Source organism: Pseudomonas sp. GW821-FHT10C09 (assembly GCF_059415465.1).
In genome coordinates this window covers 111,101-168,771 of record NZ_JBWKNG010000007.1, presented here as the reverse complement: position 1 = coordinate 168,771, position 57,671 = coordinate 111,101, and the positions used below count along the sequence as shown (strand labels likewise).

55 protein-coding genes (2 of these 55 running past the window's edge) are annotated in these 57,671 nt (G+C 60.3%); all 55 read left to right on the top strand.

Annotation, left to right across the window (positions count from 1 at the left end; translation table 11 throughout):
- Window positions 1–1,658: the 3' portion of a glycosyltransferase gene (locus AC07N8_RS09245; protein ID WP_493143181.1), read on the top strand. 1,915 nt of this gene lie to the left of the window's left edge; the window shows 1,658 of its 3,573 coding nt (coding positions 1,916–3,573); its start codon lies off the left edge, out of view; it ends in the stop codon at window positions 1,656–1,658.
- A 1,039-nt stretch (window positions 1,659–2,697) separates the two neighbouring features.
- Window positions 2,698–3,471: a glucose-1-phosphate cytidylyltransferase gene (rfbF, locus tag AC07N8_RS09240; RefSeq protein WP_123434018.1), complete on the top strand. Its 774-nt coding sequence runs from the start codon at window positions 2,698–2,700 to the stop codon at window positions 3,469–3,471.
- Window positions 3,453–4,535 (top strand): CDP-glucose 4,6-dehydratase, encoded by a 1,083-nt coding sequence (gene rfbG / locus AC07N8_RS09235; RefSeq protein WP_493143179.1) that lies wholly within the window; start codon window positions 3,453–3,455, stop codon window positions 4,533–4,535. The genes rfbF and rfbG overlap by 19 nt, the downstream gene beginning before the upstream one ends.
- A complete protein-coding gene (locus AC07N8_RS09230; RefSeq protein WP_483840739.1) occupies window positions 4,532–5,092 on the top strand; it encodes a dTDP-4-dehydrorhamnose 3,5-epimerase family protein in 561 nt (186 codons plus the stop codon). The genes rfbG and AC07N8_RS09230 overlap by 4 nt, the downstream gene beginning before the upstream one ends.
- Window positions 5,089–6,315, top strand: coding sequence for a methyltransferase domain-containing protein (locus tag AC07N8_RS09225; RefSeq protein WP_493143177.1), 1,227 nt, complete (start codon window positions 5,089–5,091; stop codon window positions 6,313–6,315). Before AC07N8_RS09230 ends, AC07N8_RS09225 begins: the two co-directional genes overlap by 4 nt.
- Entirely contained in the window at window positions 6,312–7,169 is an 858-nt protein-coding gene (locus AC07N8_RS09220) for an NAD-dependent epimerase/dehydratase family protein (RefSeq protein ID WP_493143175.1), read from the top strand. Before AC07N8_RS09225 ends, AC07N8_RS09220 begins: the two co-directional genes overlap by 4 nt.
- A complete protein-coding gene (locus AC07N8_RS09215; RefSeq protein ID WP_493143173.1) occupies window positions 7,159–8,229 on the top strand; it encodes a class I SAM-dependent methyltransferase in 1,071 nt (356 codons plus the stop codon). The genes AC07N8_RS09220 and AC07N8_RS09215 overlap by 11 nt, the downstream gene beginning before the upstream one ends.
- Window positions 8,230–8,246: 17 nt before the next feature.
- Entirely contained in the window at window positions 8,247–8,984 is a 738-nt protein-coding gene (locus tag AC07N8_RS09210) for a cephalosporin hydroxylase family protein (protein ID WP_027922337.1), read from the top strand.
- Window positions 8,985–9,040: 56 nt separating this feature from the next.
- On the top strand, window positions 9,041–11,974 hold the full coding sequence (locus AC07N8_RS09205; protein ID WP_493143171.1) for a TIGR00180 family glycosyltransferase: 2,934 nt from the start codon (window positions 9,041–9,043) through the stop codon (window positions 11,972–11,974).
- Window positions 11,975–12,004: 30 nt separating this feature from the next.
- Complete coding sequence (pseB, locus tag AC07N8_RS09200; RefSeq protein ID WP_483840745.1) at window positions 12,005–13,006, top strand: UDP-N-acetylglucosamine 4,6-dehydratase (inverting); 1,002 nt, start codon at window positions 12,005–12,007, stop codon at window positions 13,004–13,006.
- Entirely contained in the window at window positions 13,003–14,166 is a 1,164-nt protein-coding gene (gene pseC, locus AC07N8_RS09195) for a UDP-4-amino-4,6-dideoxy-N-acetyl-beta-L-altrosamine transaminase (protein WP_493143169.1), read from the top strand. The genes pseB and pseC overlap by 4 nt, the downstream gene beginning before the upstream one ends.
- A gap of 4 nt (window positions 14,167–14,170) precedes the next feature.
- On the top strand, window positions 14,171–14,866 hold the full coding sequence (gene pseF, locus AC07N8_RS09190) for a pseudaminic acid cytidylyltransferase (protein WP_493143167.1): 696 nt from the start codon (window positions 14,171–14,173) through the stop codon (window positions 14,864–14,866).
- Window positions 14,863–16,368, top strand: a complete 1,506-nt coding sequence (gene pseG / locus AC07N8_RS09185; protein ID WP_493143165.1) for a UDP-2,4-diacetamido-2,4,6-trideoxy-beta-L-altropyranose hydrolase — start codon at window positions 14,863–14,865, stop codon at window positions 16,366–16,368. Before pseF ends, pseG begins: the two co-directional genes overlap by 4 nt.
- Window positions 16,361–17,413 carry a pseudaminic acid synthase gene (pseI, locus tag AC07N8_RS09180; protein WP_493143163.1) on the top strand — a complete coding sequence of 351 codons (1,053 nt, stop codon included), beginning with the start codon at window positions 16,361–16,363 and terminating at the stop codon, window positions 17,411–17,413. The genes pseG and pseI overlap by 8 nt, the downstream gene beginning before the upstream one ends.
- A 227-nt stretch (window positions 17,414–17,640) precedes the next feature.
- Window positions 17,641–18,567 (top strand): ketoacyl-ACP synthase III, encoded by a 927-nt coding sequence (locus AC07N8_RS09175; RefSeq protein ID WP_483840750.1) that lies wholly within the window; start codon window positions 17,641–17,643, stop codon window positions 18,565–18,567.
- A gap of 96 nt (window positions 18,568–18,663) precedes the next feature.
- On the top strand, window positions 18,664–19,956 hold the full coding sequence (locus tag AC07N8_RS09170) for a motility associated factor glycosyltransferase family protein (RefSeq protein WP_493143161.1): 1,293 nt from the start codon (window positions 18,664–18,666) through the stop codon (window positions 19,954–19,956).
- Window positions 19,953–20,222: a hypothetical protein gene (locus tag AC07N8_RS09165; protein WP_493143159.1), complete on the top strand. Its 270-nt coding sequence runs from the start codon at window positions 19,953–19,955 to the stop codon at window positions 20,220–20,222. Before AC07N8_RS09170 ends, AC07N8_RS09165 begins: the two co-directional genes overlap by 4 nt.
- 254 nt (window positions 20,223–20,476) lie before the next feature.
- Complete coding sequence (locus AC07N8_RS09160) at window positions 20,477–21,328, top strand: flagellin domain-containing protein (protein ID WP_483840753.1); 852 nt, start codon at window positions 20,477–20,479, stop codon at window positions 21,326–21,328.
- Between the two features lie 74 nt (window positions 21,329–21,402).
- Complete coding sequence (locus AC07N8_RS09155) at window positions 21,403–21,768, top strand: flagellar protein FlaG (protein ID WP_483840754.1); 366 nt, start codon at window positions 21,403–21,405, stop codon at window positions 21,766–21,768.
- An 82-nt stretch (window positions 21,769–21,850) separates the two neighbouring features.
- Window positions 21,851–23,257: a flagellar filament capping protein FliD gene (gene fliD, locus AC07N8_RS09150; RefSeq protein WP_483840755.1), complete on the top strand. Its 1,407-nt coding sequence runs from the start codon at window positions 21,851–21,853 to the stop codon at window positions 23,255–23,257.
- 128 nt (window positions 23,258–23,385) lie between these two features.
- Entirely contained in the window at window positions 23,386–23,781 is a 396-nt protein-coding gene (fliS, locus tag AC07N8_RS09145) for a flagellar export chaperone FliS (RefSeq protein WP_027922350.1), read from the top strand.
- A gap of 10 nt (window positions 23,782–23,791) precedes the next feature.
- On the top strand, window positions 23,792–24,088 hold the full coding sequence (gene fliT, locus AC07N8_RS09140; protein ID WP_046032823.1) for a flagellar protein FliT: 297 nt from the start codon (window positions 23,792–23,794) through the stop codon (window positions 24,086–24,088).
- A 174-nt stretch (window positions 24,089–24,262) separates the two neighbouring features.
- Window positions 24,263–25,738, top strand: a complete 1,476-nt coding sequence (locus AC07N8_RS09135; RefSeq protein ID WP_123434034.1) for a sigma-54 dependent transcriptional regulator — start codon at window positions 24,263–24,265, stop codon at window positions 25,736–25,738.
- A 128-nt stretch (window positions 25,739–25,866) separates the two neighbouring features.
- Entirely contained in the window at window positions 25,867–27,072 is a 1,206-nt protein-coding gene (locus AC07N8_RS09130) for a sensor histidine kinase (RefSeq protein WP_483840851.1), read from the top strand.
- 5 nt (window positions 27,073–27,077) lie between these two features.
- Window positions 27,078–28,463 (top strand): sigma-54-dependent transcriptional regulator, encoded by a 1,386-nt coding sequence (locus AC07N8_RS09125; RefSeq protein ID WP_483840852.1) that lies wholly within the window; start codon window positions 27,078–27,080, stop codon window positions 28,461–28,463.
- A 259-nt stretch (window positions 28,464–28,722) separates the two neighbouring features.
- Window positions 28,723–29,052, top strand: a complete 330-nt coding sequence (gene fliE, locus AC07N8_RS09120) for a flagellar hook-basal body complex protein FliE (protein ID WP_008072611.1) — start codon at window positions 28,723–28,725, stop codon at window positions 29,050–29,052.
- A 14-nt stretch (window positions 29,053–29,066) separates the two neighbouring features.
- On the top strand, window positions 29,067–30,854 hold the full coding sequence (gene fliF, locus AC07N8_RS09115) for a flagellar basal-body MS-ring/collar protein FliF (protein WP_483840756.1): 1,788 nt from the start codon (window positions 29,067–29,069) through the stop codon (window positions 30,852–30,854).
- The gene (gene fliG / locus AC07N8_RS09110) at window positions 30,847–31,866 is read left to right on the top strand and encodes a flagellar motor switch protein FliG (RefSeq protein WP_007894195.1); all 1,020 of its coding nucleotides are present in this window, start codon (window positions 30,847–30,849) and stop codon (window positions 31,864–31,866) included. Before fliF ends, fliG begins: the two co-directional genes overlap by 8 nt.
- A gap of 7 nt (window positions 31,867–31,873) precedes the next feature.
- Window positions 31,874–32,674 (top strand): flagellar assembly protein FliH, encoded by an 801-nt coding sequence (gene fliH, locus AC07N8_RS09105; RefSeq protein WP_483840757.1) that lies wholly within the window; start codon window positions 31,874–31,876, stop codon window positions 32,672–32,674.
- Window positions 32,664–34,022 carry a flagellar protein export ATPase FliI gene (fliI, locus tag AC07N8_RS09100; RefSeq protein ID WP_123434037.1) on the top strand — a complete coding sequence of 453 codons (1,359 nt, stop codon included), beginning with the start codon at window positions 32,664–32,666 and terminating at the stop codon, window positions 34,020–34,022. The genes fliH and fliI overlap by 11 nt, the downstream gene beginning before the upstream one ends.
- A 6-nt stretch (window positions 34,023–34,028) precedes the next feature.
- Complete coding sequence (gene fliJ, locus AC07N8_RS09095; protein WP_123434038.1) at window positions 34,029–34,478, top strand: flagellar export protein FliJ; 450 nt, start codon at window positions 34,029–34,031, stop codon at window positions 34,476–34,478.
- 81 nt (window positions 34,479–34,559) lie between these two features.
- A complete protein-coding gene (locus AC07N8_RS09090) occupies window positions 34,560–34,865 on the top strand; it encodes an STAS domain-containing protein (RefSeq protein ID WP_483840758.1) in 306 nt (101 codons plus the stop codon).
- Window positions 34,866–34,870: 5 nt separating this feature from the next.
- Window positions 34,871–36,577 (top strand): ATP-binding SpoIIE family protein phosphatase, encoded by a 1,707-nt coding sequence (locus tag AC07N8_RS09085; RefSeq protein ID WP_493143154.1) that lies wholly within the window; start codon window positions 34,871–34,873, stop codon window positions 36,575–36,577.
- Window positions 36,578–36,607: 30 nt separating this feature from the next.
- Window positions 36,608–36,955 carry an Hpt domain-containing protein gene (locus AC07N8_RS09080; RefSeq protein ID WP_493143152.1) on the top strand — a complete coding sequence of 116 codons (348 nt, stop codon included), beginning with the start codon at window positions 36,608–36,610 and terminating at the stop codon, window positions 36,953–36,955.
- Between the two features lie 105 nt (window positions 36,956–37,060).
- The gene (locus tag AC07N8_RS09075) at window positions 37,061–38,455 is read left to right on the top strand and encodes a flagellar hook-length control protein FliK (protein ID WP_493143150.1); all 1,395 of its coding nucleotides are present in this window, start codon (window positions 37,061–37,063) and stop codon (window positions 38,453–38,455) included.
- 223 nt (window positions 38,456–38,678) lie between these two features.
- A complete protein-coding gene (gene fliL, locus AC07N8_RS09070; RefSeq protein ID WP_483840762.1) occupies window positions 38,679–39,176 on the top strand; it encodes a flagellar basal body-associated protein FliL in 498 nt (165 codons plus the stop codon).
- Between the two features lie 9 nt (window positions 39,177–39,185).
- Window positions 39,186–40,154 carry a flagellar motor switch protein FliM gene (gene fliM, locus AC07N8_RS09065; protein WP_007948914.1) on the top strand — a complete coding sequence of 323 codons (969 nt, stop codon included), beginning with the start codon at window positions 39,186–39,188 and terminating at the stop codon, window positions 40,152–40,154.
- A 68-nt stretch (window positions 40,155–40,222) separates the two neighbouring features.
- A complete protein-coding gene (fliN, locus tag AC07N8_RS09060; protein WP_027922364.1) occupies window positions 40,223–40,681 on the top strand; it encodes a flagellar motor switch protein FliN in 459 nt (152 codons plus the stop codon).
- Entirely contained in the window at window positions 40,682–41,128 is a 447-nt protein-coding gene (gene fliO / locus AC07N8_RS09055; RefSeq protein WP_493143147.1) for a flagellar biosynthetic protein FliO, read from the top strand. It abuts the gene before it with no gap.
- The gene (fliP, locus tag AC07N8_RS09050) at window positions 41,128–41,886 is read left to right on the top strand and encodes a flagellar type III secretion system pore protein FliP (RefSeq protein WP_027922366.1); all 759 of its coding nucleotides are present in this window, start codon (window positions 41,128–41,130) and stop codon (window positions 41,884–41,886) included. The genes fliO and fliP overlap by 1 nt, the downstream gene beginning before the upstream one ends.
- Window positions 41,883–42,152 carry a flagellar biosynthesis protein FliQ gene (gene fliQ, locus AC07N8_RS09045; protein WP_007948918.1) on the top strand — a complete coding sequence of 90 codons (270 nt, stop codon included), beginning with the start codon at window positions 41,883–41,885 and terminating at the stop codon, window positions 42,150–42,152. Before fliP ends, fliQ begins: the two co-directional genes overlap by 4 nt.
- A 3-nt stretch (window positions 42,153–42,155) precedes the next feature.
- Window positions 42,156–42,941: a flagellar biosynthetic protein FliR gene (gene fliR / locus AC07N8_RS09040; protein ID WP_483840764.1), complete on the top strand. Its 786-nt coding sequence runs from the start codon at window positions 42,156–42,158 to the stop codon at window positions 42,939–42,941.
- 3 nt (window positions 42,942–42,944) lie between these two features.
- Complete coding sequence (gene flhB, locus AC07N8_RS09035) at window positions 42,945–44,084, top strand: flagellar biosynthesis protein FlhB (protein WP_483840765.1); 1,140 nt, start codon at window positions 42,945–42,947, stop codon at window positions 44,082–44,084.
- Between the two features lie 228 nt (window positions 44,085–44,312).
- Window positions 44,313–46,442: a flagellar biosynthesis protein FlhA gene (gene flhA / locus AC07N8_RS09030; protein ID WP_027922369.1), complete on the top strand. Its 2,130-nt coding sequence runs from the start codon at window positions 44,313–44,315 to the stop codon at window positions 46,440–46,442.
- 11 nt (window positions 46,443–46,453) lie between these two features.
- Window positions 46,454–47,788: a flagellar biosynthesis GTPase FlhF gene (gene flhF / locus AC07N8_RS09025; protein WP_059181376.1), complete on the top strand. Its 1,335-nt coding sequence runs from the start codon at window positions 46,454–46,456 to the stop codon at window positions 47,786–47,788.
- 116 nt (window positions 47,789–47,904) lie between these two features.
- The gene (gene fleN / locus AC07N8_RS09020) at window positions 47,905–48,735 is read left to right on the top strand and encodes a flagellar synthesis regulator FleN (RefSeq protein WP_003222917.1); all 831 of its coding nucleotides are present in this window, start codon (window positions 47,905–47,907) and stop codon (window positions 48,733–48,735) included.
- Complete coding sequence (gene fliA, locus AC07N8_RS09015) at window positions 48,732–49,472, top strand: RNA polymerase sigma factor FliA (protein WP_007894214.1); 741 nt, start codon at window positions 48,732–48,734, stop codon at window positions 49,470–49,472. The genes fleN and fliA overlap by 4 nt, the downstream gene beginning before the upstream one ends.
- A gap of 167 nt (window positions 49,473–49,639) precedes the next feature.
- Window positions 49,640–50,011: a chemotaxis response regulator CheY gene (locus AC07N8_RS09010; RefSeq protein ID WP_003183998.1), complete on the top strand. Its 372-nt coding sequence runs from the start codon at window positions 49,640–49,642 to the stop codon at window positions 50,009–50,011.
- 22 nt (window positions 50,012–50,033) lie between these two features.
- Window positions 50,034–50,822 (top strand): protein phosphatase CheZ, encoded by a 789-nt coding sequence (locus AC07N8_RS09005; protein ID WP_027922371.1) that lies wholly within the window; start codon window positions 50,034–50,036, stop codon window positions 50,820–50,822.
- A gap of 54 nt (window positions 50,823–50,876) precedes the next feature.
- Entirely contained in the window at window positions 50,877–53,129 is a 2,253-nt protein-coding gene (locus AC07N8_RS09000) for a chemotaxis protein CheA (RefSeq protein ID WP_493143143.1), read from the top strand.
- A gap of 49 nt (window positions 53,130–53,178) precedes the next feature.
- Window positions 53,179–54,318 (top strand): protein-glutamate methylesterase/protein-glutamine glutaminase, encoded by a 1,140-nt coding sequence (locus tag AC07N8_RS08995; protein WP_027922373.1) that lies wholly within the window; start codon window positions 53,179–53,181, stop codon window positions 54,316–54,318.
- A complete protein-coding gene (locus AC07N8_RS08990) occupies window positions 54,318–55,058 on the top strand; it encodes a flagellar motor protein (protein WP_027922374.1) in 741 nt (246 codons plus the stop codon). The genes AC07N8_RS08995 and AC07N8_RS08990 overlap by 1 nt, the downstream gene beginning before the upstream one ends.
- A gap of 15 nt (window positions 55,059–55,073) precedes the next feature.
- Window positions 55,074–55,964: a flagellar motor protein MotD gene (gene motD / locus AC07N8_RS08985; RefSeq protein WP_483840767.1), complete on the top strand. Its 891-nt coding sequence runs from the start codon at window positions 55,074–55,076 to the stop codon at window positions 55,962–55,964.
- A gap of 43 nt (window positions 55,965–56,007) precedes the next feature.
- Entirely contained in the window at window positions 56,008–56,796 is a 789-nt protein-coding gene (locus AC07N8_RS08980) for a ParA family protein (protein WP_027922376.1), read from the top strand.
- 27 nt (window positions 56,797–56,823) lie between these two features.
- A protein-coding gene (locus tag AC07N8_RS08975; protein WP_493143139.1) for a CheW domain-containing protein crosses the window boundary here: on the top strand, window positions 56,824–57,671 show its 5' portion. Its footprint extends 37 nt past the window's final position; the window shows 848 of its 885 coding nt (coding positions 1–848); its start codon is at window positions 56,824–56,826; the stop codon falls past the right edge of the window.

Genomic DNA, 57,671 nt, shown 5'->3' with positions numbered 1-57,671 from the left:
TGCGTTATGACGGGCGTACCGGCGAGGCGGCTCTGGTCAACTTCGCTGCCAGCCAGGCGCGGGGCGAGTACCTGTTGACGCTCAGCCCGCGTAGCGTGATTTACGCGGGCGACTGGCTCGCCGAAATGCTCAATCATGCGCAGCGCCCGGAAGTCGGCGTGGTCGGCGCGCGGTTGCTCAATTCCAGTGGCGCGATTGTCTCCGCCGGTTTGATTCTGGGGTTGGCCGGGCCTGCCACGTCGGCGTTTCTCGGCGAGCATGCCAGTGCGCGAGGCTACATGCAGCGTCTGCAAGTGGCGCAGAACTGGAGTGCGGTCAGCAGTGATTGCCTGATGGTGCGCAAGGAAGTATTCGACAGCCTCGGGCAGCTGGATGAGGCTGAATTCAACCTTGGGCTCAGTGGTGTTGACCTGTGCCTGAAGGCAGATAAAAACGGTTACCTGATCGTCTGGACACCGTTTGCCACGGTGATGATGGGCGAAGACGCGGCGCCAGCCCTGACGCAGGTCGATGTTAAGGCGCAGGTGGCCGAGCAGGAAAGTTTCTACCTGAAGTGGCTACCGAAAATCTCCCGTGATCCGGCGTACAGCCCGTCGCTGACCCTCGGTGTGACGAGCTTCAGTCTGGAGCCTTCGCTGCGTCACAACTGGAATCCGTTCTGCCATCGCGACCTGCCGCTGATTCTCGGTTTGCCGGTCAACGAATCGGCGATCGGGCACTACCGCGTGACCGCGCCGCTGGCGGAGCTTGAGGCGGCGGGGCGGGTCATTTCGCGGGTGGCCTACGAGTCGCCGTCGACGGTGGAAATCGAGCGTCTGTCGCCGGACACCATTATTTTGCAGGGGCGCTACAGCGAGGGCTCGGCGGCCGACATTCTGCGGATGAAGAAGTACTCCAATGCGCTGCGGATTTTCGAGCTGGATGACTACATTGTCAGCACGCCGAAAAAGAACAGCCACGCGCGCAACAAGCCGGCGAACACGGAGCAGATGTTGCGTGAGGGGATTGGCTTGTGTGATCGCGTGGTGGTGACCACGCAGGCGCTGGCCGATGTGTTGTCGAGCATGCACAGCGAGATTCGTGTGGTGCCGAACATGTTGCCGCCGGAGCCGTGGGCGACGTTGACCAGTCAGCGCCGCACTTCGAAAAAGCCGCGGGTTGGTTGGGGTGGCGGTACGAGTCATACCGGTGACCTGGAGATCATTGCCGATGTGGTTCGTGAGTTGGCCAATGAGGTGGATTGGGTGTTCTTTGGCATGTGTCCGGATGCTTTGCGTCCGTACATTCATGAGTTCCATGGCACCATCGATCTGCAGAGCTATCCGTATAAGTTGGCGAGTTTGAATCTTGATTTGGCGTTGGCGCCGTTGGAGTTTCATATCTTCAACGACTGCAAGAGCAATTTGCGGTTGCTGGAGTATGGGGCTTGTGGGTATCCGGTGATTTGCACGGATACCCAAGCGTATGACGGGTTTCTGCCTTGCACGAAGATTCTGAGCAATAGCACTGAGGAGTGGTTGCAGGCGATTCGCATGCACCTGGCGGATCCGGATGCGAGTTATCGCATGGGGGATCAGTTGCGTGAGGCGGTGCATCGGGATTTCATGTTGCGCGGGGATAATCTTCAGCACTGGTTGTGGGGGTGGTTGCCGGACTGATTTTTTTTTCGGTCTGTGTGTATATCCGTTTCTTTTGTGATGGCTGCTGGCGGTTTCGCTCTTACAGCGAGTCACTTTGGAAAAGCCCCAAAGTAACCAAAGGGCTCTTGCCCCTTTCGTTCGGTGCCTCGCCTAGGCTCGGCATGCCCTCGCTCCGGTCCTGCTCCGTGGGCCCGCCGCCATCGGCCATCCATGGCCGGGGGCGGCTAACCCGGCATCCATGCCGGGTTGCCCACTGCGCAGAACCTCCACTCGGCCTCTCGAGGGGGCGGTGCCTCAACATCAAAAGCTGCAGGCGAGCTAACGCTCGGCCTGTTGAGTGGTGAGAAGCAACGGCTGTACGCCAATCTATTGTAGGAGCCTGGCTTGCCTGCGATGGCGTCCTGACAGCCGACCTATCTCTAGCCGATGTACATCATCCCTGTGGGAGCTGGCTTGCCTGCGCTGGCGGCTTGCCAGTCAACCAATCTCTTATGGATGCACCCAGTCCAACTGTGGGAGCGAGCCTGCTCGCGAAGCTGTTGATCTTGCCGTTGCCGTTGCTTCGGCTTTTGACTTTGATCTTGATCTGTTGCCCCTTTCCCAGAGGCCGAACGCAGGCGTTGCGTAGGGGGCACCGCGGCAAGGATGCCGCGGTAGCCGCCCCCGGCCATGGATGGCCGATGGCGGCGGGCCCCCGGAGCAATGCCGGAGTGAGGGCATACCGAGCCTAAGCGAGGCACCGAATGGAGGGGCAAAGCCTTTTGCTTACTTTTCGGCGTCTGGAAAAGTGAGTCGCTGTAAGAGCGAAACCGCCAGCAGCCATTACCGCAACAATGGATATGTACCCAAACCCAAACCCAAACCCAACCGCCAAAACCCCATCAGTCGCCCACCCCAAGCAATTGGCTCACTTCCTGCAAGTCCCCCACATATCGCCATAAATCCTTCACCTCAACAGGCGTGAAGGCCCCAGTGGCTGCGGGCTAATGATGTGCATCTGACGGTTCGCCAACCCTGACGGGGCTGGCCAAACCGCGCGAAGAGCAAGAGGACAGCGATGAAGGCAGTAATTCTGGCGGGTGGTCTCGGTACGCGGATCAGCGAAGAGTCGCACCTCAAGCCCAAGCCAATGATCGAAATCGGCGGCAAGCCAATTCTTTGGCACATCATGAAACAGTACTCCGCCCACGGCATTCACGACTTCGTGATCTGCCTTGGTTACAAGGGCTACGCGATCAAGGACTTCTTCGCCAACTACTTCCTGCACACCTCCGACGTCACGTTCGACATGTCCAACAACCGCATGGACGTTCACCAGAACTACAGCGAACCGTGGCGCGTGACCCTGATCGACACCGGCGAAGACACCATGACCGGTGGCCGCCTGCGTCGCGCCGCCCGTTACCTGGAAGGCGAACAAGCGTTCTGCTTCACCTACGGCGACGGCGTCTCGGACCTGAACATCGGCGCGTTGGTGGACTTCCACCTGACCCACGGCAAACTCGCGACCGTGACCGCCGTGCAGCCACCGGGACGCTACGGCGCTCTGGAACGCGACGGTGACAGCGTCAAAGGCTTCATCGAAAAACCACGCGGTGACGGCGGCTGGATCAATGGCGGCTTCTTCGTACTGTCGCCCAAAGTCCTGCCCTACATTGCCGACGACCAAACCTCTTGGGAAGCCGAGCCGTTGGCCGCGCTGGCCAATGAGCAGCAGTTGCAAGCGTTCCAGCACGACGGTTTCTGGCACCCGATGGACACCCTGCGTGACAAAAACCACCTTGAGCAGCTGTGGCTGAGCGGGGAGGCCCCATGGAAGCAATGGGACTGAGCCAGGAGTTCTGGCGCGGCAAGCGGGTTCTGCTGACCGGCCATACCGGCTTCAAGGGCAGTTGGCTGACGTTGTGGCTGCAAAGCCTCGGTGCCGAGGTCAGCGGTTTTTCGCTCGACCCGTCCACCGAACCGAGCCTGTTTGAACTGGCGCGCGTGCACGAAGGCATCAACGATCAGCGCGGCGATTTGCGTGACCTCGGGGCATTGCTGGAGCTGATCGCCGAGACCCAACCGGAAATCGTCCTGCACCTGGCGGCCCAGCCGCTGGTGCGCGAAGGCTATCGCGACCCGCTGGGCACTTATTCCAGCAACGTCATGGGCACCCTCAATCTGCTCGAAGCGATCCGCCAGGTCGGCGGTGTGCGCGCCTGTGTGCTGGTGACCACCGACAAGGTCTACGCCAATCAGGAATGGCTGTGGCCATACCGCGAAAACGAAGCCCTCGGTGGCCACGATCCGTACAGCAGCAGCAAAGCCTGCTGCGAGTTGCTGGCGCAGTCTTACGCGGCGTCGTTCTTCCCGGCTGAAAAGTACGCCGAGCACGGTCTGGCCCTGGCCACCGCCCGCGCCGGCAACGTGCTGGGTGGAGGTGATTTTGCACCTGAGCGGTTGATTCCAGATGTGCTCAAGGCCTGGTCCGCCGACGAACCGGTGACCTTGCGCTACCCGCAAGCCGTGCGCCCATGGCAACACGCGCTGGAACCGCTGGCCGGTTACCTGCAACTGGCGGCAGGTCTCTATGAACAAGGCGCCGAGTTTGCCGGTGCGTGGAACTTCGGCCCGAGTGAAGCGGACATGTGCAGCGTCGGCGAAGTCGTCGAATTGCTTGCCAGCCGCTGGCCGCAAGCCCGCGGCTTGCGCATCGAACCGAGTGAGTTGCATGAAGCCGGCCTGTTGCGCCTGGACAGCAGCCGCGCCCGTCAACTGTTGGCCTGGCAGCCGCGCTGGTCGTTGCAGCAGTGCCTGACCCAGACGCTGGACTGGCACCTGGCCTGGCAAAACGGCGACGACATGCGCGCCATCACTTTGGGCCAGTTGAACCTGTACCGAGGCGCGCTGTGAGCGAGTTTTCGTTAATGCCGTTGCCGCTGGCCGGTTTGTTCAGCGTGCAGCACAAACGTTTCGAGGATGAGCGCGGGCACTTCGCGCGCCTGTTCTGTGAAGGCAGCCTGAGCGCCTTCGGCGAACCGTTTCATATCCGTCAGATCAACCATTCCTGCACCCGTGAGCGGGGCAGTGTGCGTGGCCTGCATTATCAAAATGCGAGCGCGCCGGAAGCCAAATTGATCACCTGCCTGCGCGGCGAAGTCTGGGATGTGGCGGTGGATTTGCGCCCCGATTCCGCGACCTTCCTGCACTGGCACGCCGAGCACCTGTGTGCCGGCGATGGACGCAGCCTGCTGATCCCGGCCGGGTTCGCCCATGGCTTCCAGACCCTGACCGACGATGCCGAATTGCTCTACCTGCACAGCGCGGACTACACGCCGGTGCACGAGGGTGGTTTGAGCGTGAACGATCCACGGCTGGCGATTGCCTGGCCGTTGCCTGTCAATAATCTGTCGGCACGGGATTCCAGCCATCCCTTGCTTGATGACCACTTCGCTGGAGTGCGTGTATGAATTGCCGTGGTTGCGGGACTTCCCTGGCCTTGCCGCTGATCGACCTCGGCACCTCGCCGCCGTCCAACGCGTATGTGCGCGCCGATCAACTTGAGCAAGCCGAGCAATGGGTGCCGCTCAAGGTGGCGGTGTGTCAGCAATGCTGGCTGGTGCAGACCGAGGATTACACCAGCGCCGACAGCCTGTTCGACGCTGAGTACGCCTACTTCAGTTCGTTCTCCAGCACCTGGTTGGCACATGCCGAAACGTATGTGGCCCAGATGGCCGAGCGCTTCGCCCTGACGGCAGACAGCCGTGTGGTGGAAATCGCAGCCAACGACGGTTACCTGTTGCAGTACGTCGCCGGGCGCGGCATTCCGTGCCTGGGTGTCGAGCCGACTCGCAGCACCGCACAAGCGGCCCGGGACAAAGGCCTGGAGATTCGTGAGCTGTTCTTTGGTCGCGACACCGCGGCGCAATTGGTCAGCGAAGGCTGGTCCGCCGACCTGATGGCCGCCAATAACGTGTTGGCCCACGTGCCGGACATCAACGATTTCCTTGGTGGTTTTGCGACCTTGCTCAAACCGAGCGGCGTGGCGACGTTCGAGTTCCCGCAATTGCTGACGCTGATGGCCGGCCAGCAGTTCGACACGCTGTATCACGAGCACTATTCCTACCTGTCGCTGACCGCTGTTCAGGCATTGTGCGAGCGCAACGGTTTGCAGGTGTTCGACGTCGCTCAGTTGCCGACCCACGGTGGCTCGCTGCGGGTTTTCGTCCAGCGTGCCGACGGTGTGCGTCGCGATGTGCAAGCTTCGGTAGCTCAGCAACTGCAGGCCGAACTCGCCGCCGGGGTGAAAACTGTCGAGTACTACGCGACCCTCGCACCCGCCGCTGAGCGCATCAAGCACGAACTGCTGCGCTTTCTGTTGCAGGCCAAGGCAGACGGCAAGCGCGTGGTCGGTTACGGCGCCGCGGCCAAGGGCAACACGTTGCTCAATTACGCCGGGGTCAAACCGGACTTGCTGGCGTGGGTGGCCGATGCCAACCCGCACAAGCAGGGCAAATATTTGCCGGGCAGTCGCATTCCGATCGTCTCGCCGGCACAGATCGACATCGAGAAACCCGATTACGTGCTGGTGCTGCCATGGAACCTGCTGACCGAAGTCAGTCAGCAATTGGCTCAGGTGCGTCAGTGGGATGGCCGCTTCGTGATCGCCGTGCCTGAGTTGACCGTACTGTGAAAGTGCTCGTGACCGGCGCCACCGGGTTTGTCGGCCGTCATCTGGTCGCAGCCTTGCTCGCCCGTGGCTGCGAAGTCCGCGCCGTGGCGCGCAATGCCGAGACTGCCGCGACATTGCCGTGGATCAATGCCGTGGAATTCATCGCGGCGGATATTCACGCCGACGATCTGAACATCGCTGCATTGACCGATGGCATCGACGCGTTGGTGCATCTGGCCTGGCCAGGGCTGCCGAACTATCGGGCGCTGTTCCACTTCGAGCATAACTTGATGGCCGATTACCGGTTTATCAAGGGCGCGGTCGAGGCGGGCGTCTCGCACGTGTTGGTCACCGGCACCTGTTTCGAATATGGCATGCAAAGTGGCCCGCTCAGCGAGCACACCGCGCCGCAGCCGAGCAACCCGTACGGGTTGGCGAAAAATACCCTGCGCCTGTTTCTGCAAAACCTGCAGCAGGTTCAACCGTTCACCCTGCAATGGGCGCGGCTGTTTTACCTGCACGGCGAGGGGCAAAACCCGAACAGTTTGCTCGCCGCGCTGGACCGCGCCATCGACGCGGGCGATGACAGTTTCAACATGTCGGCCGGTGAGCAATTGCGTGACTACCTGGCGATTGAAACCGCGGCCGGTTACCTCGCGGCCATCGTGCAACAGCGTGAATTCGATGGCGTGATCAATTGCGCCAGCGGCCAGCCGATTTCGGTGCGGGCGCTGGTCGAGCAACGACTGCGCGCGCGCGGTTCATCGATCCAATTGAACCTCGGTCACTACCCATACCCGACCCACGAACCGATGGCGTTCTGGGGCGTGACGGACCGTTTGCAACAGCTACTGGGAGCATCGCATGAGGCATGAGTTGTATCGGGTCGCCGACCTGCCGGTGTTGCAAAACCGCACCTTTGCCGACCCCGAGTCTGCCAGGGCTTCGGCGTGTGCCGACATGGTCCTGGTGCAGGATGAAAAGAGCGGGTTGATCTTCAACCAGGCCTTCGATGCCGACAAGCTCAGCTACGACGCCGACTACCAGAACGAGCAGGCGCATTCGGGCCAGTTCCAGAAGCACCTGGGTGATGTCGAGCGCATCATTGCTCGCCACTTCAAGGGCCGGGAACTGATCGAAGTCGGCTGCGGCAAAGGCTACTTTCTCGAATTGCTCAAAGGCCTGGGTTACGCCATCACCGGCATCGACCCGGCCTACGAAGGCGACAACGCCGACGTGATCAAGGCACCGTTTACCCGTGGCCTCGGCCTGGCGGCGGACGCCATCGTGCTGCGCCACGTGCTGGAACACATTCAGGACCCGGTGAGTTTTCTCGCCGAGATCGCCGACGCCAATCAGGGCGGGCAGATCTACATCGAAGTGCCGTGCTTCGACTGGATCCTCGAACACAAAGCCTGGTTCGACCTGTTCTACGAGCACGTCAATTATTTCCGCCTCGATGACCTGCGCCGGATGTTCGGCACTGTGCACGAGGCCGGCCACCTGTTCGGCGGCCAATACCTGTACATCGTTGCCGACCTGGCGACCTTGCGCCTGACCCCGGAACAACCGGTGCCACGCCTGGACCTGCCGCAAGGTTTCACCGCGAGTCTTGCGCGCGCGGTGCAGATTATCCAGGACGCGCCCGAGCACGGTTCAGCGATCTGGGGTGCATCGTCCAAAGGCGTGATCTATTCGCTGTTCCTGCAAAGGGCGGGTGTGGCAGTGGATCGCGTGGTGGACATCAACCCGGCGAAGCAGGGGCGTTATCTGCCCCTGAGCGGCGTGCGTGTTTCCTCACCACAAGAGGTCATGGACGCGCTGCCCGAAGGCGCCAACCTGTTTGTAATGAATTCCAACTACCTCGAAGAAATCAAGCGGATGACCGATGGACGCTACGTCTATCACGCCGTCGACAGCGCTTCGTTCCAGTGACTATTGAGATTAGAAAAATGACTGACAACACCATCAATAAAGCCTTCGAAGCCGAGTGCGCAGAACAAATCGCCGCTCAGGGCGATGACCAGAAACTCACCGGCCTGGCCCAGGACTTCTTCAACCAGTCGGCCAAGCACAAGTACAGCTACCACTTCTCGTGGATGGGCCGTCCGATCATCCAGCTGCCACAAGACATGATGGCGATGCAGGAAATCATCTGGCAGGTCAAACCGGACCTGGTGATTGAGTGCGGCATCGCCCACGGCGGTTCGATCATCTACTACGCCTCCTTGCTGGAGCTGCAAGGCCACGGCGAAGTGCTGGGCATCGACCTCGACATTCGCCCGCACAACCGCGAAGCCATCGAAAGCCACCCGATGAGCAAGCGCATCAAGATGATCGAAGGCTCGAGCATCGACGAGGCCATCGCCGCACAAGTACGCGCTGCCGCCGAAGGCAAGAAAGTCATCCTCGTGCTCGACTCCAACCACACCCACGATCACGTACTGGAAGAGCTGCGCCTGTACGCACCACTGGTGTCGGTGGACAGCTACTGCGTGGTCATGGACACCGTGGTTGAAGACATGCCGGCCGATTTTTTCCCGGACCGTCCATGGGGCCCGGGCGACAACCCGAAGACCGCCGTGTGGAAATACCTGGAAGAAAACGCTGACTTCGAAATCGACCGTCAGTTGCAGAACAAGCTGCTGATCACCGTGGCGCCGGATGGCTATCTGCGTCGCGTTCGTTAATCACTCTTGAATTGAATGTAGGTTCTCGGCTTCTGGCCGGTTGTGGGGATAGAAATATGCGCGTTCAAAACACTGCTCGAAACGATGTGGCACCGCTGAATGAACGGTTGACGGTGGTGGTGATTTCCCACAACCGCAACGCCTACCTGCGGCGCACCTTGCAGTATTACAGCAGCTATCCCTGCACGATTCTGGTCCTGGACTCGTCGCTGAAAAGCGACGACGACATCGCCCGTGATTACCCGATGGTCGATTACCGGCACCTGCCGCAATTTACCTACACCGGGTTGCAGGAAAAACTCGCCTATGGCGTGAATCAGGTGACCACGCCGTACATGGTGTTGGCGGCTGACGATGATTTCCTGCTGCACGATGCGATCACCGAGTCGCTGGAATTCCTCGAAGACCATGCCGACTACGGCATGTGCCACGGCTACGGGATCATGTACCTGGCACGCGCCACGGAAGTGAATTACTTCCGCCGCGACCGCAAGGGCCCGGAAGACTATTGCTCGGAGTCGGCCGAAGAACGCCTGACGCAATTCATGGGGCACTTCCTGCCGCCGTTCTACGCGGTCAGCCGTACCGAGTTGCTGCAGGACTGGCACAACGCGCTGCTGCCGGGCACCAGCTTCGAGTGGCAGGAAATCGGCCATGCCTATTACATGCTCGCGCGTGCCAAGGCGCGGATCTTGCCGATCCCGTTCGCCGTGCGGGAAATCCCTTACGGTTCCTCGGAGCACAACACCAACGTGCTGACGGTGTTGACGCTCAAGGACGCGAAAACCGTGGCCGACCGCGAGCGCTTTGCCGAGTTTCTGGCGTCTTTGCCGACCGGCATGGCCCACAAGACGCTGGACGAAGGCAAGCAGGTGGCGCTGGACAGTTTCGCCACCATGGCCGACTGCCTGAATAACATGCGTTCGCTGAAAGGGACGCTGATTTTCACGTCGGCGTGGCTGGAGGCCGGCAAAGAGCCGGTGCGTACGTTTAATACCGAGCAATTTGTCGAGATGCCGTTCTACAACCAACCGATGTTCGATCTGTTGACTCAATTCGAATTCCTGCTGCACACCATGCCGGCCGGCAAGTTGCAGTTGCAGGAACTGGAAGGCATTTTGCTCAAGCAGCATGAGCTGATGCGCGTGCACCCTAACGACAACGAGCGCACCTTGCGCAGCCGTCTGTGGGAAGCCCTGAGCCTGTACGCCTACAACCGCACGGTGGTTTCACGTCTGGTCGAGTCGTTGAAGGATTCCGATGAGGCCGAAGAAGGCCTCAAGCTGCAAGCCTGGGCCGAGCGCCTGGTATCGGTGCCGGCACAGGACGAGCAATCGCTGTTCGAGAACATGCCGTCCGGGCGCTTGCTCAACTGGCTGGAGGCGCGCAACCCCGATGCCAAACAGCTCAAGGTGATTGAGGCGCAGCTGCGTAAACGCAATGGCGGCCCGCAGTTCGGCATCATGCTGTTGGACCTCGACGCCGATATAGTCAAGTTGCAGACCACCTTCGACAGCCTGGTCGCGGGTCACTGCAAGGCGTTCAAAGTGGTGGTGTTTACCACCGGTGATTTGCCGGCGACCACTACACCGCGTGACACCGTGCACTTCGTCAAAGTCACCGCGACCAATTACGTCGATCGCATCAACCAGAGCGTTAACCAATCCACCGCCGACTGGCTGGTGCTGGCCGAGGCCGGTGATCAGTTCAGCGCCAGCGGCCTGCTGCGCGCCAGCCTGGAGCTGATGGGCGCCGAAGGCATTCGTGCCGTGGCAATGGACGAACTCCAGCGCCAGGCAAACGGTTCGCTGGCGGATGTGTTCCGTCCCGGCGTCAACCTGGATCTGCTGCAAACCGTGCCGTCGCTGATGGCCCGGCACTGGCTGATCCAGCGTGACGTGTTGGTGAACGCGGGTGGCTACTCGGCTGAATACCTGTCGGCGCTGGAATTCGACCTGTTGCTGCGTCTGATCGAAGACGGTGGCCTGGGTGGCCTGGCGCATCTGGCCGAGCCGCTGCTGATCTGCGACGCATCGTCCGTCGAGGAAAACGCTCACGAACGTCAAACCCTGACCCGTCACCTGACGGCTCGCGGTTATCGCGGTCAGGTCAGCTCCGAATTGCCTCAAACCTGGCAGATCGATTACCAACACGCCGCGCGGCCAAAGGTCTCGATCATTCTGCACAGTCAGGACAATCTGGAGCACTTGCAACGCGCGGTGGTCAGCGTGCTGCAACGTACCCGTTACCAGCAGCATGAAATCCTGATCGCCGATAACCACAGCCAGTCCGAAGAGCTGGCGACCTGGCTGACCAGCCTGGAAGGCAAGGGCGATCGCCTGCGCGTCTTGCGCACCGGTAAACGCTTGAGCGCCTCGGCGCTGCATAACTTTGCAGTCAGTGAGGCCAAGGGTGCCTACGTGGTGTTGATGTCGGCCGAAGCCGAAGTGGTCAACTCCAACTGGCTCGACAGCCTGCTCAATCAGGCCCAGCGTCCGGAAGTCGGGATTGTCGGCGGCAAGCTGATGGATTTCCGTGGCGTCACTACGCAAGCCGGCCTGGTGCTTGGCTTGAACGGCGTGATCGGTTCGGTATTCATTGATGAGCGCAAAGATGCCAAGGGCTACATGAACGGTCATCAGGTCGAGCAGAACTACTCGGCGGTGTCCGGCGCTTGCATGATGGTGCGCAAAGACCTTTACGAGGTCGTTGGTGGTCTGGACGAAGAGCATTTCGACGAAGCGTTTGCCGACATCGACCTGTGCCTGAAAGCCGCCGATGCCGGTTACCTGATCGTCTGGTGCCCACAAGCACAGATGCTGCACCCGGGCCTGTTGCCGGATGCACCGCAAACGGCCGCGGCGCTGCAAGACAAGTGGGGCGCGCGCTTCACTCAAGACGCGGCGTACAACCAGAACCTGGCCTTGACCGGCAAGGGCTTTACCCTCGGCGCAGCCTCCAGTGTGAACTGGACGCAGTTGCTCGCTTAAGCCTGGCTGACAGGAAAAAGGATTCAAGGCATGTTTAACGGTAAATCGATTTTCATCTCCGGCGGCACCGGCTCGTTCGGGCGCAATTTCATCCGACGTCTGCTGGAGCAATACCAGCCAAAACGCGTCGTCGTGTTCTCGCGCGATGAGCTCAAGCAGTACGAAATGCAGCAGACGTTCAATGCCCCGTGCATGCGTTACTTTTTGGGTGATGTGCGCGACGCCGAGCGTTTGCGCCAGGCCATGCGCGGCATCGATTACGTGGTGCATGCCGCCGCCCTGAAGCAAGTGCCGGCGGCGGAATACAACCCGACCGAATGCATCCGCACCAACGTCAATGGCGCCGAAAACATCATCGCCGCAGCCATCGACAACGGCGTGAAAAAAGTCGTCGCGCTGTCCACCGACAAGGCCGCCAGTCCGATCAACCTGTACGGCGCGACCAAGTTGCTGTCGGACAAATTGTTCGTGGCCGCCAACAACATTGCCGGCGAGCAGCAGACCCGGTTTGCCGTGGTCCGCTACGGCAACGTTGCCGGTTCGCGGGGGTCGGTGGTGCCGTTCTTCAGCAAGCTGATCAGCGAAGGCGCGACTGAATTGCCGATCACCGATGAACGCATGACGCGTTTCTGGATCACCCTCGATCACGGCGTGCAATTCGTGCTCGACAGCTTTGCGCGCATGCACGGCGGTGAAGTGTTTGTGCCGAAGATTCCGTCGATTCGCATCGTTGATCTGGCGCAGGGCATGGCTGAACACCTGCCGCACAAAAACGTGGGGATTCGCCCAGGCGAAAAGCTCCATGAGTTGATGGTGCCGCTGGACGACGCGCGAATGACCCTGGAGTTCGCCGATCACTACACGATTCAGCCGTCGATCCGCTTCACCAGTGTCGACGTGGATTTTGCCGTGGACAACCTGGGCGAGCAGGGGCGCGCCGTGAGCGAGGACTTCGAGTACCGCTCCGACACCAACCCGCACTTCCTGTCGGTGGGCCAGATCGCTGACCTGCACGCCGAGTTGTCGGCATGATTCCTTACGGTCGGCAAAGCCTCGATCAGACAGACATCGACGCGGTGGTTGCCGTGTTGCAGTCTGACTGGCTCACGCAAGGGCCGACCATCGAGCGTTTCGAACAGGCCATGGCCGAACGTTGCCAGGCCGGTTTCGCGGTGGCGGTGTGCAACGCCACGGCGGCGCTGCACATCGCTTGCCTGGCGGCGGGGCTCGGGCCGGGTGATCGTTTGTGGACCACGCCGAACACCTTTTTGGCCTCGGCCAACTGTGGCCGTTATTGCGGCGCCGAGGTTGATTTCGTCGACATCGATCCACTGACCTGGAACCTTGATGCCTATGCCCTGAAGGCGAAGCTGGAGGCGGCTGAAGACAGCGGCACGCTGCCCAAAGTGCTGGTGGCGGTGGCCTTCTCCGGCCAAAGCTGTGATATGCGCATGATCGCCGAACTGGCCGAGCGCTATGGCTTCACGGTCATCGAAGACGCGTCCCATGCGGTGGGCGCGTCCTACGCCGGTCGGCCGGTGGGCTGTGGCGAATTCGCCGCCATGACGGTGTTCAGCTTCCACCCGGTCAAGATCATCACCAGTGCCGAAGGTGGCATGGTGCTGACCAATCGCCCGCATCTGGCTGAACGCTTGCAGCGTCTGCGCAGCCACGGCATGACCCGCGATCCGCAGCACATGACTGAATCCAGTCACGGCCCGTGGTATTACCAGCAAGTGGAGCTGGGCTTCAATTACCGCATCACTGACCTGCAAGCAGCCCTCGGGTTGTCACAGCTGGGTAAACTTGACGGGTTTATCCAACGTCGTCGTGAACTGGTGGCGCGTTATGACCGCTTGCTGGCGTACTTGCCGTTGACCCTGCCGAGCATTCAGCCCGAGGCCGAATCGGCGTGGCACCTGTACGTGGTGCGCCTGCAGACGGAGCGGATCAGCCTCAGTCATCGACAGGTGTTCGAAGGGTTGCGAGCGGCCGGGGTCGGGGTGAACCTGCACTATATTCCGGTGCATTTGCAGCCGTATTATCGTGACCTGGGATTCTCCGAAGGGGACTTCCCGCAAGCGGAGCGTTACTACGCCGAGGCCATCAGCCTGCCGCTGTTTCCTTTACTGAGCGATGAACAACAGGATTATGTGGTCGAGCAGTTGCGACGGCTGGTCCTTGAGGAGTAGTACCTTGAGCAGCGTTGCGATCATTCCGGCCCGAGGCGGCAGCAAGCGCATCCCCCGCAAGAACCTCAAGCCGTTCGACGGCGTGCCGATGATCGTTCGCTCGATTCGTACGGCGCTGGATTCGGCGCTGTTCGACCAGGTGGTTGTCAGCACCGACGATGAAGAAATTGCCGAGGTTGCCCGGGCGCATGGGGCTCACGTGCCGTTCATGCGTCCGGCGTCGTTGGCGGATGATTTCACCGGCACGGCAGCGGTGATGGTTCATGCCTTGAATGAACTGCCCGCCGTCGAATTCGCCTGCTGCATCTACGCGACCGCGCCGCTGTTGCAAGCGCGGTATCTGCGCCAGGGGCTGGACGTGCTGGAACGGCATCCGGACAAGTCGTTTGCGTTCTCCGTCGCCAGTTTCGGCTTCCCGGTGCAGCGTGCCTTGACCCTCGACGAAGAGGGCGCCCTGACCTCGCTTTACCCGGAATTTCGCGCGACTCGCTCCCAGGACTTGCCCGAAGCCTTTCAGGACGCCGGCCAGTTTTATTGGGGGCGTCGCGCAGCCTGGTTGCGCGGCGACGTTCTGTTTTCCCCGGCGAGCCTGCCGGTGATCCTGCCGCGGCATCTGGTGCAGGACATCGACACCCTTGAAGACTGGACGCGCGCCGAATACCTTTACGCCGCATTGAAAGCCGGCGGTGAAGTGCAATGAGAGTATTGATTCGTTCCGACGCCTCACCGACCATTGGCAGCGGCCATATCGCGCGCCTGTTGCCACTGGCCAGAACCTTGCGCAAGCAGGGTTCGCACGTGGCGTTCGCCTGTCGTCTGCTGCCGGTGCATCGGCTGGACGCTTTGGCGGGCGAAGGCTTCGAAACCTTTGCGCTGCCCGATCGTTATCCCGATGAAGACCCGCAACAAGCCATCGAATCGATGCTGCCGTGGCAAGCGGACATCGACGCGTTGGCACAGGCGCTGGAAGACCAGCCGGCGTTCGACTGGATCATCGTCGACCACTATGGCCTCGATCATCGCTGGCAGAGCGCGGCCCGGCGCTGGGCGCCCCGGATCGCCGTGGTGGATGACCTCGCGACGCGCACCTACGACGCTGATCTGCTGCTCAATCAAAACCTCTCCGGAACGCCTGAGGCGTATGCCTCGCTGCTGCCACGGGATTGCCAGACCTTGCTCGGCCCGCGCTTTGCGATGCTGCGCGATGAGTTCAGCTGCGCGGCCATCGGGATCAAACCGCAGGCCAAACGGGTGCTGGTGAACTTTGGTGGCTTCGATGCGGCGATGCAGACGCATCACGCGATGTTGGCGATGGCGGACTTCCATGAGTTGGAAGTCGATTTTGTTGCCGGTGCCGATAATCCGGCCTGGGAACAGATGCAGGCGTTGGTGGCGGATCGTCCAAACTGGCGTTTGCACAGTTTTGTCAGCGACTTCTACCGATTGATGACCGAGGCCGACCTGTTTGTCGGTGCCGGCGGTGGCACCAGTTGGGAGCGGGCGGCGCTGGGGTTGCCGACGATTTGCATTGCCGTGTCGAATAATCAGCAGGCCAATGGCGACGTCATGGCGGCAGCGGGGGCCCATGTCTACCTGGGCCCGCGTGAGCAGGTCAGCGTGGAGCAACTGCGTCAGGCTGTGGGTTTTGTCACGGACAATCAAGGGTTGCGCCAGAGCCTTGCCGAACACTCCCGGCGATTGGTCGATGGCCGCGGTGCGCAGCGCGTGGCGGCTGCATTGGCCGGTGCGATTTTACAGATACGCCCGGCCACCCTGAACGACTCGACGTTGTTGTTCGAGGGGCGCAATGCCGAAGCCGTACGGCGCTGGTCGCTGGAGACCGGCGTCATTGACCGGCAAGCCCACCAGAACTGGCTGACCGCCAGCCTGAGCAATGACCAGCGCTTGTTATTGATCGCCGAGGCGGACGACGGTCCGGTAGGTGTGCTGCGTTATGACCGGCGTGGCGTTGAAGCCGAAGTGTCGATTTATCTGTTCGAAGACCGTTTCGGGCTGGGCTGGGGCAGGGCGCTGCTGGCGCGGGGCGAGGCATTTGTCACCCGACATTGGCCACAACTGACCGCCATCACCGCTCAGGTTTTGCCGTCCAACCAGCCGTCGCTGAAAGTCTTTCGCGAAGCCGGTTTCACCCAGAGTGCCTGCGCGTTCACGCGCGTATTGAAGGATCACCGCAATGACTAGTTTCAAGATCGGCAACCGCTTGATCGGTGCTGACGCGCCGCCCTTCATCATTGCCGAGATGAGTGGCAACCATAACCAGTCGCTGGACATGGCGTTGCGCATCGTCGAAGCGGCGGCCAGGGCCGGCGCCCATGCCTTGAAACTGCAAACCTACACGGCCGAGACCATGACCCTGGACCTGTCCGAAGGCGAGTTCTTCATCAAGGACCCCAACAGTCTGTGGGCGGGCACATCGCTGTATGCCTTGTACGAGAAAGCGCATACCCCATGGGAATGGCATGCGCCGATTTTCGCCCGGGCCAGGGAACTGGGGATGCTGGCATTCTCCACGCCGTTCGATGACAGCGCCGTCGACTTCCTCGAAAGCCTAGACGTGCCGGCCTACAAGATCGCCAGTTTCGAAAACACCGACCTGCCGCTGATTCGCCGGGTTGCCGCCACGGGCAAGCCGTTGATTATCTCCACCGGCATGGCCAGCATCGCCGAACTCGATGAAACCGTGCGCGCGGCCCGAGAGGCCGGTTGCCAGGACCTGGTGTTGCTCAAGTGCACCAGCACCTATCCCGCGACCCCGGCCAACAGCAATGTGCGCACGATTCCCCATCTGCGTGAATTGTTCGGTTGCCAGGTCGGTTTGTCTGATCATTCCATGGGTGTCGGGGTGTCCGTGGCCGCGGTGGCGCTGGGGGCGACAGTGGTGGAGAAGCATTTCACCCTCGACCGTGCGGCCGGTGGTGTAGACGCCAGTTTCTCCCTGGAACCGGCGGAACTGGCCAGCCTGGTCGTCGAGACCGAGCGTGCCTGGCAGGCAATGGGCCAGGTGCATTACGGCGTGACTGAAGCCGAGCGCAAATCCCTGGTGTACCGTCGCTCGCTTTATGTCACCCAGGACATGGCCGCCGGTGAGCCCTTCACCACGGCCAATCTGCGCGCCATCCGTCCGGGCCTGGGGCTGGCCCCCAAGCACGCTGAAACCCTTCTGGGCCGCCGCGCCCGCCACGCCATCACGCGTGGAACCCCGCTGGACTGGTCGCTGGTCGAATAACACCTTATCGGTTTGATTCGGCAAAATAGAGTGACCTGTGAGTCATAACGCGCATCTTCACTGTATTGTATTAATCGGGAAGGTGGCGCCTGGCCTGTTTCTGGCCCAGTGATAGCCTTTTATTCTTCCCGCCGTCGCGGCTACGGGGCGACGTTTTTCTCTGTTTGTCGGCGCCCTCGAATCCTTGCGAGCGGTGGTATTGGGCTGTTTATTATTGGGAAGCCGTAATGATTGGCATAAAAAGCATTGCGAGCTACGTTCCTGTAGCCGGCATAGACAATTACGCACAAGGTGCAAAATTCGAGAAGGATGAAGAATTCATCCTCGGCAAGATCGGTTCCGCCTTCCTGCCACGCAAAGACGATGCGCAAGAAACTTCGGACCTGTGCGTCGAAGCAGCCAATGCGCTGTTCGCCAATAACCCGGATTTGAAACGTGAAGCGGTCGATGTGCTGATCGTGGTCACCCAGAACGGTGACGAAGAAGGCCTGCCACACACCGCCGCCATCGTTCAGGACAAGCTCGGCCTGCCCACCACCGTGGCCGCGTTCGATATTTCCCTGGGCTGCTCCGGCTACGTCTACGGCATCTACGCGATCAAGGGCTTCATGGAAGCCGCCGGCCTGAAGAATGGCCTGCTGATCACCGCTGATCCGTATTCGAAGATCGTCGACCCGGAAGACCGCAACACCACCATGCTGTTCGGCGATGCCGCCACCGCGACCTGGATGGGCGAAAACGCTCCATGGCAGTTGGGCAAGGCCAAGTTCGGCACCGACGGTTCCGGTGCCCCACACCTGAAAGTCACCGATGGTGTGTTCTTCATGAACGGTCGTCAGGTGTTCAACTTTGCGTTGCTCAAAGTCCCGGCGCATTTGCATGAACTGCTGGCCGATTCGCAACTGACCGCTGACGATGTCGATGCCTTCTGCATTCACCAGGGCAGTGCGGCGATTGTCGATGCGGTGGCACGCCGTTTCGAAGGCGAGCCGGAGAAGTTCCTCAAGGACATGGTCGAGACTGGCAACACCGTGTCGTCGAGCATTCCGTTGCTGCTGGAAAAACACGTACTGGACTCCACCTGGAAGCGCGTAGCGCTGAGTGGTTTCGGCGTTGGCTTGTCGTGGGGTTCGGCGATCATCTATCGCCCTTGACGGCGACGCTTCAGTCAAAGAAAGGCAGACACAAAAAAAGCGCTCAAGGTGTAATCTTGAGCGCTATTTTTTTGCCCGGACAATAAGCGAGGCGGCATGAGCGAGTTCTTTGAGCACAACGTCGATGTCATCCAGCAACGCTGGCCGGCATTGGCTGTGCGCTTGCTGGTGGAAGACACGAGCCTGTTGCAGGCGGATCTGGTGGAAGGCCTGGGCTCGACGTTGAGCATCAACGGCATTCAACTGACCAGCCGCCATGACCGTAGCCGCGAGGCCAGGGTTCAGGCCGAGAGCTTGCCGCTCGACAGCCCGGTGCTGCATGTGTACGGCACGGGGCTTGGCGATCTGCAATCGGCGTTGCTTGAGCGCGCCGGGCTTGAGCGCTTGTACGTGCACATCCTCAACGGTGCGGTGTTCAACCTGGTGCTGCAATTGCTCGATCAGCAGTCGTGGCTCAGCGATCCGCGAGTCGAGTTGCTGTATGCCGGTGATCTTGCGGAAATCAGACTGCCGTTTTTTGCCTTGCCGTCTGAGCTGGTCCTGGCCGATGACTTCAGCGCGAAGATTCGTGATCGCCTGATCAGCGAAACTCACCTCGCTTTCAACAACCGAGAGTTCGACCCGCAGTCGCCTGAGATCATCGAGCGCTTGCAGGCATGTCTGGCACTGGTGCAAGCCGATCGTGACGTGGCCGAACTGTTCGGTACTCGTCCCGGCCTGGAGGTATTTGTCATCGCTACCGGGCCGAGCCTGGAACAGCATTTCGAGACCTTGCGCGCAATTCGCAGCCAGGCTGAGCGTCCGTTGTTCATCTGCGTCGACACGGCTTTTCGTCCGTTGCTCAAGCATGGCATCCGTCCCGATGTGGTGGTCAGCATCGACCAGCGCATTTCGGCCCGGCACTTGCCGCCGGAGGACACGGCCGACATCACGCTGGTGTACATGCCCATGCTCGAGCCGCAGGTGCTTGAAGCCTGGCAGGGGGCGCGTCATGGCAGTTACTCCGCCAGTCCGATCTACCAGTCGTTGCGTGCGCAATTGCCCAGGGGCGAGTTGTATGTGGGCGGTAGCGTAATTCATCCGGCAACCGACCTGGCGGTGAAGATGGGCGCGACGCAGATTACCCTGTTCGGTGCCGATTTCGCTTTCCCTGGCGACAAGACCCACGCTGGCTGGAACGACGGCGACCTGGGACCACAACTGGGTGCTGCCAAACACTGGGTGCTGGATGGTCACGGTCAGCGCATCAAGACTCAGCTCAATTTCCGCAGCTATCTGTGTGAGCTGGAGCGGTTCATCGCCGGCCATCCGCAGGTGCGCTTCTATAACAGCAGCCGGGCAGGGGCGATGATCGCCGGGACCGTTTTTCATCCGGAGCTTGCCTCATGAGTGCTCGTGAATCTTTTATTGCCGAAGCGCAGCACTGCGCCACCTTGTTCCGTCTGGGGCGTGATGTTGAAGCCGGGCTGGCGATGACCGAGCTGGTCGGTGCCATTCACCCGACGTTCGATTCACAGGCACAGGATGTTCAGCAGCAGTGGACGTTTGTCCTTGGACAGATGCTGGCGTGCCAGGAGGCGCAGAACTGGCTGGCACTGGCGGATTACCTGGAATACGAACTGGTCGAGTTGCTGACCGACAGCCTGTCCTTTTAAGCAATTTCCCCTCTGTCGGTGCAGGCGAGCTCTCGCCATTCCCGTCGCCGACAGATCCCTGACGTCATTTTTTCGCTGCCGCATCGCCGCCAACCCCTTGATTTCCGGGGGGTGGCAACGTGATGGCAAATATTTTTGAAAATCCCCTAAAGCAAGTTGCATTGGCGACGATAACTATTACGAAGGTTCTCTAGGCCATACCCGGCGGTTGCCAGGGCCGGAAGCCGCAGTACCCAACCAACGAGGAATTCGTCATGGCTTTAACAGTAAACACCAACGTTACATCGTTGAACGTTCAGAAAAACCTGAACCGCGCTTCCGACGCTCTGTCGACTTCGATGTCTCGTCTGTCTTCCGGCCTGAAAATCAACAGCGCTAAAGACGACGCCGCCGGCCTGCAGATCTCCACTCGTATGACCTCGCAAATCCGCGGTCAGACCATGGCTATCAAAAACGCCAACGACGGTATCTCGATTGCTCAGACCGCTGAAGGCGCGATGCAGGAATCGACCAACATTCTGCAGCGTATGCGTGAACTGGCTGTTCAGTCCCGAAACGACTCGAACGGTACTCAAGACCGTATCGCCCTGAACAAAGAATTCGCGGCAATGTCGGACGAGCTGACTCGTATCGCCAACTCCACCAACCTGAACGGCAAGAACCTGATGGACGGTACCGCTGGTACCATGACCTTCCAGGTTGGTTCCAACACCGGTTCGGCTAACCAGATCACTCTGACCCTGGCTTCCGGCTTCGGCGCTGCAACCCTGTCCGTTGACTCCGCTACCCTGCAGATCACTGGTAACAGCTCGGCTACCGCTCAGGCTTCGTTCTCCGCTGCTCTGACCCGAATCGACGCCGCTCTGCAAACCATCAACAGCGCGCGTGCTGACCTCGGTGCTGCACAAAACCGTCTGACCAGCACCATCTCCAACCTGCAAAACATCAACGAAAACGCCAGTGCTGCACTGGGTCGCGTACAAGATACCGACTTCGCTGCTGAAACTGCACAGCTGACCAAGCAACAAACTCTGCAACAAGCTTCCACCGCAGTTCTGGCTCAGGCCAACCAACTGCCATCCGCTGTACTGAAACTGCTTCAGTAATAGCTGATTGAGTTTTGGCGAGGGGTGTGCGCTGGTCGTGCCCTCTCGCTTTTTTACTTTTAGAGGTGATGGACATGGATATGAGCGTGAAGCTGAACTTGTCTTATCCGGCGGCCAAGCACGCGACCCCGGTTGTCGACAAGGCTGCGGAAAAGCCTCGAGCGGAGCCCGCGAAAGTGGTCGACGTCAAGGAAGCACGCAAGACTGCCGAAACTGAACAGGACAAGCTGAAAATGGCCGTCCAGGAAATTGAAAAATTCGTTCAGTCGGTCAAGCGTAACCTGGAGTTCTCGATTGATGAGCCTTCAGGACAAGTCGTCGTAAAAGTCATTGCCAGTGAGTCGGGTGAGGTGGTTCGCCAGATCCCCAACGAAGAAGTCTTGAAACTGGCCAATAGTTTGAATGATGCAAGCAGCTTGTTGTTCAGCGCGAAAGCCTGACAGCTGGCACGAATTTTGTTGCTATGTTCTTTTGGGCGTTGTAGTGGTCAAAAGACCGGCGACACACTGAAGGGAGTTCCACATGGCAAGTCCAATTTTACCGGGCACGGGTTTAGGTTCAGGCCTTGATACCGGTGCTATCGTCAAAGCCTTGGTCAACGCTGACAAAGCGGCCAAACAAGGTCAGATCGACCGTGGGACCACGACCAACACGGCGAGCATCTCCGGGATTGGTACGCTGAAGTCGCTGCTGGCCACGTTCCAGAAAGCACTCACCGATCTGGGCAGCACGACCACTCCTCAGTTCACGGGTTATTCGGCAACGTCCTCCGACCCCAAAGTACTGACCTCTACGTCCAGCAACACCGCTGTTGCCGGCAATTACGTGGTCAAAGTCACCAGCCTTGCCACCTCGTCGAAAGTTGCCTCCGCGGCCTTTGCCGGCGGCGCGACCAGTCCGATCACGGCAGGCACGCTGACCATCACCCAGAACGGCACCAGCTACCCGGTGACCGTCGGTGCGGGCGCCACGCTGCAATCGGTGCGTGACTCGATCAACAGCCAGTACCAGGCCAGTGGCCTTAGCGCCAACATCGTGACCGACAGCTTCGGTTCGCGCCTGGTGTTGGGTTCGACCACGACCGGTGCAGGTTCCGATATCTCCGCCACCGGTATCCCTGAGCTGACTATCGACGGCACAGCCCCAATGGCCGGCACACCGACCGCAACCTCTTCGGGTGCGATTGGCGGCCTGGCTGCGGATGCGGTGTTCTCGGTGGATGGCCTGGCGATGACCAGCAAGTCCAACACCATCGACAAGTCGATCTCCGGCCTGAGCCTGGTTCTGACTGGCGCCGGTACATCGACCGTCAACGTTGCGACCAACAACGATGGCCTGAAAGCATCGATCCAGAAGTTCGTCGACGCCTACAACGCTGTTGCCAACGCAGTGACGTCCTTGACCAAGCCGTCCCTGGACGACGATGGCAAGCCGACCGTACCGGCTGCGCTGACCGGTGACCCGTTGCCACGTTCGCTGCTGGCCGCCATTCGTGCTCCGTTGTCGCAGACCGGTGCCGGTGACAAGCTGACCGTGCTCTCGCAATTGGGGATCACCACGGACCAGAAGACCGGTGCGCTGAACTTCGACGGTACCAAGTTCACCGCTGCGATGAACGACAAGAAGCTCGGTGGCGAAGTCCAGACCCTGTTCACCGGCACCAACGGTCTGCTCGATCGCATGAACAATGTGATCAAGCCATACACCGACACCGGTGGCATTCTCGACACTCGCACCACCAACCTGAATGTGACCAAAACCAAGCTGACGGCTGATCAGGCTGCCTTGGATCGTCGGGTCGAAACACTGACCGCAGTACTGACCAAAAAGTACAACGACATGGATACCCTCGTCGGTAAGTTGAAGGCAACCGCCAGCAACATTACCGGGATGTTCGAGGCCATGGCCGCGCAGCAGAAGAACTCGTAACACGCACAACGCCAAAAGCCCGGCAGCGTTTTCAAGCGCTCCGGGCTTTTTGCATTTGAATCTAAAGTTTTTTGACGCGTCGTCGATACACTGGTTAGACGAACTACAGAATTTTGATGAGGTACAACATGAATCCAATGTTAGCCCTTCGCCAATACCAGAAGATTGGCGCTCAAGCGCAAACTTCCGAAGCCAGTCCTCATCGACTGGTACAGATGCTGATGGAAGGTGGCCTGGACCGTATTGCCCAGGCCAAAGGCGCCATGGAGCGCAAAGACATTCCGAACAAGGGTGTTTTGATTGGCAAGGCCATCGGCATCATCGGTGGTTTGCGTGAAGGTCTGGACCTAGAGAACTCCATCGAAACCGTCGGTGAGCTGGACAACCTTTACGCCTACATGATGAAGCGTCTGGCTGAAGCCAACATCAAGACCGACCCGAAGATTCTCGACGAAGTCGCTGATTTGCTTCGTACTGTCAAAGACGGTTGGGATGGTATTGCCGCACCGGGTCCGCAGTTTTAAGGAGATCACCATGAGTCTTGTATTGCAGCGAATCGAACACACCCGCGAAGCCCTGGTCGGTGCATTGGCCGAGCGCAATTGGGAAGCCATCGGTGAGTTGGACCTGGCGTGCCGATCCTGCATGGAAGACGTTTTGAGTGAGGCTTCGGTGGATGAGGCCGCGTTGCGCGACAACCTTGAGGAGTTGCTGGGGGTGTACAAGCAGCTGCTTGAGGCCGCGACGGGGGAGAGGCAAGCGATAGTCGACGAGATGTCGCAGATCCATCAAGCACAGAACGCGGCAAAGGTTTACCATCTGTTTGGTTAATTAATCCTCGGTTAATCCAAACATAGTGCGCCATAAATTTGACTGTGCACGGTTTTTTGACTTAACTAGTGGCTGGTTCCAGATTTCAGGCGAGTACAGGCAGAATGTGTCTGCAAGCGTCTAGCTTGCCCCATCATTTTTGGGCATTGAGTTGACTAGGGAAGTTGCTATTGCATGTGGCGTGAAACCAAAATTCTGCTGATTGATGACGATAGCGTCCGCCGCCGCGACCTGGCGGTGATTTTAAATTTTCTCGGTGAAGAAAATTTACCCTGCGGAAGCCATGACTGGCAGCAGGCTGTCGGCTCTTTGTCATCAAGTCGTGAAGTGATCTGTGTCCTGATCGGGACGGTCAATGCTCCTGGCGCACTTACGGGCTTGTTAAAGACACTCGCAACCTGGGATGAGTTCCTTCCGGTTTTGTTAATGGGCGATAATTCTTCCGTTGACTTGCCAGAAGACCAGCGTCGCCGAGTGCTTTCGACTCTCGAAATGCCGCCCAGCTACAGCAAGTTGCTCGACTCCCTGCACCGTGCCCAGGTCTATCGCGAGATGTACGACCAGGCCCGTGAGCGCGGTCGTCACCGTGAACCCAATCTGTTCCGCAGTCTTGTCGGCACCAGCCGGGCGATTCAACACGTCCGTCAGATGATGCAGCAAGTGGCCGACACCGACGCCAGCGTGCTGATCCTCGGTGAGTCCGGCACTGGCAAGGAAGTGGTTGCGCGTAACTTGCACTACCACTCCAAGCGTCGTGACGCGCCCTTCGTGCCGGTCAACTGTGGGGCGATCCCGGCCGAGTTGCTGGAAAGCGAATTGTTCGGCCACGAGAAGGGCGCCTTTACCGGGGCGATCACCAGCCGTGCCGGACGTTTCGAACTGGCCAACGGCGGTACATTGTTCCTCGATGAAATCGGCGACATGCCGCTGCCGATGCAGGTCAAGTTGCTGCGCGTGCTGCAGGAGCGCACCTTCGAGCGCGTGGGCAGCAACAAGACCCAAAGCGTCGACGTGCGCATCATTGCCGCGACCCACAAGAACCTCGAAAGCATGATCGAGATCGGCACCTTCCGCGAAGACTTGTACTACCGCCTGAACGTGTTCCCGATCGAGATGGCGCCACTGCGCGAGCGCGTCGAAGACATCCCGTTGCTGATGAACGAATTGATCTCACGCATGGAGCACGAGAAGCGCGGTTCGATCCGTTTCAACTCGGCAGCGATCATGTCGCTGTGCCGTCACGGCTGGCCGGGCAACGTTCGCGAGCTCGCCAACCTGGTGGAGCGCATGGCGATCATGCACCCGTACGGGGTGATCGGCGTGGTCGAGTTGCCGAAGAAATTCCGCTATGTCGACGACGAAGACGAGCAACTGGTCGACAGCCTGCGCAGCGATCTGGAAGAACGAGTGGCCATCAACGGTCACACCCCGGACTTCACCGCCAACGCCATGCTGCCGCCCGAAGGCCTGGACCTGAAGGACTACCTCGGTGGTCTGGAGCAGGGCCTGATTCAGCAGGCGCTGGATGATGCCAATGGCATCGTCGCACGCGCAGCTGAACGCCTGCGGATTCGTCGCACCACGCTGGTGGAAAAGATGCGCAAGTACGGCATGAGCCGTCGCGATGGAGATGAACAGGCGGATGATTGACGCCTGTTTTTCAAGTCCTTCATTTTTGGGCGGTTTTTTTTAGGCACGGGTATTGCTACATCCCTCGCAACGTTCCGTTTAACTGACGGTCAGCCAAGCGAGAGAGCACGATGCCCCAAGCCGCCCAGATGTCTCCTGTCCCTGACGCTTCGGGACAACCGTCGTCCGTAGAGCAGGCAAGCCGGCTTGGCCTTGAGCAGGCGTTTGCGCTGTTCAGCCAGATGTCCAGTCAACTGACCGATTCCTACAGCATGCTTGAAGCCCGGGTCACCGAGCTCAAGGGCGAGTTGGCCGTGGTCAGTGCCCAGCGCATGCAAGAGCTGGCGGAAAAAGAACGCCTGGCCAATCGCCTGCAAAATCTCCTCGACCTGTTGCCTGGCGGCGTTATCGTCATTGATGCCCAAGGCATCGTGCGCGAAGCCAATCCGGCAGCGTGTGAGTTGCTCGGACTGCCGCTCGAAGGCGAACTCTGGCGTCACGTCATCGCTCGTTGCTTTGCGCCTCGCAAGGACGACGGTCATGAAATCTCGCTCAAGGACGGTCGGCGCCTGTCGATCGCCACTCGCTCGCTGGATGCCGAACCGGGTCAGTTGGTGCTGCTCAACGACCTGACTGAAACCCGCCATCTGCAAGACCAATTGGCCCGTCACGAACGCTTGTCTTCCCTGGGTCGAATGGTCGCCTCGCTGGCGCATCAGATTCGCACGCCGTTGTCGGCCGCTTTGCTATACGCCAGTCACTTGACCGAGCAGGAACTGCCGGTCGCCACGCAACAGCGTTTTGCCGGTCGCCTGAAAGAACGCCTGCATGAGCTGGAGCATCAGGTTCGCGACATGCTGGTGTTCGCTCGCGGCGAGCTGCCGCTGACCGATCGCGTCACGCCCAAACAGCTGATGCAATCACTGCAAGCGGCGGCGCTGACCCATGTTCAGGACTTGCCAGTGCGTTGGCAGTGCGACAGTCATGCCGGCGAGTTGCTGTGCAATCGCGACACGCTGATCGGGGCAATTCTCAACCTGATCGAGAATGCGATTCAGGCGAGTGCCGGTGATGTTCGTTTGAAAGTTCACCTGTACACCCGCGGACAGAATCTGCATGTGTGCGTCAGCGATAGCGGAAGTGGTATCGACAGCGCGGTGCTGGCGCGTCTGGGTGAGCCGTTTTTCACCACCAAGACCACCGGCACCGGCCTGGGCCTGACCGTGGTCAAGGCAGTGGCCCGTGCGCATCAGGGCGAATTGCAACTGCGCTCGCGGCCGGGTCGTGGCACCTGTGCGCAGGTGGTCCTGCCGCTTTTTTCGGGTGACAAACCCGGCGCTCAGGGAGCGGAATGAAAGGCATGGCAATCAAGGTTCTACTGGTTGAGGATGACCGCGCGCTACGTGAGGCACTGGCCGATACGCTGATGCTGGCGGGGCACGATTTCAAGGCGGTCGGTTCGGCCGAGGACGCGCTGGCGGCAGTCGCCGTCGAGGCGTTCAATCTGGTGATCAGTGACGTCAATATGCCGGGCATGGACGGGCACCAGTTGCTTGGCTTGTTGCGGGCGCGGCAGCCGCAATTGCCGGTATTGCTGATGACCGCCCACGGCGCCGTCGAGCGCGCAGTCGATGCGATGCGCCAGGGTGCAGCGGATTACCTGGTCAAGCCGTTCGAGCCCAAGGCCTTGCTGGATCTGGTCGCGCGTCATGCGTTGGGCAATCTCGGTACGGCCGAGGGCGAAGGTCCGGTTGCGTTCGAACCGGCCAGTGCACAATTGCTGGAGTTGGCCGCCCGAGTGGCGCGCAGTGATTCCACGGTATTGATCTCGGGCGAGTCCGGCACCGGCAAAGAAGTGTTGGCCCGCTACATTCACCAGCATTCCCATCGGGCCAGTCAGCCGTTTATTGCGATCAACTGCGCCGCGATTCCCGACAACATGCTCGAAGCCACGCTGTTCGGCCACGAAAAAGGTTCTTTCACCGGCGCCATCGCTGCGCAGGCCGGCAAGTTCGAGCAAGCCGACGGCGGTACGATTCTGCTCGATGAAATCTCCGAAATGCCCCTCGGGCTGCAGGCCAAGTTGCTGCGGGTTTTGCAGGAGCGTGAAGTCGAGCGCGTTGGCGCACGCAAAACCATCACCTTGGACATTCGGGTCGTCGCCACGACCAACCGTGATCTGGCCGGTGAAGTGGCGGCGGGGCGTTTTCGTGAAGACCTCTACTATCGACTGTCGGTGTTTCCGCTGGCCTGGCGTCCGCTGCGCGAGCGCACCGCCGACATCCTGCCGCTGGCCGAGCGACTGCTGGCCAAGCACGTCAATAAAATGAAGCACGCGGCGGCGAAGCTGTCGCCCGAGGCGCAGGCGTGCCTGATCGGTTATCCATGGCCGGGCAACGTGCGTGAGCTGGACAACGCGATCCAGCGTGCGTTGATTCTGCAGCAGGGTGGTTTGATCCAGCCGCAGGATTTCTGCCTGTCCGGGCCGGTGGCCTGTGCGCCGTTGCCGACGTTGGCAGCCGCACCGTTGCGAGCGGTCGAGGTGGATGCCGAATCGGCTGGCGCATTGGGCGATGACCTGCGGCGCCGAGAGTTTCAGATGATCATCGACACCTTGCGCTCCGAGCGTGGTCGTCGCAAAGAGGCTGCCGAACGCCTGGGCATCAGCCCGCGCACCTTGCGCTACAAGCTGGCGCAGATGCGTGATGCCGGCATGGACGTCGAAGCGTACCTGTTCGCTACCTGAAAATTGACACTCGCAACATCAATCCAAAACTGTGCGAGCCTGCTCGCGAAGAGGGAGTGTCAGTCGACATCTGTGTGTCTGTCACATCGCCTTCGCGAGCAGGCTCGCTCCCACATGGGTTTTGCGGTGAGTCAGGGTTCAGGCGAAGCGAGAAGGGCTTTTGTGTAGGGCAATCGCGGAGCTGGCACCCTTGTTGCTAACACCTCAGTACCCGCCGAGTGAGTGTCAAAAAATTGCGGGTCGCCAACGAGAGTAGATCATGAGCCAAGGTATTGAATTTAATCGGTTGATGCTGGATATGCGTTCCATGCAAATGGATGCCATGTCTGCGCCGAAATCGACTGCCGCAGTCCCTGAATTGGGTGGCAGCAGCTTTTCCGACATGCTCGGTCAAGCCGTCAATAAAGTGAACGACACTCAGCAGGCGTCCAATCAGTTGGCCAGTGCCTTCGAGATCGGCAAAAGCGGCGTCGACCTGACGGACGTGATGATTTCCTCACAGAAGGCCAGCGTGTCTTTCCAGGCGTTGACGCAAGTGCGCAACAAACTGGTTCAGGCTTACCAAGACATCATGCAGATGCCGGTTTAAGGACGAATTGAGTCATGGCAGAAGCAGTCGCCGATAACGTTCCGGCCAAGGCCACCCCAATAGACGGCAAACCGCCGCTGTTCGGGTTGTCCTTCCTGGAAAACCTCTCCGAGATGACCATGCTGCGTCAGGTAGGCCTGTTGGTCGGCCTGGCTGCGAGCGTGGCGATTGGTTTTGCCGTGGTGCTGTGGTCGCAGCAGCCGGACTACCGGCCTCTGTACGGCAGCCTTGCCGGTATGGACGCCAAGCAGGTCATGGACACCCTGGCCTCCGCCGATATTCCTTACACCGTTGAACCGAACTCTGGCGCCTTGTTGGTCAAGGCCGATGATTTGTCCCGTGCGCGACTGAAACTCGCGGCGGCTGGTGTCACTCCCAGCGACGGCAACATCGGCTTTGAAATCCTCGACAAGGACCAGGGCCTCGGGACCAGCCAGTTCATGGAAGCGACCCGTTATCGTCGTGGCCTCGAAGGCGAACTGGCTCGCACCATTTCCAGCCTGAACAACGTCAAGGGTGCCCGCGTGCACCTGGCGATTCCGAAAAGCTCGGTGTTCGTGCGTGATGAACGCAAGCCAAGCGCTTCGGTTCTGGTTGAGCTGTATTCCGGTCGCTCGCTGGAACCGGGCCAGGTGATCGCGATCATCAACCTGGTCGCGACCAGTGTTCCTGAGCTGAGCAAATCGCAGATCACCGTCGTCGACCAGAAGGGCAACCTGCTGTCGGATCAGGCGGAGAACTCCGAGCTGACCATGGCTGGGAAGCAATTCGATTACAGCCGTCGCATGGAAACCATGCTGACCCAGCGCGTGCACAACATCCTGCAGCCGGTGCTGGGCAACGATCGTTATAAAGCCGAAGTGTCTGCCGACGTCGATTTCAGCGCCGTCGAGTCGACCTCCGAGCAGTTCAACCCGGATCAACCGGCGTTGCGCAGCGAGCAGTCGGTCAACGAACAACGCACCGCCAGCAATGGCCCGCAAGGTGTGCCTGGTGCCCTGAGCAACCAGCCACCGTCGCCAGCCTCGGCGCCGCAAACCACTGGTGGCACGACCGCATCGGCCGGCATGGTGCAGCCAGGCCAGCCGTTGATCGATGCCAACGGTCAGCAAATCATGGACCCGGCCACCGGTCAGCCAATGCTGGCGCCGTACCCGGCGGACAAGCGTCAACAATCCACCAAGAACTTCGAGCTCGACCGTTCCATCAGCCACACCAAGCAACAGCAGGGTCGATTGAATCGCCTGTCGGTGTCGGTGGTGGTCGATGATCAGGTCAAGGTCAACGCGGCCAACGGCGAAACCACCCGTGCGCCGTGGAGCGCCGATGAATTGGCGCGCTTCACTCGCCTGGTGCAGGACGCGGTCGGTTTCGACGCCAGCCGTGGCGACAGCGTCAGCGTGATCAACATGCCGTTCTCCGCAGAACGCGGTGAAGTGATTGCCGACATTCCGTTCTACTCGCAGCCGTGGTTCTGGGACATCGTCAAGCAAGTGCTCGGCGTCTTGTTCATCCTGGTGCTGGTGTTCGGGGTACTGCGTCCGGTGCTCAACAACATCACCGGTGGCGGCAAAGGCAAGCAGCTGGCCGGCATTGGCAGCGACGTCGAGTTGGGTGGCATGGGCGGCCTGGATGGCGAACTGGCCAACGACCGCGTCAGCCTCGGTGGCCCGCAAAGCATCCTGCTGCCGAGCCCGAGCGAAGGCTATGACGCACAGTTGAATGCAATCAAGAGTCTGGTGGCAGAAGACCCGGGTCGCGTGGCCCAGGTCGTGAAAGAGTGGATTAACGCAGATGAGTGATAACCGAGCCGTTGCCGCCAAACTGACCAAGGTCGACAAAGCCGCGATTCTGCTGCTGTCCCTCGGTTCGACCGATGCTGCCCAGGTGTTGCGCCACATGGGGCCTAAAGAGGTCCAGCGCGTGGGTGTAGCGATGGCCCAGATGGGCAACGTGCACCGTGAGCAAGTCGAACAGGTCATGAGCGAGTTCGTCGACATCGTCGGCGACCAGACCAGCCTGGGTGTCGGCTCCGACGACTACGTGCGCAAAATGCTTACCCAGGCATTGGGCGAAGACAAGGCCAACGGCCTGATCGATCGCATCCTGCTGGGGGGCAACACCAGCGGCCTCGACAGCCTGAAGTGGATGGAACCGCGCGCCGTCGCCGACGTGATTCGTTACGAGCACCCACAGATCCAGGCAATCGTGGTCGCGTACCTCGACCCGGATCAGGCCGGCGAAGTGCTCGGCAACTTTGACCATAAGGTGCGTCTGGACATCATTCTGCGGGTCTCCTCGCTGAATACCGTGCAGCCAGCGGCCCTGAAAGAACTCAACCAGATTCTCGAGAAGCAGTTCTCCGGCAACTCGAATGCCTCGCGCACCACCCTGGGTGGTATCAAGCGCGCGGCCGACATCATGAACTTCCTCGACAGCTCGATCGAAGGTCAGCTCATGGACTCGATCCGCGAAGTCGACGAAGACCTGTCCGGTCAGATCGAAGACCTCATGTTCGTGTTCAACAACCTGTCCGATGTCGACGACCGCGGAATTCAGGCATTGCTGCGCGAAGTGTCCTCCGATGTGCTGGTGCTGGCCCTCAAGGGTTCGGACGAAGGCGTCAAGGAAAAGATCTTCAAGAACATGTCCAAACGGGCGGCCGAACTGTTGCGCGACGACCTCGAGGCCAAAGGCCCGGTGCGCGTCAGCGACGTGGAAACCGCGCAGAAAGAAATCCTCACCATTGCCCGCCGTATGGCCGAAGCCGGAGAAATCGTTCTCGGCGGGAAGGGCGGCGAAGAGATGATCTAAGGTCACTATGTCGTCCAAACATGATGAGTCCCAGACCGACCTGATTCGCGGCAAGCACGTTGCCGGCTTCGACGTCTGGGCGCTGCCCAGTTTCGACCCTTTCGTCCCGGAACCCGAGCCAGAACCTGAGCCCGAGCCGCCGGAGATGGAAGAAGTGCCGCTGGACGAAGTCCAGCCACTGACCCTCGAAGAACTCGAAGCGATCCGCCAGGAAGCCTACAACGAAGGCTTCGCCGTGGGCGAGAAAGAAGGGTTCCACAGCACCACGCTCAAGGTTCGCCAGGAAGCGGAAGCGGCGCTGGCGCCGAAGATTGCCGGTCTTGAGCAACTGATGGTCAACCTCTTCGAGCCTATCGCCGAGCAGGACACTTTCATTGAGCGATCCATGGTCGACCTCGTGCAGCACATCGCCAAACAGGTGATCCAGCGCGAACTGGCCATCGACTCGACGCAGATCGAACACGTCATGCGTGAAGCGCTCAAGCTCCTGCCGCTGGGCGCGGGCAATGTGCGCCTGTACATCAATCCGCAGGACTTCGAACAAGTCAAAGCCCTGCGCGAGCGCCACGAAGAAACCTGGCGCATCGTCGAAGACGAGTCGCTGTTGCCTGGCGGTTGCCGGGTTGAAACCGAACACAGTCGCATCGACGCCACCGTCGAGACCCGCGTTGCCCAAGTCATGGCCAAGTTGCTCGATCAACTGCACGATCAAGCATTGCATCCGTCGGCGCCGGATCTGAGTCTGGAAGTGCCGGTCGACGAAAAGCCTGCTGCCGAGCCGGAACCGGACGCTCCCGATGCGCCTTGACCGCACCAGCTTCGCCAAACGCCTGGGCGGGTACGCCGAGGCCACGGAACTGGCCGGCGCCCCGATCCTTGAAGGCCGCCTGCTACGCATGGTCGGCCTGACCCTCGAAGCTGAAGGCTTGCGCGCCGCCATGGGCAGTCGTTGCATGGTCATCAACGACGACAGCTATCACCCGGTGCAGGTCGAAGCCGAGGTGATGGGCTTCTCCGGCAGCAAAGTTTTCCTGATGCCCGTCGGCAGCGTCGCGGGTATTGCGCCCGGTGCCCGTGTGGTTCCACTCGCCGATACCGGTCGCTTACCGATGGGCATGAGCATGCTCGGTCGAGTGCTCGATGGCGCCGGTCGTGCGCTGGACGGCAAGGGCGGGATGAAAGCCGAAGACTGGGTGCCGATGGACGGCCCCACCATCAACCCGCTCAAGCGCGAACCGATCAGCGAACCGCTGGACGTCGGCATTCGAACGATCAACGGGTTGTTGACGGTCGGTCGCGGTCAGCGGCTCGGGCTGTTCGCCGGTACCGGTGTGGGTAAATCGGTGCTGCTGGGCATGATGACGCGCTTCACCGAGGCCGACATTATCGTCGTCGGGCTGATCGGTGAGCGGGGGCGTGAAGTTAAGGAATTCATCGAGCACATCCTCGGTGAAGAAGGGCTCAAGCGTTCCGTGGTCGTGGCGTCGCCGGCGGACGATGCGCCGTTGATGCGTCTGCGCGCGGCGATGTACTGCACGCGGATCGCCGAATATTTTCGCGACAAGGGCAAGAACGTCCTGTTGCTCATGGATTCCCTGACCCGTTTCGCCCAGGCCCAGCGGGAAATCGCCCTGGCCATCGGCGAACCGCCGGCCACCAAGGGTTATCCGCCGTCGGTATTCGCCAAGTTGCCAAAACTGGTGGAGCGCGCCGGTAATGCCGAGAAGGGCGGTGGTTCGATCACGGCGTTCTACACCGTGTTGTCCGAAGGCGATGACCAACAGGATCCGATTGCCGATGCCGCGCGAGGCGTACTCGACGGCCACATCGTGTTGTCCCGGCGTCTGGCTGAAGAAGGTCATTACCCGGCCATCGATATCGAAGCGTCCATCAGCCGGGTCATGCCGTCGGTGGTCAGCCCTGAGCACATGGCCCGCGCGCAGATGTTCAAGCAGTACTGGTCACGCTATCAGCAAAGTCGCGACTTGATCAGCGTCGGCGCGTACGTGCCGGGCGGTGATCGTGAAACCGACACCGCGATCTCCCTCCAGCCAGCCATGGTCACTTACCTGCGTCAGGGTTTGAACGACAACATCGGCATGGGCGCCAGCGTCAATCATCTCGCTTCCATCTTCGCCCCCGCAGCAGGCGGCTAACCGGCCATGGCACTGAGCCGAGCCGCGCGCCTGGCACCCGTGGTGGAAATGGCCGAAAAGGCCGAGAAAGCCGCGGTCATGCGCCTCGGGCATTTTCAGGGCCAGGTGCGTGTCGCGGAAAGCAAGCTCGCCGACCTTGAAGCCTTTCGCCTCGAATACCAGGAACAATGGATCGTGCGCGGCAGCAGTGGCGTTTCCGGCCAGTGGTTGCTGGGGTATCAGGGCTTCCTGGCGCAACTCGGTACGGCCATCGATCAGCAGCGACAGAGCCTGAACTGGCATCAAAACAACCTGAACAAGGCGCGTGATACCTGGCAGCAGGCGTTCGCCCGTGTCGAAGGCTTGCGAAAACTTGTACAGCGCTACATGGACGAGGCACGGCAGCTGGAAGACAAGCGCGAGCAGAAATTGCTTGATGAGTTGTCGCAGCGCTTGCCCAGACATGATCCATATTGAACAATCGTCCGGCCTTGCTCCCCTTCCAACCAAGTGCTAAACCTTGTACAGCACGTTAGCCAATGACAAGGAAGCCGTTAAATGTCAGTCATTTCAGAAGTGTCCCAAGATGGGCAAAAACTGACGATTTCGATCAAGGGACGATTCGATTTCGCCAAGCATCAGGAATTTCGTGAGTCGTACGAAAATCTTGAGCCAAAACCCGAATCCTTCGAAGTCAATTTGAAGGACGCCACTTATCTCGACAGTTCAGCGCTCGGCATGCTGTTGCTTTTGCGAGATCACGCTGGCGGCGAGAATGCGGAAATCAAGTTGACCCACGCAAATTCCGATGTGCGAAAAATTCTCGCCATCTCCAACTTTGAACAGATTTTCGACGTAGCGTGACCGCTATGTCTCCATCGCTCGAACCCCTGACGATCCTCATCGCCGAAGACAGTGCGGCCGATCGCATGCTGCTGTCGAGCATCGTCCGCCGCCAGGGCCATAACGTGCTGACCGCCGCCAATGGTGCCGAGGCGGTCGAAACGTTTCGTCAGCAACAACCGCACCTGGTGTTGATGGACGCGATGATGCCGGTGATGGACGGTTTCGAGGCCGCGCGGCAGATCAAGCTGCTCGCCGGGGAAACCCTGGTGCCGATCATCTTCCTGACCTCGCTCACCGAAAGCGAAGCCCTGGCCCGATGCCTGGAGGCCGGCGGCGACGACTTTCTGGCAAAGCCCTATAACCCTGTGATCCTCGCCGCCAAGATCAAGGCGATGGATCGCTTGCGCCGTTTACAGGCCACGGTGTTGCAGCAACGCGACCTGATCGCCAGGCACCATGACTATCTGCTTAATGAACAGCGGGTGGCCAAGGCGGTTTTCGACAAGGTCGCGCATTCCGGCTGCCTGAGTGCGCCGAACATTCGTTACCTGCAATCGCCTTACGCGCTGTTCAACGGTGATCTGCTGTTGGCTGCCTTTACCCCGGCGGGCGACATGCACGTGCTGCTGGGGGATTTCACCGGCCATGGTTTGCCAGCGGCGGTGGGCGCCATGCCATTGGCTGAAGTCTTCTATGGCATGACCGCCAAGGGCTATGGTCTGTCCGAAACCCTGCGCGAGATGAACGCCAAGCTCAAACGCATCCTGCCGGTGGACATGTTCTGCTGCGCAACGTTACTGAGCCTGAGTTTTCAGCGTCGCTCGGTGGAGGTCTGGAATGGCGGAATGCCGGACGGTTATCTGCACACCATCGCTACGGGGGAGCGCAAGCCGCTCAAAGCGCGCCATCTGCCGCTGGGCGTGCTGAGCCCGCAAACCTTTAATGACCGCACCGAAGTGTTCCCGATGGCCGTCGGGGATCGCGTGTTTCTGTTGTCCGACGGGGTTATCGACACGTGCGATGGTAATGAGCAATTGTTTGGCGTGGACCGATTGCAACAGGTGTTTGCAGCCAATCGTCAGCCTGACGCGCTGTTCGGGGAAATCGAGCAGGCCCTGCGGAATTTTGGCGGGGAGGCCCGCGATGATGTGAGCATGGTCGAGGTCAGTTTGCTGGAGGCGACGCAACTGACGCCGCCAGCGCTGGTGTACTCCGACAGCGGCCAGTCCTGCCCGCTGGACTGGTCGGTGAATTTCGAGTTTCGAGCCGAGACCCTCAAGCGCTTCAATCCGCTGCCGTATCTTTTGCAGTTACTGCTTGAGGTCCACGGGTTGCGGGCTCAAAGCGGCGCGCTTTACAGTGTGCTCGCCGAGCTGTACTCCAATGCGCTGGAGCACGGCGTGTTGGGGCTCGACTCAAGCCTCAAGCGCGATGCGTCGGGTTTCGCACGCTATTACCAGCAGCGCAATGAGCGGATGGAGGCGTTGCAGGACGGTTTTGTGCGGGTGCATTTGCAGGTCACGCCAGAAGGCAGCGGCGGTTGCCTGGTCATTCGGGTTGAAGACAGTGGCCAGGGATTTGACGTGGCGCGAGTACTGGATCGGCCCCTTGATGGCGTCCGTTTGTCGGGGCGTGGTATCAGCCTCGTCCGCCAGTTGAGTCGTAACGCGAGCTGGTCCGACGATGGTCGGAGTGCGCGCGTAGAGTTTTTCTGGGAGGCTCTGGCATAATTCACCCATTCTTGATCAAGGAGTGAGCAAGTGGCTGACACACATCTGGACCGCGACGTACTCAATGCGTTGCAGGAAGTCATGGAGGATGAGTATCCAACGTTGCTGGATACTTTCATCGCCGATTCCGAGGAGCGTCTGTGCGTCTTGCGCAAGGCTGAGGATGCCGCCCAGCTCATGAATGCTGCCCACAGCTTCAAAGGCAGCAGCAGCAATATGGGGGCCATTCGGCTCGCTGAGTTGTGCCATGAGCTGGAACAGCGCGCCAAGCAAAAAAGCCTCGCAGGCATTGAAAAACTGGTGGGGGAAATCGACGGCGAATTCGCCATCGTCCGCCCGCTTTACGAGGCGGAAAAACAGCGCTCTCTCTCCGAGTAATCTGACCATCCGGCGCTTTTGGCGGCGGATGGTCAAACCTGGCTCGACCCTTGCAGTCATCTCGCTCAACTGTACCTACGATCCCAGTGCAGCGGAGACCGTTTTATGCCCGTTACCCCCAATTCACTTCTTCAGGCCAGCACAGCGGCCAAGACGCTTGCCGCGTCCGCCAATACCCCGGCGGTGGCTGCCGAGCCAGGGGACAAGGCGTCCAGCTTCGCTGAGGTCTACGCCAATCAGGCTCAGGACAAGCCTGCTGTGGTCGCTGAAAAACCGGCCAAGCCGGCGACTGACAATGCGCCGCAAGGCACTGCGAAGACAGACGTCACCAGCGACAAGGCTGCCGCCCCGGAACCTGCGGTTGCCGATAGCGGCAATTCCTTGCCCGCCGAAAAACCGGCGCCGGCCGAGGATGCAGTCGCTGACGATGCCGCGCCGGATACGTCCGAGACGCCAGTGGTCGACACCGCGCCCGTCGACCCAAGCCTCGATCCGTCCCTTGATCCTGCCTTGATGGCGGCCGTGCAGCCGGTGATCGCGGCGCCCGTCGAGCCCGCTGCTCCCGTGGTTGCTGCCGCGCAACCGCCCGTTGCATCACCCGTTGCGGCGACCATGGCCGCTGCGCCTGCGCAAACTGTTGCTGCGCCAGCCGCTGCAACCGCCGACAGTGATTTCGATCCTGAAGCCGATCCGCTCGACGCCCTGCCGGCGGTACGCCTGGCCATGGAGCAAAGTGGTCACGTGTCCGCGTCCAGCCAGTCCCAGCCCAAAGCCTCTGCGGCCCAGGCCCAGGCTGACGGCGAACTGACTTCGGCGCAGAACTTTGCCGCCGGTATGGCGAGCATGCTCGACGTGCAAGTCGACAAGGACAGTACCGGTCAGGGCGGTGAGAAGGCGTTCAGCGGCCTGATCGATGACGGCCTGAAAGACCTGAAATCCGCCAGCAGTGATACCCGTGTCGATGACTTCGCCAACCGTCTGGCGGCGTTGACTCAAGCGGCCACGCCGAAAACAGCCAACGCGTTGCCGGTGAATCAGCCGATCGCCATGCATCAGAGTGGCTGGACCGAAGAAGTGGTCAACCGGGTCATGTACCTCTCCAGCGCCAATCTCAAGGCGGCCGACATTCAGTTGCAACCGGCCGAACTGGGGCGTCTGGATATTCGGGTGAACATGGTTCCGGATCAACAGACCCAGGTGACCTTCATGAGCGCCCATCCAAGCGTTCGCGAAGCGCTGGACAGCCAGATGCATCGCCTGCGTGACATGTTCACACAGCAGGGCATGGGGCAGGTCGACGTCAACGTGTCCGACCAGTCTCGCGGCTGGCAAGGACAGGGCCAGGAACAGGCGCAGCAGGGGCAGGGGCAGGGCGGTCGCACCAATGCCGCCGGTGGTCGTGTCGACTCGATGGATGAAGAGCTCGCGCCGACCGTGGCTGAAGTGGCGCAAGCCGCTACCAGCGTGATCGGTACCAGCGCCGTCGACTACTACGCCTGATAAAACGCAAAACCCATTGTAGGAGTGAGCCTGCTCGCGATAGCGGTGTAACAGTCAACGAAGAGGTTGAATGTTGCTACCTCATCGCGAGCAGGCTCACTCCTACATTTGTTTGTGGTGTCCCTGAAATCCCCGCCCAGCGCCCTCCCGACACTTCTGGCATAACACTTGCTCTTGCCTTGCCGAGCGACTGTGAAAACCCGAATAGTGACGGATTATTGGCATGGCGAAGAGCGAAGCAGTAGTAAAAGACCCCGCAACCAAAGGCAAGATCAAGCTGATTGTTTTGATCGTGGTGGCCTTGCTGCTGGCGATCGGCATGTCCGTGGGGGCGACCTGGTTCTTCATGCACAGCGCCCAGAGCAAGCCTGTCGCGGCGGAAACCGCAGTGGTCGGCAAGCAGCCCGCGATTTTCGAGCCCATGGCGCCGGCCTTCGTGGCCAACTACAACCAGAATGGCCGTCAGCGCTACATGCAGGTGAGCATCACCATGCAGGGCCGCAACCAGGCCGATCTGGAAGCGCTCAAAGTGCACATGCCGGTGATCCGCAACAACCTGGTCATGCTGTTCTCCGGCCAGGATTTCACCACCCTGGCCACGCCGGTTGGCCAGGAAATGTTGCGTCAGAAGGCCACGGCCAGCGTGCAGGAAGTGGCGCAGAAAGAACTCGGCAAAGTGGTTATCGAACAGTTGCTTTTCACTAATTTCGTACTGCAGTAGGAACACGACATGGCCGTGCAGGACCTGCTGTCCCAGGATGAGATCGATGCGCTGTTGCATGGCGTCGACGATGGTCTGGTACAGACCGATAACGTTGCTGAACCCGGCAGCGTCAAAAGCTACGACCTGACCAGCCAGGATCGCATCGTCCGCGGACGCATGCCGACCCTGGAAATGATCAACGAGCGTTTCGCCCGCTACACCCGCATCAGCATGTTCAACATGCTGCGCCGCTCGGCGGACGTTGCCGTCGGTGGTGTGCAGGTGATGAAGTTCGGCGAATACGTGCACTCGCTGTACGTACCGACCAGCCTCAACCTGGTCAAGATCAAGCCGTTGCGCGGTACCGCGCTGTTCATCCTCGACGCCAAACTGGTGTTCAAGCTGGTGGACAACTTCTTCGGCGGCGATGGCCGTCACGCCAAGATCGAAGGGCGTGAATTCACCCCGACCGAACTACGCGTGGTGCGCATGGTGCTGGAGCAGGCCTTCATCGACTTGAAGGAAGCCTGGCAGGCGATCATGGAAGTGAATTTCGAGTACATCAACTCGGAAGTGAACCCGGCCATGGCCAACATCGTCGGCCCGAGCGAAGCGGTGGTGGTGTCCACCTTCCACATCGAACTCGATGGCGGTGGCGGTGACCTGCACGTGACCATGCCGTACTCGATGATCGAGCCGGTGCGCGAAATGCTCGACGCCGGTTTCCAGTCGGACCTCGACGATCAGGACGAGCGCTGGGTCAACGCCCTGCGTCAGGACGTGCTGGATGTCGACGTGCCGATCGGTGCCACGGTTGCCCGTCGCCAGTTGCGCTTGCGCGACATCCTGCACATGCAGCCGGGGGACATCATCCCGGTCGAGATGCCGGAAGAAATGATCATGCGCGCCAATGGCGTGCCTGCGTTCAAGGTCAAGATGGGCTCGCACAAAGGCAACCTCGCGTTGCAGGTGATCGAGCCGATCGAGCGCCGCTGACCGGCGCTCAAACCTCCTTGTTTTAACAGACTGCTACTAACCGAATTTTTGCCCGCCGAGGACAAATGATGAACGACGATATGAACGCGCAGGACGACCAGGCGCTGGCTGATGAATGGGCTGCGGCCCTGGAAGAAACCGGTGACGCCGGTCAGGACGATATCGACGCCTTGCTGGCCGCGGACACCGCTGGCTCGTCGTCCAACCGTCTGCCGATGGAAGAGTTCGGCAGCGTGGCAAAGAACAACGATCCGGTGAGCCTGGAAGGCCCGAACCTCGACGTGATCCTCGATATCCCGGTATCGATTTCCATGGAAGTGGGCAGCACCGACATCAACATCCGTAACCTGCTGCAACTCAACCAGGGGTCGGTGATCGAGCTGGACCGTCTGGCCGGCGAGCCGCTGGACGTACTGGTCAACGGCACGCTGATCGCTCACGGCGAAGTGGTCGTGGTCAACGAGAAGTTCGGCATCCGCCTGACTGACGTGATCAGCCCAAGCGAACGCATCAAGAAGCTGCGCTAAGTGAAAAAGGTTCTGGGGGTTGTGCTGGCGATGCCGTTCAGTGCGCTGGCTGCCGAGACGGTAGCGACCACGACGGCGGCGGCCGCGCCGGCGGTCAGCAGTGGCGTGGTGGGGCAATTGACGCAGTTGGTGTTCGGCTTGCTGCTGGTGCTGGGGTTGATCTTCTTCCTCGCCTGGCTGTTGCGCCGCGTCCAGCAGGCGGGTCCGGCTGGCAAAGGGCAGGTGATCGAACTGATCGGCTCCCGCGCGCTGGGCCCTCGTGACCGTTTGATGCTGGTGCAAGTCGGCAGCGAACAGATCCTGCTTGGCCTCAGTCCCGGCACCATCACCGCGTTGCATGTGCTCAAAGAGCCGGTGCAAGTGCCGAGCGGGACTGAAAAAGCGACCCCGGAGTTTGCCCAGCATCTGTTGAAGATGCTCGGCAAGGATCAGAAGGATAAGAAGTAATGGGTGCGTTACGCATCGTCTTGACGCTGGCCCTGATGCTGGCCGCGCCGCTGGCGTTCGCCGCCGATCCGTTGTCGATCCCGGCGATCACCCTGGGCACCAACGCCAATGGCGCTCAGGAGTACTCGGTCAGCCTGCAAATCCTGCTGATCATGACCGCGCTGAGTTTCATTCCGGCGTTCGTCATGCTGATGACCAGCTTCACGCGGATAATCATCGTCTTCTCGATCCTGCGTCAGGCCCTGGGTCTGCAGCAGACGCCCTCGAACCAGATCCTCACCGGCATGGCGTTGTTTCTGACGCTGTTCATCATGGCGCCTGTGTTTGATCGGGTGAATCAGGACGCCTTGCAGCCATATCTGGCGGAAAAACTCACCGCCCAGGATGCTGTCGCCAAGGCTCAGGTGCCGATCAAGGATTTCATGCTGGCGCAGACGCGCAGCAGCGATCTTGAGTTGTTCATGCGCCTGTCCAAGCGCACCGACATCGCTTCGCCGGATCAGGCGCCGCTGACCATTCTGGTGCCGGCGTTTGTCACCTCGGAGCTCAAGACCGCGTTCCAGATCGGCTTCATGATCTTCATTCCGTTCCTGATCATCGACCTGGTCGTGGCCAGTGTGCTGATGGCGATGGGCATGATGATGCTCTCGCCGCTGATCATTTCCCTGCCGTTCAAGATCATGCTGTTCGTGCTGGTGGATGGCTGGGCGTTGATCATCGGTACGTTGGCGAGCAGCTTCGGCGGTGTGTCGCCATGACGCCGGAAGTCGCGGTAGACATCTTTCGCGAAGCGCTGTGGCTGACCACGATGATGGTTGCCGTGCTGGTGATCCCGAGTCTGCTGGTCGGCCTGTTGGTGGCGATGTTCCAGGCCGCCACGCAGATCAACGAACAGACCCTGAGCTTCCTCCCGCGCTTGCTGGTCATGCTGGTGACGCTGATCGTCGCCGGTCCGTGGCTGGTGCAGACGTTCATGGAATACATCCTGCAGTTGTACGGCAGCATTCCTCAGGTCATTGGCTAAACCATGCCGTCGCTGTTGCAGCTGACCGACACCCAGATCAGTACCTGGGTGGCGACGTTCATGTTGCCGCTGTTTCGCATCGGCTCGTTGCTGATGGTCATGCCGGTGTTTGGTACAACCCTGGTGCCCAAGCGCGTTCGTTTGTACTTCGCGCTGGCGATCACCGTGGTGATCGCGCCGGGCCTGCCGCCGATGCCGCCGGTCAATGCGCTGGACCTGAGCGGGCTGCTGCTGATCGCCGAGCAGATCCTGATTGGCGCGATTCTGGGATTCTCCTTGCAGCTGTTCTTTCAGGCCTTCGTGGTCGCCGGGCAAATCGTCTCAATTCAGATGGGCATGGGCTTTGCCTCGATGGTCGACCCCACCAACGGCGTGTCGGTGGCGGTGATCGGGCAGTTCTTCACCATGCTGGTGACGCTGCTGTTCCTGTCCATGAACGGGCATCTGGTGGTGTTCGAAGTCCTGACGGAAAGCTTCACCACCATGCCGGTGGGCAGCGGGTTGTTGGTCAATCATTTCTGGGAGCTGGCCGGCAAGCTCGGCTGGGTCCTTGGGGCGGCGTTGTTGCTGGTGCTGCCGGCGATCACCGCGCTGTTGGTGGTCAACATCGCATTCGGCGTGATGACCCGGGCCGCGCCGCAGCTGAACATCTTCTCTATCGGTTTCCCGCTGACCCTGGTGCTCGGGCTATTCATTGTCTGGGTCGGGCTGGCGGACATCATCAATCAGTATCAACCGCTGGCCACCGAGGCCCTGCAGTTTTTACGCGAACTGGCACGGGCGCGCTGAGTCATGGCTGAGAGCGAAAGCGGTCAGGACAAAACAGAAGACCCCACGGAGAAACGCAAAAAGGACTCCCGGGACAAGGGTGAGATTGCGCGCTCCAAGGAGCTCAACACCCTGGCGATCATGCTCGCCGGTGCTGGCGGCCTGCTGATTTTCGGCGGCGCCCTGGCGCAGGAAATGATGGAGCTGATGCGGATGAACTTCACGCTCTCGCGGGAAGTGATTCTGGATCAGCGCAACATGGGCACCTTCCTCCTGCATTCGGGGCAGATTGCGCTGGTGGCGATTCAGCCGGTGATGATCACCTTGCTGCTGGCCTCGTTGATCGGCCCGATTGCCCTCGGCGGCTGGTTGTTCGCGGCGGGCTCGATGGCGCCGAAATTCAGTCGCATGAACCCTGCGGCCGGACTGAAGCGGATGTTCTCGCCCAAGGCGCTGGTTGAGCTGCTCAAGGCGTTGGCGAAGTTTCTGATCGTGCTGTTTGTGGCGCTGGCGGTATTGTCTTCCGACATCGACGACCTGATGCGCATCGCGCACGAGCCGTTGGAGATGGCGATCATTCACAGCCTGCAAGTGGTGGGCTGGAGCACCTTGTGGATGGCCTGCGGGCTGATCATCATCGCCGCCGTCGACGTGCCGGTGCAGCTGTGGGAAAGCCACAAGAAGCTGCTGATGACCAAGCAGGAAGTGCGCGACGAGCACAAGGATCAGGAAGGGCGGCCGGAGGTCAAGCAGCGCATTCGTCAGTTGCAGCGCGAGATGTCGCAGCGGCGGATGATGGCGGCCATTCCCGAGGCGGATGTGGTCATCACCAACCCGACGCACTACGCCGTGGCGCTCAAGTACGACCCGGACAAAGGCAGCGCGCCGGTGTTGCTGGCCAAGGGCAGCGACTTCCTGGCCTTGAAAATCCGTGAAATCGCCGTGGCGAACAATGTGCTGCTGCTCGAATCGCCCGCTCTGGCGCGTTCGATCTATTACTCCACCGAACTGGAGCAGGAAATCCCCGGTGGCCTGTACCTGGCGGTCGCCCAGGTATTGGCCTACGTCTACCAGATCCGCCAGCACCGCGCCGGCAAAGGCAAGCCGCCTGAGCCGCTCAAGGATGACCTGCCGATTCCACCGGATCTGCGCCGCGATTCCTGAGTCTTTTGCTGTCGCTGATGGCCTCTTCGCGAGCAGGCTCGCTCCCACATTTGATCGCGGTCTCCTGTGGGAGCGAGCCTGCTCGCGAAAGCGTCGGATCGGCCACCCTGAATTCCTCGGTTACCCCTTCTATTTCAATCCTCTGCAAAAGTTGGAAGGCTTCTTGCAATAGCCGCTTTGCGCCAGCTTCAGGCGTCAAAAGTTTGCTTTAAAGGAACGGGGAAAACCGTGGATCGCTCTCAGTTATTCAACAGTGCTCGCACAAACGTTGCCGACTTAAGTCGGGGCAATCTGGGCGTGCCGTTGTTGCTGCTGGTCATGCTGGCCATGATGATGCTGCCGGTGCCGCCGTTCCTGCTGGACGTGTTCTTCACGTTCAACATTGCGCTGTCGATCGTCGTGCTGCTGGTCTGCGTCTACGCCTTGCGGCCGCTGGATTTCGCGGTGTTCCCGACCATTCTGCTGGTGGCGACGTTGCTGCGGCTGGCGCTGAACGTGGCTTCCACGCGGGTGGTGATGCTCCACGGGCAGGACGGCCACGCCGCCGCCGGTAAGGTGATCCAGGCCTTCGGTGAGGTGGTGATCGGCGGTAACTACGTGGTCGGTATCGTGGTCTTCGCGATTTTGATGATCATCAACTTCGTCGTGGTGACCAAGGGTGCCGGACGGATTTCCGAGGTGAGCGCGCGCTTCACCCTCGATGCGATGCCCGGCAAACAAATGGCCATCGACGCCGATTTGAACGCCGGCCTGATCGATCAGAACCAGGCCAAGCTGCGCCGGATGGAAGTCGCCCAAGAGGCCGAGTTCTACGGCTCCATGGACGGTGCCAGCAAATTCGTGCGTGGTGATGCCATCGCCGGCCTGTTGATTCTGTTCATCAACCTGATCGGCGGCATGGCGGTCGGTATCTTCCAGCACGGCATGACCTTTGGCGATGCCGGTCGGGTGTACGCCCTGTTGACCATCGGTGACGGTTTGGTGGCGCAATTGCCATCACTGCTGTTATCGACAGCCGCCGCGATCATGGTGACCCGTGCTTCCGGTTCGGAAGACATGGGCAAGCAGATCAATCGCCAGATGTTCGCCTCGCCGAAAGCGTTGGCCGTCGCGGCGGGACTGATGGCAGTGATGGGCCTGGTGCCCGGCATGCCGCACTTTTCCTTCCTGAGCATGGCCGCTCTCGCTGCCGGTGGTGCGTACCTGTTCTGGAAGAAGCAGAACGTGGTCAAGGTCCAGGCCCTGCAAGAGGTCAAGCGTCAGCAAGAGCTGCTGCCTTCGCCGGCTCGCGCCATGGAGACCAAGGAACTTGGCTGGGATGACGTCACGCCTATCGACATGATTGGCCTGGAAGTCGGCTATCGCCTGATTCCGCTGGTGGATCGCAATCAGGGTGGTCAACTGCTTGCGCGGATCAAGGGCGTGCGCAAGAAGCTGTCCCAGGACCTGGGCTTCCTGATGCCGACGGTGCATATCCGTGACAACCTCGACCTGGCGCCGAGTGCCTATCGCCTCACGTTGATGGGGGTGATCCTGGCCGAGGCCGAGATTTACCCGGATCGCGAACTGGCGATCAACCCGGGGCAGGTCTACGGCACGCTTAATGGCATAACCGCCAAAGATCCGGCTTTTGGCCTGGAGGCGGTCTGGATCGAAATCAGCCAGCGCGCCCAGGCACAATCACTCGGTTACACGGTGGTCGATGCCAGCACCGTGGTAGCCACGCACTTGAACCAGATTCTGTACAAACACTCCAGCGAACTGATCGGTCACGAAGAAGTCCAGCAACTCATGCAATTGCTGGCCAAAAGCTCGCCTAAACTGGCTGAGGAATTGGTGCCGGGCGTGGTTTCGCTGTCGCAGCTGCTCAAAGTGTTGCAAGCGCTGCTGGCCGAACAGGTGCCGGTTCGGGACATTCGCAGCATTGCCGAGGCGATCGCCAACAACGCCGCCAAGAGTCAAGATACTGCCGCTTTGGTGGCCGCTGTGCGGGTCGGCGTATCCCGCGCAATCGTCCAAAGCATTGTAGGCACTGACTCCGAGCTACCAGTGATCACCCTGGAGCCAAGGTTGGAACAGATATTGCTCAATAGTCTTCAGAAGGCAGGACAAGGCTCGGAAGAGGGCGTTCTGCTGGAGCCAAGCATGGCAGAGAAGCTGCAGCGCTCGTTGATCGATGCGGCGCAGCGTCAGGAAATGCAAGGTCAACCGGTGATTCTGCTGGTGGCCGGCCCGGTTCGCGCCATGTTGTCGCGATTTGGCCGACTGGCAGTCCCGGGTTTGCATGTGTTGGCTTATCAGGAAATCCCTGACAACAAGCAAGTGACCATCGTTGCGACAGTAGGGCCCAACGGCTGAGGTAGTGGTTTATGCAAGTTAAGCGTTTTTTCGCCGCCGATATGCGTCAGGCCATGAAACTGGTTCGTGATGAGCTGGGCGCCGATGCCGCCATTATCGGCAATCGCCGGATTGCCGGTGGTGTCGAGCTGACGGCTGCGCTGGATTACAAATTGTCGGCGCTGGCCCCGCGTGTTCCGAACATGGAACTCGAGGATGAGCTGCGCAAGACCCAATCGCGCATCGTCACTGCCCAGGCTGAATTGAGCCTGCGTGGCGATGGCGAGACCGAAGGCGACAAGACCACCAATCGCCAGTTGTTCGCCGGCCTGCCACTGACCGCTGCCGAGCCACTGATCGAACCGACCTACGCCGAACCGCGTCGCTCCGCGCCTGCTCCGGCACCGGCTGCTGGCGGCGTGGATCCACGTGCGTTCGACTCGATGCGTTTCGAGCTCAACAGCCTGCGCGAACTGATGGAAGTACAGCTCGGTTCGCTGGCCTGGAATCAGCTGCAAGGTAGCCGTCCGGCCCAGGCCAACCTGTGGCGTCGCCTGCAACGCATCGGCCTGTCCGGCCCGTTGTCGCGCGATCTGTTGGCGATGATCGGTGATATCGATGAACCCCGTCAGGCCTGGCGCATGTTGCTGGCGCACCTGGCGCGGATGATTGCTACCCCGGAAGTCGAGCCGCTGGAAGAAGGCGGCGTGATTGCCATGGTTGGTCCTGCCGGCATGGGCAAGACCACCACCCTGGCCAAGCTCGCAGCCCGTTACGTGCTCAAGTACGGCGCGCAGAACATCGCGCTGGTGAGCATGGACAGCTTTCGCATTGGCGCCCAGGAGCAGCTCAAGACGCTGGGGCGCATTCTCAATGTGTCGGTGACCCACGTCGATCCGGGCCAATCGCTGGTTCAGGCGCTGGAGCCACTGCTGCGCAAACGCGTGGTGCTGATTGATACCGCAGGCCTTCAGGCCAGCGATCCAGCCCTGCGCATGCAGCTCGAAAGCCTGGCCGGGCGTGGCATCAAATCAAAAAATTACCTGGTGCTCGCAACCACCAGCCAAAAACAGGTTCTAACAGCCGCTTATCATAGTTACAAACGCTGCGGGCTCGCTGGCTGCATCCTGACTAAACTGGATGAAACGGCAAGTCTGGGCGAGGTGCTGAGCCTGGCGATCAGTCATGAATTGCCGGTGGCGTACCTGACCGATGGCCCGCGGATCCCGGATGATTTGCATCTGCCGCGCCGTCATCAGTTGGTCAGTCGCGCCGTAAGCGTACAAATGCAGGAAGAACCCAGCGAAGAAGCCATGGCTGACATGTTCGCTGATATTTACCACAGCCCGACCAAGCAGGTTGGCTAAGGTAGTAATGAACAGTTTTTGTACCTACATCGATGGTCTGCCATGCATTGTTCCATTTGCGAACGCGCAGCCAGTAATGTGGCCTCCGTCTATGCAAGACAAGGTAAAGAAATAACATGGGCAGCATGCATCCCGTACAGGTGATCGCGGTGACCGGCGGCAAAGGTGGCGTCGGCAAGACTAACGTGTCAGTGAATTTGTCGCTGGCCCTGGCTGAGCTCGGCCGTCGCGTCATGCTGTTGGACGCTGACCTGGGCCTGGCGAACGTTGACGTCCTGCTGGGACTGACACCCAAACGTACCCTGGCCGACGTGATCGAAGGCCGCTGCGAGCTGCGCGACGTTCTGTTGCAGGGCCCGGGCGGTATTCGAATCGTTCCGGCCGCGTCTGGCACCCAGAGCATGGTTCATTTGAGCCCGGCTCAACACGCCGGCCTGATCCAGGCCTTCAGCGACATCGGCGACAACCTCGACGTATTGGTGATCGACACCGCTGCGGGCATAGGTGACTCGGTAGTCAGTTTTGTTCGCGCAGCGCAGGAAGTCTTGCTGGTGGTCTGCGACGAGCCGACCTCGATCACCGACGCCTACGCGCTGATCAAACTGCTTAACCGCGATTACGGCATGAACCGCTTCCGCGTCCTGGCCAACATGGCCCAGAGCCCGCAAGAAGGTCGCAACCTGTTCGCCAAGTTGACCAAGGTCACCGACCGCTTTCTCGACGTGGCCTTGCAATACGTCGGCGCGGTGCCTTACGACGAAAGCGTGCGCAAGGCTGTGCAGAAACAACGTGCCGTGTATGAAGCCTTCCCGCGTTCCAAGTGCGCCCTGGCGTTCAAGGCCATCGCGCAGAAAGTTGATACCTGGCCGCTGCCTGCCAACCCGCGCGGGCACCTTGAGTTTTTCGTCGAGCGCCTCGTGCAACAGACCGCAGGACCCGTCCTATGACAGCCAGTGGCTACAACCTCTACAAGAAGTCGGCACGTGACGCGCAGTACGAGCTGATCGAGCGTTACGCGCCACTGGTCAAACGCATTGCTTACCACTTGCTGGCCCGTCTGCCGGCCAGTGTCCAGGTTGAAGACCTGATCCAGGCCGGGATGATCGGCCTGCTTGAAGTGTCGACCAAATACGACGCCAGCAAAGGCGCAAGTTTCGAGACGTACGCGGGCATACGAATCCGCGGCGCCATGCTCGATGAAGTACGCAAGGGGGACTGGGCGCCACGCTCGGTCCACCGAAATACCCGTATGGTCAGTGACGCAATTCGCTCTATTGAAGCTAAAACCGGCCGTGACGCTAAAGATCACGAGGTTGCGGCCGAACTCCAATTGAGTCTCGACGATTATTACGGGATTTTGAACGACACCCTGGGCAGCCGCTTATTCAGTTTCGACGATCTGTTGCAGGACGGCGAACACGAAGGGCTGCATGAGGATGGCGCGAGTGCTCATCTCGAGCCGTCACGCGATCTGGAAGATGAACGCTTCCAGGCGGCGCTGGCGGACGCGATTGCCAATTTGCCGGAGCGCGAGCGACTGGTGTTGGCGCTGTACTACGACGAAGAGTTGAATCTCAAGGAAATCGGTGAGGTCCTGGGGGTCAGCGAATCGCGGGTCAGCCAGTTACACAGCCAGTGCGCGGCCCGTTTGCGGGGGCGTTTGGGGGAGTGGCGAGCGCGCTGAAGGCAGTGTGGGGACACTGCGAACGGGGCTGGTGCGGATTTGAACGGCACCGGTCGCGATCTGTTGTGCTCCAGACAGTCATCGAGTGAATTGCCGAATTGATTGAAATGGCGCGTCCAGGTGCTGGGCGCGTTTAAGACTGCTTGGAGGTCGAATTGGACAAGAACATGAAAATCCTCATCGTTGATGACTTCTCAACGATGCGGCGGATCATAAAAAACCTGTTGCGTGACCTTGGGTTCACCAACACGGTCGAGGCTGACGATGGCACTACTGCCATTCCGGTTCTCAACAGCGGGAGCATCGACTTTCTGGTAACGGACTGGAACATGCCTGGCATGACCGGTATCGATCTGCTGCGCCACGTGCGCGCCGATGAAAAGCTCAAGCACCTGCCAGTGCTGATGGTGACCGCTGAAGCCAAGCGCGAGCAGATCATCGAAGCGGCCCAGGCCGGCGTAAACGGCTATGTGGTCAAACCCTTCACGGCCCAGGCGTTGAAAGAAAAAATCGAGAAGATTTTCGAACGCATCGGTTGATCCACTGCGCCACGGGGGAGCTATGGAGCATAAAGAATCTTCACAGGGCGATTTTGAATCGACCCTGAAAAAACATGCCGTCGAACTGGTCGCCAGCCTTGAAAAAGGCAGGTTCGGCGAGGCTGTGCAACTGATCCATGAGCTCAATCAGACCCGTGACCGTGGCCTGTATCAGGAAGTGGGCAAGCTCACTCGCGAGCTGCACAGCGCGATCGTCAATTTCCAGATTGACCCGAACATGCCGCAAGCCGAGGAAGTGTCGCAAATCACGGACGCCACCGAGCGCCTGGGGTATGTGGTCAAGCTGACCGAGGCCGCGGCCAACCGCACCATGGACCTGGTGGAAAGCGCCACGCCGCTGGTCAACAGCCTGAGCGAAGAAGCCCAGGCGTTGAGCACGGACTGGAGCCGGTTCATGCGCCGCGAAGTCGGGGCTGAAGAGTTCCGTGAGCTGGCCCGCCGCGTCGACGGTTTCCTGACACGCAGCACCGAGGACAACCGCACGGTGTCGAGCAACCTCAACGACATCCTGCTGGCACAGGATTACCAGGACCTCACCGGTCAGGTGATCAAGCGCGTGACCCAGTTGGTCACCGAAGTTGAAAGCAATTTGCTCAAGCTCGTCCTCATGGCCAGCCAGGTAGACCGCTTTGCGGGTATCGAACATGACCGTGAATCGATGCTCGCCGAAAAAGATCCACAAAAACATCTCTCTCAGGGTGAAGGTCCGCAGATTCATGCCGATAAAAGAGAAGACGTTGTGTCCGGTCAGGACGATGTGGACGATTTGCTATCCAGCCTGGGATTTTAGCGTTTCAGCATTCTAGGTTTTTTAGGTTTTTAGACCTGTAGGAGCACCCCCTTAATGAGCTTCGGCGCCGATGAAGAGATCCTTCAGGATTTCCTGGTTGAGGCCGGCGAGATTCTAGAGCAACTGTCCGAACAACTGGTCGAGCTGGAAAGCCGACCGGATGATGCGGACTTGCTCAATGCAATTTTTCGCGGTTTCCACACTGTAAAAGGGGGCGCCGGCTTCCTCCAGCTCAACGAGCTGGTGGAGTGCTGCCACATCGCCGAGAACGTGTTCGACATCCTGCGCAAGGGTGAGCGTCGCGTCGATTCGGAACTGATGGACGTGGTCCTCGAAGCGCTGGACGCGGTGAACAGCATGTTCGGCGAAGTCCGCGAGCGTAGCCCGGTCACCGCTGCGACACCTGAATTGCTGGAGGCCCTGGCCCGTCTGGCCGAGCCGCAAACCGCAGATGAAGCTGCACCGGTTGCTGAAGTGGTTGAAGCACCTGCCGCCGAAAGCGAATCGGGCGACATCACCGATAACGAATTCGAACAACTGCTGGACTCGCTGAATGCCGTCAAGGCTCAGGCCGAAGCGCCAGTGGCTGCACCAACGCCTGCCAGCGATGCCGCTGCCAGCGACGAAATCACCGATGCCGAGTTCGAGTCGTTACTCGATCAACTGCACGGCAAAGGCCAGTTCGCCGTCGACGCCGTGGCCCCTGCGCCAGCGGCACCGGCTGCACCGAAAGCGGCGGGCGACAGCTCCGACATTACCGACGACGAATTTGAAGCATTGCTCGACCAGCTGCACGGCAAGGGCAACTTTGCGGTGGACGCGCTGGAGTCGGCCATTGCTTCGGTTCCGGCTACACCTGCGCCAACTGCAGCGGCGGCGGGCGGGGATCTGATCTCCGATCACGAGTTCGAATCGCTGCTCGACGAATTGCACGGTAAAGGCAAGTTCACCGACGTGGCGACAGGCTCTGTTGTCACTGCTGCGGCGCCCGTTGCCAAGGCAGCGGCACCCGTGGCCAAGGTGCCAGATCCAAAAGCCGAGGCACCGAAAGTCGAGGCGCCGAAACCGGTTGCCGCCGCTGCACCGGCCCCGGCCCGTGCTCCGGCTGCGCCGCCGCCGGAAAAACCGGCCAGCGAAGCCGAGACCACCGTGCGGGTCGATACCGCGCGTCTCGACGAAATCATGAACATGGTCGGCGAACTGGTACTGGTGCGTAACCGTTTGGTTCGCCTGGGTGCCAACAGTGCCGACGAGGCCATGTCCAAGGCTGTGTCGAACCTCGACGTGGTCACGGCTGACCTGCAAACCGCGGTCATGAAGACCCGGATGCAACCGATCAAGAAAGTCTTCGGACGCTTCCCGCGTCTGGTTCGCGACCTGGCTCGCCAGCTCAAGAAAGAGATCAACCTGGAACTGGTCGGCGAAGAAACCGACCTCGACAAGAACCTCGTCGAGGCCCTGGCCGACCCGCTGGTCCACTTGGTGCGCAACGCGGTCGACCACGGCATCGAGTCGCCGGAAGAGCGCGAAGCCTCGGGCAAGTCCCGTGGCGGCAAGGTGATCCTTGCAGCGGAACAGGAAGGCGACCACATCCTGCTGTCGATCTCCGATGACGGCAAAGGCATGGACCCGCACGTCCTGCGTTCCATCGCGGTAAAACGCGGTGTGATGGACAAGGACGCGGCGGATCGCTTGAGCGACACCGAGTGCTACAACCTGATTTTCGCACCAGGGTTCTCGACCAAGACCGAGATCTCCGACGTGTCGGGTCGTGGCGTGGGCATGGACGTGGTGAAAACCAAGATTTCCCAGCTCAACGGTTCGATCAACATCTACTCGACCAAAGGCCAGGGCTCGAAGATCGTCATCAAGGTCCCGCTGACCCTGGCGATCATGCCGACGCTGATGGTCATGCTCGGCAACCAGGCGTTTGCGTTCCCGCTGGTGAACGTCAACGAGATCTTCCACCTCGACCTGTCGACCACCAACGTGGTGGACGGTCAGGAAGTGGTGATCGTGCGCGACAAGGCGCTGCCACTGTTTTACCTCAAGCGCTGGCTGGTCAGCTCCGCCGCTCACGAAGAGCAGCGCGAAGGCCATGTGGTGATCCTTTCGGTGGGCACGCAGCGGATCGGCTTTGTCGTCGATCAGTTGGTGGGCCAGGAAGAAGTGGTCATCAAGCCATTGGGCAAAATGCTCCAGGGAACCCCGGGCATGTCGGGCGCCACCATCACCGGTGACGGCCGTATTGCGCTGATTCTCGATGTTCCGAGCATGCTCAAGCGTTACGCCACGCGGCGTATTTGATTCTGGTGGAGCGGGGCGACTGAGCCTCGCTCCGTCTAACGGAGTGTTTATGGCAGTCAAAGTCCTGGTGGTGGACGATTCGGGGTTTTTCCGCCGCCGCGTCTCGGAAATTCTTTCAGCGGATTCGAATATCCAGGTCGTCGGAACGGCGACCAACGGAAAAGAGGCGATCGATCAGGCCCTGGCCCTCAAGCCGGACGTGATCACGATGGACTACGAAATGCCCATGATGGACGGCATCACCGCCGTTCGACACATCATGCAGCGCTGCCCGACGCCGGTGTTGATGTTCTCCTCGCTGACACACGAAGGCGCCCGGGTGACCCTCGATGCGCTGGATGCCGGCGCCGTGGATTTCCTGCCGAAGAATTTCGAAGACATCTCCCGTAACCCGGAGAAGGTCAAGCAACTGCTGTGCGAAAAGATCCTGAGCATTTCGCGCAGTAACCGTCGCGCCAATACCTACAGTGCACCGGCCCCGGTCGCCGCACCTGCCCCGACGCCTGCGCCTGCAAGCGCCAGCAGTTACGGCAGCCACGCACCGTCGCGTCCTGCGCCGGCACCGATTCCGGCACGCACCCATGCGCCTGTGTCGTCCGGCCCATCGTCGCCTGCACCGAAACGCAAGGCCTACAAACTGGTGGCCATCGGCACGTCCACGGGCGGTCCGGTTGCGCTGCAACGGGTGCTGACCCAATTGCCGGCCAACTTCCCGGCACCGCTGGTGTTGATCCAGCACATGCCGGCGGCCTTCACCAAGGCCTTCGCCGAACGCCTGGACAAGCTCTGCCGCATCAGCGTCAAGGAAGCCGAGGATGGCGACATCCTGCGTCCTGGCCTGGCGTTGCTGGCACCGGGTGGCAAACAAATGATGATCGATGGCCGTGGCGCGGTGAAAATCCTGCCGGGCGACGAACGTCTGAATTACAAACCCAGCGTGGACATCACCTTTGGTTCAGCGGCCAAGTCCTACGGCGACAAAGTTCTGGCGGTCGTGCTGACCGGCATGGGCGCCGACGGTCGTGAAGGGGCTCGCCTGCTCAAGCAGAGCGGCAGTGCGATCTGGGCTCAGGATGAAGCCAGCTGCGTGATCTACGGCATGCCGATGGCCATCGTCAAAGCCGATCTCGCCGACGCGATCTACGGGCTGGAAGATATTGGCAAGCACCTGGTCGAGGCGTGTATCTGATGGATGTTTTAAGCCTGATTGGCATCATCATGGCGTTCGTCGCCATCATTGGCGGCAACTACCTTGAAGGCGGCCACCTCGGCGCGCTGGCCAACGGCCCGGCAGCCTTGATCGTCCTCGGTGGCACCATCGGCGCAGCCTTGCTGCAATCGCCGATGAGCGCCTTCAAGCGTGCCATGCAAATCCTTGGCTGGATTCTGTTTCCACCACGCGTTGACCTGGCCGGTGGCATTGATCGGGTGGTGAACTGGAGCCTGACGGCCCGTAAGGAAGGCTTGCTCGGTCTGGAAGGGGTGGCCGATGCCGAACCCGACAGCTACTCGCGCAAAGGCCTGCAACTGCTGGTTGACGGTGCCGAACCGGAAGCGATTCGCAGCATTCTGGAAGTGGATTTCTACACCCAGGAAAGCCGCGACATCGAAGCCGCCAAAGTTTTCGAAAGCATGGGCGGCTACGCGCCGACCATCGGGATTATCGGTGCGGTGATGGGCCTGATCCATGTCATGGGCAACCTGGCCGATCCGACCCAACTGGGCAGCGGCATTGCCGTGGCCTTCGTCGCCACCATCTACGGTGTGGCCAGTGCCAACCTGGTGTTGCTGCCGATTGCTTCCAAGCTCAAGTCTGTGGCCTTGCGTCAGTCGCGTTATCGCGAAATGTTGCTGGAAGGGATCCTGTCGATCGCCGAAGGTGAAAACCCTCGCTCTATTGAGTTGAAGCTTCAGGGCTTCATGGATTGATGGGGGTAATGGATTATGGCTCGTCGTCGCCAACCTGAAGAACACGTCAATCACGAACGCTGGCTGGTGTCCTACGCGGATTTCATTACCTTGCTGTTCGCGTTCTTCGTGGTCATGTACTCGATCTCTTCGATCAACGAAGGCAAGTACAAAGTCATCTCGCAAGCGTTGATCGGGGTCTTCACCGACGCCGATCGCTCGCTCAAGCCGATCCCGGTCGGCGAAGAGCGACCGATGACGGTGACCCCTGCCAAGCCGTTGGTGAAAGACAGCGAACAGGTCGATGCCGGTGTTGCCGGTTCCAGTGACCCGCTCAAAAGCATCGCCGATGACATCAGCGCCGCGTTCGGTGACCTGATCAGCTCCAACCAGATGACCGTGCGCGGTAACGAGTTGTGGGTCGAGATCGAGCTCAATTCCAGCCTGTTGTTTGGCAGTGGCGATGCCATGCCCAGCGACAACGCGTTCAACATCATCGACAAGGTGGCCGGGATTCTGAAGCCGTTCGATAACCCGATTCACGTCGAAGGCTTTACCGATGATCAACCGATCCGCACCGCGCAGTACCCCACTAACTGGGAACTGTCCTCGGCCCGTTCGGCGAGCATTGTGCGCATTCTGGCGATGCAGGGCGTGAACCCGAGCCGAATGGCCTCCGTGGGTTATGGCGAGTTTCAGCCCGTGGCCAATAACGCCACCGCCGAAGGCCGCGCACGCAACCGTCGTGTGGTGCTGGTGGTTTCACGCAATCTCGATGTTCGTCGCAGCCTCACCGGCACCGGAACCGCTCATGCGCAACCGGACGCCGCGTTGAAGCGTGCTGGCACACAAACTGCACCGTCAGCGGTCAAGTCGCCGGTACGAGAGAGCGCCGTCAATTCTCCGTCACCCGCATTAAAACGTTGAGCTATTTCTCGGCTGACCTCGTCGGCCGGGAGGAAACATTCAAATGAGAGTCTGGGCCGTTGCCAATCAAAAGGGTGGTGTTGGTAAAACCACTTCCTCTATCGCTTTAGCCGGTTTGCTGGCCGAGGCGGGCAAGCGCGTGGTTGTGGTCGACCTCGACCCGCACGGCTCCATGACCAGCTACTTCGGCTACGACCCCGACACCCTGGAACACAGCAGCTACGACTTGTTCCTGCACAAGGGCAGCGTGCCGCAAGGCTTGCCCGGTCAGTTGCTGTTGCCCACCAGCCACGAAAGCATTTCCCTGTTGCCCTCCAGCACCGCACTGGCCACGCTTGAGCGTCAGTCGCCGGGGCAGAGTGGTTTGGGCCTGGTGATCGCCAAGAGCCTGGCGCAGTTGTGGCAGGACTTCGATTACGCGGTGATCGACAGCCCGCCGTTGCTCGGCGTGCTGATGGTCAATGCCTTGGCGGCGAGCCAGCAGTTGGTGATCCCGGTGCAGACCGAACACCTGGCCGTCAAAGGCCTGGAACGCATGGTCAACACCCTGGCGATGATCAACCGTTCACGCAAACAGGCGCTGCCGTTCACCATCATCCCGACCTTGTTCGACCGCCGCACCCAGGCGTCCCTCGGGACCCTGCGCGTGCTGCGCGACCTGTACCCGGAAGAAATCTGGCAAGGCTACATCCCGGTCGACACGCGTCTGCGTGACGCCAGTCGGGCCGGGCTCACGCCTTCGCAGTTCGACGGCAAGAGCCGCGGCGTTCTGGCTTACCGCGCGCTGCTCAAGCATTTGCTGGCGCAGCAATCCGTTGCGCAGGTGGCGTGAGATGAACCTTCCTTGCGTGGTGCTTAAATGAATCGGCCGGTGAAAATCACCTCTCGCCCGCAACTGGCGCTCCAGAGCTATCTGGACAGCTTGCTGCAGGACGCGACCGAGGAGCTGGCGCCCGTCATCGAAGCGACCGCCGAAGTGATCGAACCTGAAAGCACCCTCGATGAGTTTCAGTTGGCGGTGCTCGAAGAACAGGCGCGCGATGCACGCCCGGCGACGGTGGTTGCAGCACCGGTGATTGCCCCCGTGGTTGAACCGGCAGTGAAAGCACCAGCGCCAGCACCTGCACCTGTCATGGAAGCGCCGGCACCGATCCTCGCGCCGGTATCGACCGTCGCACCGCTGCTGCAAACGCTGGTGCCGCCAGTCGTCGAAGTTCATCTCCCACCGAGCAACACGCCGCCTCCGGTAGAAACCGACGGGCGTCCATCGTGGGCCGCCGAGCCCTTCGAATGCCTGCTGTTCGACGTTGCCGGCCTGACGCTGGCGGTGCCGCTGGTGTGCCTCGGTTCGATTTATTCGTTGGCCGGTCACGAGCTGACGCCGCTGTTCGGTCAGCCGGAATGGTTCCTCGGGATTCTCCCAAGCCAGGCCGGCAACCTGAAAGTCCTCGATACCGCGCGTTGGGTCATGCCCGACCGCTACCGCGATGACTTCCGCCAGGGCCTGCAATACGTCATTTCGGTTCAGGGCTATGAGTGGGGGCTGGCGGTGCATCAAGTCAGCCGCTCGTTGCGCCTGGACCCCAACGAAATCAAATGGCGCAGCCACCGCGGTCAACGACCGTGGCTGGCGGGCACCGTGATTGAACACATGTGTGCCTTGCTCGACGTTTCCGCACTGGCCGAGTTGATCGCCAGTGGCGGGGC

Bases quoted from the DNA above. Each gene is read 5' to 3' on its own strand.
- rfbF (WP_123434018.1), top strand. From the start codon at position 2,698: ATGAAGGCAGTAATTCTGGCGGGTGGTCTCGGTACGCGGATCAGCGAA.
- rfbG (WP_493143179.1), top strand. From the start codon at position 3,453: ATGGAAGCAATGGGACTGAGCCAGGAGTTCTGGCGCGGCAAGCGGGTT.
- AC07N8_RS09225 (WP_493143177.1), top strand. From the start codon at position 5,089: ATGAATTGCCGTGGTTGCGGGACTTCCCTGGCCTTGCCGCTGATCGAC.
- AC07N8_RS09215 (WP_493143173.1), top strand. From the start codon at position 7,159: ATGAGGCATGAGTTGTATCGGGTCGCCGACCTGCCGGTGTTGCAAAAC.
- AC07N8_RS09210 (WP_027922337.1), top strand. From the start codon at position 8,247: ATGACTGACAACACCATCAATAAAGCCTTCGAAGCCGAGTGCGCAGAA.
- AC07N8_RS09205 (WP_493143171.1), top strand. From the start codon at position 9,041: ATGCGCGTTCAAAACACTGCTCGAAACGATGTGGCACCGCTGAATGAA.
- pseB (WP_483840745.1), top strand. From the start codon at position 12,005: ATGTTTAACGGTAAATCGATTTTCATCTCCGGCGGCACCGGCTCGTTC.
- pseC (WP_493143169.1), top strand. From the start codon at position 13,003: ATGATTCCTTACGGTCGGCAAAGCCTCGATCAGACAGACATCGACGCG.
- pseG (WP_493143165.1), top strand. From the start codon at position 14,863: ATGAGAGTATTGATTCGTTCCGACGCCTCACCGACCATTGGCAGCGGC.
- pseI (WP_493143163.1), top strand. From the start codon at position 16,361: ATGACTAGTTTCAAGATCGGCAACCGCTTGATCGGTGCTGACGCGCCG.
- AC07N8_RS09175 (WP_483840750.1), top strand. From the start codon at position 17,641: ATGATTGGCATAAAAAGCATTGCGAGCTACGTTCCTGTAGCCGGCATA.
- AC07N8_RS09170 (WP_493143161.1), top strand. From the start codon at position 18,664: ATGAGCGAGTTCTTTGAGCACAACGTCGATGTCATCCAGCAACGCTGG.
- AC07N8_RS09165 (WP_493143159.1), top strand. From the start codon at position 19,953: ATGAGTGCTCGTGAATCTTTTATTGCCGAAGCGCAGCACTGCGCCACC.
- AC07N8_RS09160 (WP_483840753.1), top strand. From the start codon at position 20,477: ATGGCTTTAACAGTAAACACCAACGTTACATCGTTGAACGTTCAGAAA.
- AC07N8_RS09155 (WP_483840754.1), top strand. From the start codon at position 21,403: ATGGATATGAGCGTGAAGCTGAACTTGTCTTATCCGGCGGCCAAGCAC.
- fliD (WP_483840755.1), top strand. From the start codon at position 21,851: ATGGCAAGTCCAATTTTACCGGGCACGGGTTTAGGTTCAGGCCTTGAT.
- fliS (WP_027922350.1), top strand. From the start codon at position 23,386: ATGAATCCAATGTTAGCCCTTCGCCAATACCAGAAGATTGGCGCTCAA.
- fliT (WP_046032823.1), top strand. From the start codon at position 23,792: ATGAGTCTTGTATTGCAGCGAATCGAACACACCCGCGAAGCCCTGGTC.
- AC07N8_RS09135 (WP_123434034.1), top strand. From the start codon at position 24,263: ATGTGGCGTGAAACCAAAATTCTGCTGATTGATGACGATAGCGTCCGC.
- AC07N8_RS09130 (WP_483840851.1), top strand. From the start codon at position 25,867: ATGTCTCCTGTCCCTGACGCTTCGGGACAACCGTCGTCCGTAGAGCAG.
- AC07N8_RS09125 (WP_483840852.1), top strand. From the start codon at position 27,078: ATGGCAATCAAGGTTCTACTGGTTGAGGATGACCGCGCGCTACGTGAG.
- fliE (WP_008072611.1), top strand. From the start codon at position 28,723: ATGAGCCAAGGTATTGAATTTAATCGGTTGATGCTGGATATGCGTTCC.
- fliF (WP_483840756.1), top strand. From the start codon at position 29,067: ATGGCAGAAGCAGTCGCCGATAACGTTCCGGCCAAGGCCACCCCAATA.
- fliG (WP_007894195.1), top strand. From the start codon at position 30,847: ATGAGTGATAACCGAGCCGTTGCCGCCAAACTGACCAAGGTCGACAAA.
- fliH (WP_483840757.1), top strand. From the start codon at position 31,874: ATGTCGTCCAAACATGATGAGTCCCAGACCGACCTGATTCGCGGCAAG.
- fliI (WP_123434037.1), top strand. From the start codon at position 32,664: ATGCGCCTTGACCGCACCAGCTTCGCCAAACGCCTGGGCGGGTACGCC.
- fliJ (WP_123434038.1), top strand. From the start codon at position 34,029: ATGGCACTGAGCCGAGCCGCGCGCCTGGCACCCGTGGTGGAAATGGCC.
- AC07N8_RS09090 (WP_483840758.1), top strand. From the start codon at position 34,560: ATGTCAGTCATTTCAGAAGTGTCCCAAGATGGGCAAAAACTGACGATT.
- AC07N8_RS09085 (WP_493143154.1), top strand. From the start codon at position 34,871: ATGTCTCCATCGCTCGAACCCCTGACGATCCTCATCGCCGAAGACAGT.
- AC07N8_RS09075 (WP_493143150.1), top strand. From the start codon at position 37,061: ATGCCCGTTACCCCCAATTCACTTCTTCAGGCCAGCACAGCGGCCAAG.
- fliL (WP_483840762.1), top strand. From the start codon at position 38,679: ATGGCGAAGAGCGAAGCAGTAGTAAAAGACCCCGCAACCAAAGGCAAG.
- fliM (WP_007948914.1), top strand. From the start codon at position 39,186: ATGGCCGTGCAGGACCTGCTGTCCCAGGATGAGATCGATGCGCTGTTG.
- fliN (WP_027922364.1), top strand. From the start codon at position 40,223: ATGAACGACGATATGAACGCGCAGGACGACCAGGCGCTGGCTGATGAA.
- fliP (WP_027922366.1), top strand. From the start codon at position 41,128: ATGGGTGCGTTACGCATCGTCTTGACGCTGGCCCTGATGCTGGCCGCG.
- fliQ (WP_007948918.1), top strand. From the start codon at position 41,883: ATGACGCCGGAAGTCGCGGTAGACATCTTTCGCGAAGCGCTGTGGCTG.
- fliR (WP_483840764.1), top strand. From the start codon at position 42,156: ATGCCGTCGCTGTTGCAGCTGACCGACACCCAGATCAGTACCTGGGTG.
- flhB (WP_483840765.1), top strand. From the start codon at position 42,945: ATGGCTGAGAGCGAAAGCGGTCAGGACAAAACAGAAGACCCCACGGAG.
- flhF (WP_059181376.1), top strand. From the start codon at position 46,454: ATGCAAGTTAAGCGTTTTTTCGCCGCCGATATGCGTCAGGCCATGAAA.
- fleN (WP_003222917.1), top strand. From the start codon at position 47,905: ATGGGCAGCATGCATCCCGTACAGGTGATCGCGGTGACCGGCGGCAAA.
- fliA (WP_007894214.1), top strand. From the start codon at position 48,732: ATGACAGCCAGTGGCTACAACCTCTACAAGAAGTCGGCACGTGACGCG.
- AC07N8_RS09010 (WP_003183998.1), top strand. From the start codon at position 49,640: ATGAAAATCCTCATCGTTGATGACTTCTCAACGATGCGGCGGATCATA.
- AC07N8_RS09005 (WP_027922371.1), top strand. From the start codon at position 50,034: ATGGAGCATAAAGAATCTTCACAGGGCGATTTTGAATCGACCCTGAAA.
- AC07N8_RS09000 (WP_493143143.1), top strand. From the start codon at position 50,877: ATGAGCTTCGGCGCCGATGAAGAGATCCTTCAGGATTTCCTGGTTGAG.
- AC07N8_RS08995 (WP_027922373.1), top strand. From the start codon at position 53,179: ATGGCAGTCAAAGTCCTGGTGGTGGACGATTCGGGGTTTTTCCGCCGC.
- AC07N8_RS08990 (WP_027922374.1), top strand. From the start codon at position 54,318: ATGGATGTTTTAAGCCTGATTGGCATCATCATGGCGTTCGTCGCCATC.
- motD (WP_483840767.1), top strand. From the start codon at position 55,074: ATGGCTCGTCGTCGCCAACCTGAAGAACACGTCAATCACGAACGCTGG.
- AC07N8_RS08980 (WP_027922376.1), top strand. From the start codon at position 56,008: ATGAGAGTCTGGGCCGTTGCCAATCAAAAGGGTGGTGTTGGTAAAACC.